Origin of the sequence: Haloarchaeobius pelagicus (assembly GCF_051207375.1) — an archaeon.
GTDB lineage: Archaea > Halobacteriota > Halobacteria > Halobacteriales > Natrialbaceae > Haloarchaeobius.
In genome coordinates, this window is sequence record NZ_JBPJZD010000002.1 from 944596 (window position 1) to 998303 (window position 53708).

Genomic DNA, 53708 nt, shown 5'->3' on the forward strand with positions numbered 1-53708 from the left:
TCTCGCCCGGCAACCAGGCCGAACGCGCCCGCATGGGCGAAGTTGTGGAGGAAGACGAGGAAGTGCTGGACATGTTCGCCGGCATCGGCTACTTCACGCTCCCGATGGCCCGCGCCGGCGCGCAGGTCACGGCCGTCGAGAAGAACCCCGAATCCTTCCGGTTCCTCGGGGAGAACGCGAACCTGAACGGGGTTCTCGACCGCGTCTCGCTCATCCTCGGCGACTGCCGGGAGGTCGAGGCCACCGCGGACCGGGTCGTGATGGGCTACTACGACGCCCACGAGTACCTCGATGCGGCCCTCGACGCCCTGGAACCCGGCGGTATCCTGCACCTGCACGAGGCGACCCCCGAGGACCGGCTCTGGGAGCGCCCGGTCTCGCGCATCCGCGAGGCCGCGGCCGCCCGCGGGCGCACAGTCGAGATACTCGATAGGCGGCGCGTCAAGAGCCACAGCGAGGGCGTCTGGCACGTCGTCGTCGACGCTCGAATCGACTGAACACTACTGAACGGTCCTGAAGCGTCGGAAACCCATCTGAACGAGGGCCGGGGTTTTTGCAGTCGTCTGACTCAGTAGTCGCTATGTCCCTCCCACAAGACGACATCGACTGGGTCTACGCTGAGCTTCCCCGCATGCTCGTGGGCGTCATACTGGTACTGTTCGCGTCGTGGCTGGTCCACTTCGCGCTCGACCTCGTGTTCGTCGACCTGTTCCTCCGGCCGCTGGCGCAGACACTCGACGGTCGGTCCATCTTCGCGCTGGCCGACGAGGTCGCCGCGTTCGCGGACTTCCTCGGGACGGTCGTGAAGTGGACGGGCCTCCTCGCCGTGCTGGGCTACGTGGTCCGCCGGGCGGCCCGGTCGGGAACCGGAGCCTGAGCGCCGGCTCGGTCCTGGGTCATCACCCGGGTCAGTCGCGCGTCGGCAGTATGCCGCCGTAGTACAGCAGGTGTGCGCCGGCGGCGATGAAGAACAGTCCGAGCAACCGAACCCGATTCTTCGCCCCGTCACGGGGCTCGAACTCCACGTCGAGGAGCAGGTCGTAGCTCCGGCTGGCGAGCGAGAGCAAGGTGTCGGCTTTCACCAGATGGACGACCCCGGCCAGCGTGAGCACCGCCCCCAGCGGGCGGGCCAGTGCTGACCAGAGTTCGAGTACAGACGGACGGTTGGTCATGCTCCCGGCTTCGCTTCGCCGGCGCAAAAGCGGTCGGTTCCCGGGTGGACCAGCCACGACGAGCCGAGGGCTTTACGCTCCCGGAGGTGATAGAGAAAATCGAATGTTCGGACTCAACCGCCAGCAGATCATCGCCATCATCTTCGTCGGCCTGATGGTCCTCTCCTCGGCCGTGGGCGTCATCGGCGCGTTCTAACGCTACCCGTCGGTGTCCCACACGTCGGCCATCGGCGACCGCCGTGAGCGTCGCCGCCGGGAGCGCCGCGAGGAGCCGCTATTGCTGTCCTCGTCGTCGCTGCTGCTCGCGCTGGCACTCGTGTTACTGCTACTGCTACTGCTGCTGCCGCTGCTGCTCGTACTGCTACTCCCACCAGTGCCGCCCTCGCGCCACGTCTCCTGCCGCCGACTTCCGCGTATCGAGCCGCCGTCGAACGCCGTGAGCGCCTCCTGCGGTCGGAACTCGGGCAAGTCAGGCTTCGAGAGCCGGTCGACCTGCTCGGCGAACCACGGTGGCGTGTCGGTCTTCGCACGCTCGAACAGGTCGAGCAGACTGCTGTCCGCGAGGTAGGTGTCGCCGTAGTCGTCGGGGGCGCGGATGACCCGCCCGCAGGCCTGGATGACCGTTCGCAACGCGGAGCGGTAGTACCACGCCCACTGGCCCTGTTCCAGTCGGTGCGCGACCCGGGAGTCTCCCGTGTTGAGGAACGGAGCCTTGCACAGCACCTGCCAGCGACAGAGGTCACCCTCCAGGTCCAGTGCCTCCTCCATTTTGACAGACAGGAAGACCTCGGGGTCGTCACAGGCCTTCCAGGACTCCAGTTCGGCGTCGCGGTTCTCCCGGCCGTGGATACGCAGGCGTTCGCCGACGCCGAAGTCCCGGAGGAGGTCCGCGAGCCGCTCCTGGATACCGTACGAATGGCAGTGGATGAGGCCCTTCTCGTCCGGATGCTGCTGCATGATGCGCGTCGTGACCCGGGCGATTTTGGGCAGGGTCTCGTCGCGGTGCTCGTAGGTCATCTTCCCCTGTGTCACGTCGTACAGCGGCCGGTTCTCCACGGGGAAGGTGTGTTCGACGTCGACCAGCGCGGTCTGGTCCGGTGGGAGGCCGACCTGCCGGCAGAAGGCGTCCTTGTTGAGGATGGTCGCCGACAGCAGGACGAACTTGTTCCCGCGGTCGTAGACGGTGTGCTGGAGGTACTTCTCGGGATTCATCGGCTTGATGGTGACCTGGCCACCTTCGCCGTCGGGCTGGTCGACCAGCCACTCCGTCGCCGACTCGGGGTCCCGGTAGTCGGTGACGAACCAGTCCAACTCGCCGATGCGCTCTTGCAGGCGGTCCCGGACGTACACCTCCTCGGCCGTCAGCGCCTTCTTCGAGAGGAGGTCGTCCTTCCGGCGCACGAGCGTCTGCACCACGTTCTCGGCGTACTTCGCCGCGCGCTCGACCGATTCCAGGTTCGGCACCTTCAGGTCGTCCCACATCGGGACGGTTCTCGGGCCGAGTTCGATGGTCGCGTACATCTCCGCCCATTCGGCCAGCCCGTGGGCTTCGTCGATGACGACCACGTCCCGCTTTCTGAACACCTCGCTCCCGGCGGTCTGCATGAAGTACGCGAGCGTCATCGCCGCGATGTTCCGGTTGGAGGCGATGGCCCGGTCGGAGAAATAGGGACAGCGGTGCTGCACCGAGCACTCGTACCCCTTCTCGCGGACACAGGGTGCCCGGTTCACCGGGGTGTCGCGTTCACCCGGGAGGATGCACTTGTAGTTCGATTTCCCGCGGATGATGTTCAGGTCGTCCAGCAGCGAATCGCCCGCCACGTCGTCGAGCTGTGAGACCTGCGGCGTCGTGTAGTAGGCACCGCTGGCCTCGCTCGGTGCGACCTGGTCCGCCTTCGCGGCACAGCCGGCGACCGCCCGGGCGAGCAGGGACTTGCCACTCCCGGTCGGCGCGCGCACCAGCACCACGTCGTTCCCCGCGTCGAAGGCGTCACGGATGTCCCTGAGCGCCTGTTCCTGGTTGCCGCGGTAGGAGGGAGCGGGGAACTCCTCGAAGATACGGGACGGGTCCACTGTCGTGTGGAAGCCGTGGGACGGGTGTAAAATCATCGGTCGCTAGTCGCATCTGGTGGAGAGGTTTCGTGAGCCGTTGCTGGTTGGTGTTGTGTTGCTGGTGGTCTGGTGACCCCGACTCGCGTTCCGGTGGTCTGTACGAACTAGCAGTTCACTCGCGCCGATGGCGATGGAGACCGCACCGCTCCCGCACAGCACCGCCACCGCACCACGCCCTCCCCAGCCGACTCCCTCCGTTTCACTTCACTTCGTTCTGTTTCACTCCGGTCGTCCCTCGCGCGCTTTCGAGCCGACCACCTCGCGGTGCTCGGTGTCGTCTCAGCGCGCGCCAGAATGCTGGCCGGTCAGTTGTCGTCCCGGGCCTCGGCCTCTTCGAGCGCCGCCACGTCTGCCGCGGTCGGGTCGTCGGGCAGGCGCTCGATGCAGTCGAAACAGAGGAAGTGCTCGGAGCCGTCGCTGTCGAACTCGAGTGTCATGCCGCCGGCTTCGTCGCCGGAGAAACTCCAGAGGTTGGCGATACCGCCGCTTATCGGAACGGGCTTGCCACACCCGTCACAGGGGTCTCTGCTCACGCCCGATTCGAGGTGCCCGAGTCGGTTAGGCCTTCTGTCCTGCCCGGCGGACGCACCAGGCGAGTCCGACGGCGAGGGCGTACAGGTAGCCGACGAACAGCACCGCGAACGTGATCGTCGTGTACTCGAACGCCGGTAGCACCTGCTCCAGCAGTGCCCAGCCACTCAGGAGCAGGGACGCCGGAATCTGGAGCACAGCCACCGTCGTGAGCTGTGCCAGCGCGATGAGCGACGCGAGTAACACGAAGCTCACCACCGCTTCCCGGTTGAACAGGGGGTCCACCGTCCGTGGTCGTGCCGCCACCATATCATCTCCTTATTGGAAATCTATGTTATGTCTTTGGGTGGAAAACGTAGCCCTATTGAGATTTATTTATATACGACCTAACCGGGGTCAGACGACCGTCTGACGAACCAGGACGGCGAAATATCCGAAGATTATTCGAATCGGTGAGTCGGGGGAGGTCGAGGTTTTTCCCCCGGCGGCACGAACTACCGAGAGATGGAGGTGAACTGCGAGGGGTGTGCCGGCTGCTGTCTCGACTGGCGACCGCTCTCTGGCGACTCGGTGGGCAGCGACCACGAGCGACGCGGGCCACGCCGGCCGCTCGACGACACGTACAACCTCGTCCCGCTGACGCGGGAGACGGTGCGACGCTACTGCGAGGCGGGACTGGCAGACGTGCTCGTCCCGCGCCTGTGGCACGCGTCGGACGACCACACGGTGGCCATCGACGGACACCGAATCGCGGCCGTCGACGGGAAACCGGCGTTCTTCGTCGGACTGCGCAAGACACCGAAACCGGTCGCGCCCTTCGGCATCGACGGCGAGCGCTGGCTCCGGTCCTGCGTCTTCCTCGACCCCGCGACCCTGCAGTGTCGCATCCACGGCTCCGAGCTCTATCCGACCGAGTGTGCCGACTACCCGGGCCACAACCTCGTCCTGGACCAGGAGACCGAGTGCGAGCGCGTCGAGACCGCCTTCGGGGGAACCCGACTCGTCGACGACGACCCACCCGAGTCGGCGGGGAACCTGTTGCTCGGTCGGCAGGCACTCGGCGAGAAGGTGTTCGTCCATCCCCGTCCGGCGGACCTCGAGGGCGTCGTCCAGCGGGCGGTCACGCGCGGGCTGACCCGAACGGACCGGGCAGAGTTCGTGGCGACCGCGGCGGCCTCGGCACCGGGCACCACCGGGCGAAGCGAGTCGCACTACGAGCGCTACCGCGAGCAGGCGCTCGATGCGGACTCGTGGGCGGGGCGGGCGCTCGCCGACTGGGAGGCACTGTCGAGTGGTATCGGGTCGCGGGTCTCTGCGAGCGTCCTCGGCACGGCTATCGAGGAAGCACACGGCGCGCCGACGACACCGGGCTGGGACGGCCGTGACTGAGCCGTCGACCCCGCGACGCGGCCGGGTTGGGGGTGACTGTTATGCCGGCGCGTGAACTTTGCTAACACATGCGTGTGCTCGTCACCGGTGCGACCGGGTTCGTCGGGAGTCGACTCGTCCCCGAACTCGTCGCCGCCGGCCACGACGTGGTCGTCCTCGTGCGTGACCGGTCCCGCTACAACGGTCCAGCCGATGCCGAGGTCGTCGTCGGCGACCTGCTCGACTACGAGAGCCTCCCACCCGCGTTCGAGGGGGTCGAGGCGGCGTACTACCTCGTCCACTCGATGCATTCGGGGTCGGACTTCGAGGAGCGCGACCGCCGGGCGGCCCGGAACTTCGTCGACGCGGCCAGCGGGTCGAGCGTCGAGCGCGTCATCTACCTCGGCGGCCTCGGGGAAGAACGCGACCACCTCTCGAAGCACCTGCGGTCGCGGCGAGAGGTCGAACACGTCCTCGAGAGCGGGTCGTACGCCCTGACGACGCTGCGGGCGGCCATCATCGTCGGGGCCGGCAGCGCGAGCTTCGACATGATCCGCCAGCTCGTGAGCCGGCTGCCCGTGATGATAACCCCGCGCTGGGTCCGTACCCCGTGCCAGCCTATCGCCATCGACGACGTGGTCGCGTTCCTCGTCGGCGTGCTCGAGAGCGAGGAGACCGCGGGCCGCACCTTCGAGATCGGCGGGCCGGACATCCTGACCTACCAGGAGATGCTCGAACGCACCGCCAGGGTGATGGGGCGACGACTCCGTGTCGTCCCCGTGCCCGTGCTCTCGCCCGAACTCTCTGCGTACTGGGTCAACTTCGTGACGGACGTCCCGAAGAGCGTGGCGCGCCCGCTCATCACGGGGCTGCGCAACCCGGTCGTCTGCTCGGAGAACCGCATCCACGAGTTCGTCGACGTGGACCTGACCCCGTTCGACGCGGCGGTCGAGCAGGCACTGACCGAGGACGCGGCGTCGCGTGACCGCGCAGCGCCAGAGGCGAACTGATGGCGGAGGAGTTCGGCGAGACCTGGGTGTACGAGAGCATCGTCGGGGCCTTACCGGGCGTCGATATCACCGAGCGGACGGCGGTCGCCATCCAGATCGCGGTGTTCGAGGCGTCCATCCTCATCGTCGCCTGGCTCTACGACCTCTGGCAGGCGGTGTTGCCGGGGACCGCGGCGGTCATCGTCGCGGCTATCGGGAGCGTCCTGATGCTCCGGCTCGGGGACTCCATCCGCCGGTTGCCGACGCCCCCGCACTACCAGCGCCTGCTCTTTGGCTCCAGCGTCGAGGTCGTTCTCGGCGTCCTCGCGTTCATCGCGCTCGTCACGCACCTGTTCGTGTTCGACCCCGCCCGGTCGGCGGACCCGATTCTCACCGCGCTGTTCGGCCCGGACCCGCCGGTGCTGGCGGTGTACCTGATGTTGCTCATCCTCTGGGACGTGGCCTACCGAATCGGGACGGGCTGGTGGGCCGCCGTCACGGCCATCTGGCGGGCGTACGTGTACGACTTCCCGCACGGGACGGCCTGGGCCTTTGCCAGGACCGACCTGCTCAACCTCGGCTTCGCGGTGGCTCAGCTGGTGCTGGTGCCGTTCGTCTGGGACCGGCCGGTGCTGGCCGCAGTGCTGGTCGGGCACGTCTGTGCGGTCACGGCCGCCACGTCGCTCTCGGTAGGACTGAGTCTGCGCGGAAGGTTCGCCTAATCGCCGCCTTTTATCTCCTTGAACTGTGCGAGCAGGTCGTCGGCGGAGTCACCGGAGTCGTACTCCACCGTACCGTGGTACACTGTTCGCTCGTCGTCGAAGTCAGTGTCCACCTGGGTGGATTTCTGCTCGCGCCGCTCGTGTTCGTCGTCGTCATAGGCACCCATTGACATGGTACTCGAAACCATGATTTGTGACTGAGGTATATGAAGGTATCGGCGGAAGGGACGTTATAGTTGAATCCATCCTGCTGGAACCGGATTTCCCTCAACTAACCTTTTGATGACTAATATTCGCTTAATTGTCAGGTCCATTAGATACGTTGTTTATAATCATAGTGATTTTTTGGAGGGATTATCTAGCCTACTGTACTCTATTGTTCAAGGCTACATTGTCGTCTTCTATTTGTTCTATTTTGATATTCAGCCGTTTGCCAAATTTATATATGTTCTATTGCCAATTCTGCTATGTTTTCGGAATGTTGCCTATCTAAATTTAAAAAATAAAAATTAGATTATATATAAATCTATATATGGGGGTTGAACAATTTTAGAGTTGGATGTCAGAAAAGAAAACTGGATGGCTTGACCGTAGGACAGTTATCAGAGCGATAGGAACCAGTGCGATTGCCGGAGGAATCTCTACGCTTTCTAGCAGTTCTGTTGTTGCAGAAAGTCTCTCTACTGATTCTGCTGTTCCAGACACTTCACTAGTGAATGCGGATAAGGATGAAGTAAAACAATATTTTGCTGGCCGCTACCCAACCCCAGAAATAAATTATTTGGCCGCCCGATGGGACAAATATCGCTCACTATATCTTGGCAATTCTATTTCTAAAAACAAAGCGTTCATCGAACTCACCGAGGATATAAAAAAGCACACGACGAAGATGGCAAATGGGATTAAGCAATCAGAAAAACACCGGAATGAAATTGGTATACTGAAATCCCATAGTAAAAAGCCTACTGAGTTTATTAAAGACTCTTCAACTAACCTCGTAAGTACCAGTTCTACCCCTGCTGGGTGTGGTGGAGAAGAGAGTATCTCATATGGATATAATAAGTATACAGACACAGGTGGTACTGGTGTAACGTCTGCTAGAACACTCGATCCAAACCAAATAGAAGCGAATTCTTCTGGTTACGGGTACGCTAACTGCTATGCCGTAGCGGAGAGAGGGGGCAATTATTATAGCCATGGAGATGGGGAATTAAACATCTCTGTCGAGTATGCGCGTTCTGGAGCTGAAGACACAAAAGATGGTGGTGAATGTGAGATATTCCTCTTTGTCCAAGACCCCCATACTGATGCCACCGAGTCATTTCTGCTAGAAAGTGGGGATACGAGCGGATCCACAGTCTGTAAAGGAGTGACCTCGAAGCTTGCCCAATCTGCTGGCGACCTCAGGGTTCTTCTTCAAATCTCTACGTCTGCGAAAGGTTGGGGCGGGACTATTTATGCAGACTATTATAGTGGGACAAAGGGCGTGAAAATAAAGGGGATATATGCTACTGAACTATAATTAACTCTCTTCGTTAGGGATATTTACACCTTTTATACCGGCGAATCGGAAGGTTGATTCCGGTCCCTATCTAACTGTCATTATGGACGGTAAAATCGCCAAGCCGATGTTGTCTGGCGGTCTTTTAGCAGCAATCCTTTTTGATTCGTTGGTAGGCCCATTCGCGGGTGGGGTACTGGCTGGATATATGTTTTCAAAAACAAATAAACAAAACGCTACTGTTGGATTACTATCTGCAGCAATTGGACTACTACTGGTGATTGTTGTGTCGATTGGAACGATGCTCATCTCTGGAATCGGGAATCTGGGTGATCTCTTCTTTTTCGACCCAACTGAACTCGTAATCGCAAGTATACCATTACTCGTTTTTACAGCCCTGACAAGCATTATTGGGGGTTTGCTTGGTGGTTCTCTCTATTCAAGAATGAATAAAATCAACCACTGACGTTAGATGCAACTTGTTATGGTATTAATTGTTCACACGATATGCCTCCCAAAAAATCGGGGAGTTGAGTCAGCCGACCCGAACGAGGTTTAAGAAACGACCTCGTAGCCGCCCCCGTGGCACGACCCCTCCGTTTCCGTCGGTCGACCGAACGATGGCACCTCGACCGCGTCCGCCAGCAGCTGCTCTCGTCGCTCGACCAGAACATCGGTGCCGAGATGGGCACACCGCACTACAGGCCCCCGAACGGCTGGGAGGGCGTCAGATTCGACATGGACAACGGCGACATCGCCCTGTTCGTCTGGAGCGACGACGAGGCCTACTGGCTCGGCAACACGGAGACGCCGAGCGCGCTCTGGCGGACGAACAAGTTCGAGTGGGAGCAGGTCCCCTACCCCATCGCCCGGTGGGCCCAGCGCGAACTCCTGGCGGACCTCCGGGTGGCAGAACCGTGGCTGGCGAAGTATCCCCACGTCTGCTGGTACTTCCTCCCCGTCCTCATGTCCAAGGACGGCCGCGAGAGCACCCGGGAGTTCTTCCGGGACTACGCCTGCGGCTTCCCCGACGCTGACCGTGACGAGGCGCTCTCGTACCTCGAATCGGTCCTGCACCCGGGCACGCTCGACGACTACCGCCACGAGATGGCGGGCAAGCTCGGCACGAGCCAGCACGTCGACCGGACCCGGATGGCCTCGGCCATCTCGGAGTTCGTCGCGGCGAAGGTTCTCACCGACGCCGGCTACGACGTGACCCCCGAGATCGAGGTGACGACCGGGCACTTCCTCGACTACCGGGCGAAAGCGCCCGACGGCACGAACGTGCTCGTCGAGGTGACCCGTCCGCGGTCACCCTCGCGCCGGAGTGCGAACACGCCGGTCGCGGCGGTCCGGGACACGGCACAGGTGAAGACCAGCGGCCAGCTCGCGAACCACGGCGGTGGCGTCGTCATGTTCGTGGACTGCTCGAACTTCCTCGACGACCAGTGGGCGGCCGTCCGCGGCGAGCAGCCGGACGTCCGGCACAAGCCCGCGGTCGTCTATCGCGTCAGACCTGACGGTCAGGTCGAAGGATACCAGAAAGGAGACGTACCGCTCGACCTCGACGGCGTCGTCGAGTGGGTTTAGAACGAGACCGTGTCGGGTGCGTGCGGGCTGCCCGTCGGTGTCGGGTCGCGGTCCGAGTAGCCCTTGCGGCCGATGGCGCGCTCGGAGACGCCGCCGTACAGCGTGAAGCGAACGTCCTCCGGTGTCTCGAACGTCTCGTCGCACTGCAGTCGGTCCAGGATCTGCTCGACCGTCTCGGTGCCCTCACACAGTTCCAGTTCTTCGGTGCCCAGTCGCTCGCGGAGTTCGCCGGCTGTCATCGGGTAGGTCTGTGCGTCGATGCGGTCGTCGGTTCCGTTGCGGAACATACCCAAAACACGATGAACGATAATTATAAACATTGTCCATAACCAACCTTGGTCTCTCGGAGGGTCCTTTTACTCATTAATCGTGATAAAACATCGTGCCGAAGGGGTTTCGGTCCCGGCTCGCGAACCCTCGCGCATGGTGTATGCGGACCTCCACGTCCACACGACGAACTCGGACGGCCAGATGGAACTCGACGAGGTACCGGCCGCGGCCCGCGAGGCCGGCGTCTCGGTCGTCGCCATCACGGACCACGACCGGATGAACCCGGTGCTGGACGCGCCCGTCACGGAGCGTGACGGCGTCACCGTCATCCACGGTATCGAACTCCGCGTCGACGCGGGCGACCAGCGCGTCGACCTGCTCGGGTACGGGGTCCGCGAGACCGACGCCCTGGCCGACGTGGTCGAGCACATCCAGACCAATCGAATCGAGCGCGGGCAGGCCATCATCGACTGCGTGGAGGACCGCCTCGGCGTCTCGCTCGGCATCGAGGGCCGCGAGGGTCTCGGCCGCCCCCACATCGCCCGGGCCGTCGCGGCCCACCCGGACACCGACTACGACTACAACGGGACCTTCGACCACCTCATCGGGAACGGCTGCCCGTGTTACGTCCCCCGGGACGTGCCGAGCTTCGAGCGCGGGCGCGAGGCGCTGCTCGACGCCTGCGGGCTCGTCTCGCTCGCCCACCCGTTCCGCTATCCCGACCCCGAGGCTGCGCTCGCGCTGTGTGCCGACCTCCCCGCGGTCGAGCGCTACTACGACTACGGGCGCGAGGTCGAGACCGCGCCGGTCGAGCGAGCCGTCGAGAAGTACGACCTGCTCGTGACGGGCGGCAGCGACGCCCACGACCACGAACTCGGACTCGCCGGGCTCTCCGAGGTGGAGTTCGCCGACGTGTCGGCGCTCGTCGACTGACCCGGGGACGTGCCAATTCGGGTCCGGGAACGCAGGGTTCAATTCCCTTGACCACCAAGGTAAGGGTATGAAGTGCCACTACTGCGACCAGATTGCCGCCTTCGCCGCCGAGACAGACGGCATCAAGGTCGGGCTCTGTGAGGAGCACTTCCGCGAACGGCTGGAGGAACTCGCGGAAGCAGACGAGCTGAAGCAGCTGAAAGAACAGGTCGACGTGGACCGAACCTGAGTCGGTGGTCGCGGTCGTCTTCGATTCTTGCTATCTTACCGTCGCCGCACCAGGAGCGCCACGCTCGCGAGTGCGACGAGGGTCGCGCCGAGTCCGAAGCCGGGGATGGCGCTCGATGAGCCGTCGTCATCGTCGGTCGCCTCGGTAGCGGTGGTCGTCGTGGCGGCGGTCGTCGTCGGTGGCTGCGTCGTGGTGGCCGGCGTGTCCGAGGTGGTGGGCGGCGTGGTCGTCGGTTCGGTGACCGAAAGCGTCGCCACGTCGGTCTGGGTGCCGTTCACGGACGCGGCGAGCTCGTAGTCGCCGGCGTCGATGGCCCCGCCGAGGGTGTCACCACTCGCCGAGACAACGGTGTCGTTGCCGGCGACCGCGACGGCCTTCGCGGGCGCTCGGATGCCGAGTCGCTGCGTGTAGATGGTGAGCTGGACCTGACCGTCACTGGTGTTGTCGCGGACGGTCACGTTCATCTGGAACCCGGCGTCCTCGCTCCCGAGCCTGACCGTCGCGTTCTCCGCGTCGGTCAGCGTGAGGGTGAGGGTCACCGCCTCGTCGCGGGGCGTCTCGTAGACGGACTTGTCGAACGTTGCGTCTGGTTCGGCTGCTGTGACCGCGGGCGCGCCAGCCGCCGCGACGGCGAGCAGGGCGATACAGCAGATGCTCTGGAGGGCTGTTCGATGCATGGAACCGTTCGGAACGACGGTGCCCGCGATTATATCTTCACTGCCTGATGTGACATGTCAGGCGGTCCGACTGGCGTCGACGTCGATGGCGTCGACCGGGCAGACGTCGACACAGAGCATGCAGTCGATGCACTGGGCCTCGCGGGCGGGGTCGGCCTTGATCTCCGATTCGGGGTGGCCGGGGGTGTCGACCCAGGAGAACACGTCGACTGGGCAGTCCTCCAGGCAGGCACCGTCAGCCAGACAGATGTCGAAGTCGACGGCGACGTGGGTCCCGTGGATGCCCAACGTGTCGGGTTCCTCGACGGGTCCCCACACGGTGTGTCCCTCGTGTTCGTCGACGACCTCGCGATTCTCGTGGAAGTTCGGGTCGATAGCCATGGACACACCTTCGCCAGCATCCGGCATAAACCGCCCGACTCAGTACAGTTCGCCGCCGAGCGGAACCGCCTCGTCGGGTGTCACGAGGACCGGGTTGCCGTCGTCGCCGGGCACGCCGACCGTCAGGGCCTGGGACTCGAACCCTGCGATGTTCACGGTGCCGAGGTCGGTCACGCACAGCACCTGCCGGCCCACGAGGTCGTCCACGTCGTGGTGGTAGCCCAGTTGCGCGGCCGACTGTAGCTCGCGGTCGCCCAGGTCGAGCGTGAGCTTCACGAGTTCGGGTTTTCTGGCCTCGGGGAACGGTTCCGCCGACAGGACCTCCGCGACCTCGATGGTCACGTCGAAGGGACTGGTCATGTGCGGGCAGACGGCAGCGGCCGACGTAAATCGTGTCCTGCCCCCGCGCCACCCCCCGCCCGGCTTTTTGTCCCTGCCCGCCGTCGCCTCCCGCATGGAGAAGGTCACCATCGAGGACGTGAACTCGCGCATGGGTCCCGCGGCCGTCAAGCGCCGGCTGACCGACGCACTGGGTGCGACCGACATGGCGCTGAACTACTACGAACTCGCCCCCGGCGACAGCCTGGGGTTCGGCTACCACCGCCACAGCGCCCAGGAGGAGGTGTTCTACGTCCAGTCGGGGACGGTCACCTTCGAGACCGAAGCGGGAGACGTGGCGGTCGCCGCTGGCGAGGTCATCCGATTCGGGCCCGGCGAGTCCCAACTGGGGACCAACGAGGGCGACGAGCGCGCGACCGTCCTCGCCATGGGCGCGCCACAGGAGTCGGGCGAGTTGCACATGGTCCGGGAGTGTGCTGCCTGCGGCGAGCGCACCGAGCAGGACATCGAGTTGACCGAGGACCGCGACGCCATCGTCACACTGTGCGTCGACTGCGGCGCGGAGACGGGTCGGTTCGACTGACACGGACAGGCGCTGCCGGGCGCTGCGGCACGCCACGTCGCGACCCTGGTGCATAGAGTTATCTCGGTAGAACGTCATTAATTCTAGATGACTAGCGACGCCGTCGCTGCCGCCAACGCCAACATGGCGGCCGCGTTCGCCCGACTCTCGGACCACACCCCGACAGGGTCGTCCCGAACGGTCGGCGAGCTGACGGCTATCACGACCGGCGTCCCGGTCCCCTTCTTCAACCCGGTGTTCGTCTTCGAGCCGCCGGCCCGGGACGACCTCTCGCGGGCCGTCTCGTGGATGGCCGAGCAGGATGTGCCGTTCCGGGTGACCGTGGCCGAGCCAGCAGTCGACGCGACGAACTCGCTGGCGGCCGACCTCGGACTGGAGCGGACCGGCGACCCCCAGCCGGGGATGGTCCTCGCCTCGCTCGACGAGATCCCCCGGGCCGACGACCTGGTCGACATCGAGGTGGTGACCGACGCCGGGGGCCTCGACGCGTTCGTGGCGGTCACGGCGGCGGCGTTCGGGATGCCGGAACCCGTGGCACGCCAGGTCGCGCCGGAGTCGATGCTGGCGGACGAGACGATCGAGATTCTGGTGGGCCGCGTGGACGGCGACCCCGCCGCTAGCGGTCTCCTCGTCCGCAGCGGTGACGTGGCCGGGGTCTACAACATCGGCGTGACCGAGGCGTTCAGACGCCGGGGTGTCGGCGAGGCGATGACCTGGGCTGTGCTCCGCGCGGGCCGTGAGGCGGGCGGGACGGTCGGCGCGTTGCAGTCCTCGGAGATGGGCTACTCCGTCTACGAACGGATGGGGTTCGAGACCGTCGTGACCTACCACTCGTTCTCTCCCGTCTGAGGCACGCGTGTCGACCCGCCCGTACGCCTGTCGGCAGCCCAGACTGTGATACAGAACCGCATGGTTATTCTCTCTCCCGCCCTAGTTTACCCATGTACCAGCGTATCCTCGTCCCGACCGACGGAAGTGCGGGCGCAGAGCGCGCAGCCGACTACGCGCTCGACCTCGCGAACCGGTACGGCTCCGACCTCCACGCCCTGTTCGTCGTCGACACCAGCGTGTACGACGAACCCGCACTCTCCAGTACCGAACTCGTCATCGACGACCTCGAAGACTGGGGGGCGGACCTGATGAACGAGCTGGCCAGCAAGGCCGAGGAACACGACCTTAGCTTCGAGTGCAAGCTCTGTCACGGCCTCCCCCACCAGGAGATCCTCTCCTACGCCGACGTGGTCGACGCCGACCTCATCGTCATGGGGTACCAGGGTCAGAGCCACACCAAGCACATCGGTAGCGTCGCCGACCGCGTCGTCAACCAGGGCGACCGGCCGGTGCTGACGGTCTGAGGTTTCTTCTCCTGTTTCAGTATCCCAGGTCGAACGCCCAGTTCGCCGCGAGCGCGACGACGACCAGCGAGAGCAACAGGACGAGCACGCCCATGGCGACCGCCCAGCCGAACAGGTCGGCGAGGGTCCCGGTGGCGACGGACCCGACCGAGCCGAGGACGCCGTAGACGGTCCGGACGAGACCGAAGCCAGCGCCCTGTTCTGCGTCGTCGAGTTCGTCCATGAAGCGCGGGAGGAGCGCGCCACCCCAGCCGAGGCCGGTTCCGACGAGGACGAGCGCGGCCACGAGCGACACGACGCCGGGGACGGCGACCAGCAGGGCCAGGCCGGCGGCCGCCGAGAGCATACACCCTGCCGTGGAGACCTCACGACCGAACCGGTCCGAGGCCGCGCCGACGCCGACCTGGGTCACCGCCTGGACGACGAAGTACGCCGAGAAGACCGCGCCCGCCGTGGTCTCGGACTGGCCGCGGTACTCGACGAGGAACGTCGGGAGGAACGAGGCGGTCGCCTGCCAGACGAACGCGCCGGCGACGGCGAGCGCGACGGTGAAGGCGATCTTGGGTCGGGAGAGCATCTCGACCAGCGGGCCGAGTTCGAAGCGGTCGCGCATCGGCTGGTCGGGCCGACGCGGCTCGGTCGGCCGGACGCGCCACGCGAACAGCACGAAGATGGGGAGCGCGATGGCCGCGCCGAGGGCCACCGCGGGCCGCCAGCCGTAGCGGACGCCCACCCAGGCGGCGGCCACCGGCGCGACCAGCCCCGCTGCCGGTCCGCCCGCGTTGTGGAACCCGAGCGCGAACCCGGTGTTGTCGTAGGTCCGGGTCAGGAGCGAGGCCGCCACGCTGTAGTGCAACCCGGCGACTGCGCCGAGCACCACGGTCGCGACGACGAAGACGGCGAACAGCGGCGAGAGTGCCAGGAGCAGGCTCGCGACGGCGGTCCCGCCGACCGCGATGAGGATTATCGGGCGCTCGCTGTAGCGGTCGGCGAGCACCCCGCTCGGGAACTGGGCGGCGAAGTAGGCCATCCACAGGCCGGTGAGTCCGAGGCCGACGACCCCGTTCGACACGCCGAACTCGTCGGTGATGGCCGGGACGACCGGGCTGATGACCAGCCGGCCAGCCATCGTCGCGAAGAACGCGAGCGTGCTGAGGACGAGGACAGTCCGTCGGTAGCGCCACGTGAAGGTCATCTGGTCGAGTGAGTAGCTATCCGTCACCGGCCTCGCAGTAAGAGACCGTCGGTTCCGTACGTGTGAGCCACGCATGCGCACAGTGAGACGGACATGAACTTTCGGTACAAATTTTTACTCGAATCTGAGTAAAGAATTCGGAAACTTTATCGCGCTGCGGGAAGAACACAGTGGTATGAAGACGAGCACAGCCCACAAGCAGGCACAGACAGGCTTCGAGACCATCTTCGTCGCGCTCGGGCCGAGCGACCACGACCGCATCGACCGACTCGCCGAGAAGGTCATCGACCTCGCCGGTCCCTCCGGTGCCCAGGTCGTCCTCGGGCACGTGTTCACGAAAGCGGAGTACGAGAAGCGCTGCGAGATGCTCAACTTCGGCCCCCACTCCGAGGTCACGCCCGACGTCGTCGCCCAGCGCTTCGACGTGGTCCGCGACATCGGCGAGCACCTCGACGCCGCCGACATCGACTACGCGGTTCGCGGCGGGCTCGGCGAGTACAGCCAGGGCATCGCCGACCTGGCCGAGGAGGAGGGTGCAGACCTCGTCGTCGTCGGCGGCCGCAAGCGCTCGCCGACCGGGAAAGCGGTGTTCGGTTCGACCGCGCAGGAGGTCATGCTGACCGCGCACTGCCCCGTGACCTTCGTCCGCGGCGACGCCGAATAGTCGGTTGTCTCGTCATCCCACCTGACGGCCCCGTTATTCGATTCGCGCGTCTGATGAGACACCGCCGTGGTCGAGCAGAACTGATTTCTGAACGCGTGCCCGCCACGAATCTATGGACCGGCGCACGTTCGTCGAAGGCCTCGGCTGTGTCTTCTGTGGCCTCACCGCGGGGTGTCTCACTGCGAACGAACCTGAGCCGACCGCGGAGATCGCTCTCCTGGAACTCGAGAACCATCGACGAGACGAAAGTCAGGAGTTCTCGGTCCGGATAGCGGACGACGAGGTCGTCTTCGAGAGGTCCCCTCGCCTCGGCCCCGCGGGCTCGGGAACCGATGCGGTAGTGTACGAGAACCCGGTCGAACCGGGGACCTACACCGTGAAAGTGGCCGCAGCCGGCCATTCTGTGACTGCGGAGACGAGCGACCTCCGGACAGAGGAGCACTCGTGTCTCCGCCTCCAGTGCTACCTCGGCGAGACGACACTCCACATGGAGCATGGAGTGTACGAGCGATGTGACTGACCTCGGGCGGAGAACACTGTCCGTTACCGGGAGATCGGCCTCGATACGGTTTCTTCGCACCGGCGTCGAGAAGTCGGTGACCGACACGCACTCTTGCTCATTCGAACGCCGCAATCCCGGTTGCTGACTGCGATTGCAGGTCGTTCTCGTACTTACTCGAACGCTGCAATCCCAGTCGGCTCACCGCCATCGCCACATTTCTCGTAGCCTGTCGGCTACTCGTGGGTCGCTTCGCTCCCCGCTCGTACTTTGGAGGTTTCTCCCTCCGGTCGAAACCTCCCTACTCGCGGCTACGCCGCTCGCAACCGTGATTCTCGCTCGCTTCGCTCGCTCCGAATCACGCTATTCGAACGCGGCAATCCCAGTCAGGTCCTGCCCGAGAATCAGCGTGTGGATGTCGTGGGTACCCTCGTAGGTGTACACGGTCTCCATGTTCGCCATGTGGCGCATCGGCGAGTAGTCCGAGGTGATGCCGTTGCCGCCGAGCATCTCGCGCGCGACGCGGGCCTGGTCGCGGGCCATGCGGACGTTGTTGCGCTTGGCCATCGAGACGTGCTGCGGGCGGAGGTCGCCGCGCTCTTTCAGGTCGGCGAGGCGGTGGGCCAGCAGCTGGGCCGTGGTAATCTGGGTGGCCATCTCCGCGAGTTTCTCCTGCTGGAGCTGGAACCGGGCGATGGGGCCGCCGAACTGCTCGCGGTCGACGGCGTAGTCGCGGGCCGTCTCGAAGCAGTCACGGGCCGCACCGATTGCGCCCCAGGCGATGCCGAAGCGGGCCTGCGTGAGACACGAGAGCGGGCCCTTCATGCCCTCGACACCGGGGAGGACGTTCTCCTCGGGAACGAACACGTCGTTCAGGCCGAACTCGCCCGTGATAGAGGCGCGCAGCGAGAGCTTTTCAGTTATCTTGTTGACGGAGAAGCCGTCGCGGTCGGTCTCGACGAGGAACCCGCGCACCGGGTTCCCGTCCGAGGACTTGTCGCGGGCCCAGACGACGGCCACGTCGGCGATGGGCGCGTTCGTGATCCACGTCTTCGAGCCGTTGAGGACGTAGCCGCCGTCGGCCTCCTCGGCACGGGTCTCCATGCCGGAGGGGTTCGAGCCGTGCTGGGGCTCGGTGAGGCCGAAGCAGCCGATCTTCTCGCCGAGGCCCATCTCGGGGAGCCACTCGTCTTTCTGCTCCTCGCTGCCGAAGGCGTGGATGGGGTACATGACGAGTGCGCCCTGCACGCTGGCCATCGAGCGCAGACCGGAGTCACACGCCTCGAGCTCCTGCATGAGCAGGCCGTAGGCGGTCTCGGAGACGTTCGGGAGGTCGTACCCGTCGAGGTTCGGGGCGTAAAAGCCCATCTCGCCCATCTCGGTGATGATGTCTGTCGGGAACGTGCCCTCCTCGAAGTGCTGTGCGATGTCGGGTTGTACGCGGTTCTCGACGAACTCACGGGCCGAGTCGCGGATCATCCGCTCCTCCTCGCCGAGGTCCGCCTCCAGGCCGACGTAATCGAGCATACGTCGGCTGGGTAGTCCGCGCAGAAAAGTACTCCTAAATCGGCGCAAGTGTTGCCGGAGGCACGCCGGCTCGGCTCACCGGTTCAGCTCACGCGCTGTTCGAGCACGCGGTCGCCCGAATCCGCACAGATGAGCGCCACGACCTCGTAGGAGTTACAGCAGGACTCGACGGTCTCCTCTTTCATCTCGACGGGCCCGCCGCCGGGGCACTCCTCGAGGAAGATGCGAAGCCCGTTCAGCACCGCACCGCGGGCGACGGGGTCGAGTTCGGCCCACGACTCCGTCGCGGTCTCGGCGATGACGCGCGCCCCGGCCACGTCGACGCGCAGCGCCGTCTGGGAGGGCCACTCGCCGACGCGCTGGGCCCCGCGCTGGAGGACGACACCCTGGCCGTACTCCATGACCTCGTACTCGCCGTCGCCGTCGAGGCCGAAGACCGTCCGGACCTCTTCCGGGTCGACCTCCTCGGGCGTGTCGGCGAGAATCTCGTCCCAGCGCTCGGCGAACGCGGCGTTCAGACAGAGGTCGTCGATGTCCTCGCAGGGTTCGATAGCGCCCGCCTCCGAGAGGAACGTCTCGGGTTCGACGTCGCGGACGTCACCCGCTTTCGGGAGCGGGTGTTCGGGTTCCTTGCCGAACCACGCGAGTAGCCAGTCGGGCATGTAGCGCTTCGTGAGCTCCGGTGTGCCCGGGACGAGGTAGCCCCGGAGCCAGATGGCGGCCAGACTCAACAGGAAGACGACGAAGCCGAGCCCTGCCGCGGTGCCGGTAGCGGCCGCGGTGCTCGCGACGCCCGCGACGACGACGCTCAGGACGACCGCGATGAGCGTGTTGACCGTCGTACAGGGCCAACAGCGGTTCTCACCCGTGTACTCGGGTTGGCGAAGGGCAGCGAGCCCGGAGGAATGTGAATCAGCCATACCCGAGAAAGCGTCCCGAACCAAAATAGGTCTTATTTTCAACAGGCCGAGATGTCGAAGGAGCGCCGCGGGTCAGTCCGACGCGGCGGTGGAGGTGGCGCTGTCCCCAACCTGGTCGACCCGGCGGACGTACGAGGTGAAGTTCTCGAACAGGCGCTTGGCCTCGCAGGCCTTCGCGTAGTTCGCGTCGGTGATGCCGTCGACGACCGCCTGCTTGCGCTCGTCGGGCAGTTCGTCCTTGCCCATGGTCACCTCGCGGGCGGTCCGGGTGTCGTACTCGGGGTGGAACTGCACACCGAAGACGTGGCCCTTGCGGAAGCCGTGGTTCCCGTAGTCGTTGCGGGCGATCTCGGTCGCACCGGGCGGCAGCTCGACGACCGAATCCGAGTGGGTGGTGAAGACGGTGTACTCGCCGTCGAGTCCGTCGAACAGCGGGTTGTTCCCGGAGAGCTGGACGGGACGGTAGCCGATCTCGTACTCGCCCATGTCCTCGACCCGGCCACCGAGCGCGTCCGCGAGGAGCTGGTGCCCCCAACAGACGCCCAGACAGGGCAGCCCTTCGTCCGCGGCGGCGCGGACCCACTGCTTGGTGGGCTGAATCCATGCTTCGTCCCAGTAGACGGACGAGCGTGACCCTGTGACGACGACGCCGTCCCAGTCGTGGTGGTCCGGCAGGTGGCCATCTGTCGCGCTGAACTCCACGAGGTCGGCGTCGAGCTCCCGCCGGAAGTTGCGGCGGGTGTTCTCGTCACCGTGTGCGGCGTTCAGCAGTGCGATACGAACTCGACTCATCGTCTATAGAAGGGTCACTTACCAATTAGTCAGTTACGCCTCGGCGAGTGTTTGCCGACATCTCAGAGCCAAGTCGTGTAGGCCGGACACGTAGGTGTCTCGCGGCGGTAGAAACGCATGCCGTCGAGTAGACGGTAGAAGGCAATCCCCCATCTGACTGCGTGTGGACCACCACGGGCGTCTCTCCCCACCCACGCCCGTGGTGTTGGGCGGAACCCTTTCAGGTATCGCCCACGCCGTCGAGGAAGCCCACGAGTGCATCGTTCAGCGGTCTGGACCGTTCGATGTGAACGAAGTGGCCCGCGTCGGGGAAGTGCTCCCGCTCCCCTCGCGGGAGCCCCTCGGCGAGGGCCTGTGCGGTGCCAGCCGACACGAGGCCGTCGGACCCACCATCGACGACGAGGGCCGGGACGGTGAGCTCGTACAGCGGGTCCGCGTCGTAGCCCACGAGCGCGGCTCGCTGGCGCTGCCATGCCGTTTCAGCCGCGTCCTCGTCGGTTCGCCACCCCGCGATACCGTCGCAGACGTCGGGCATCTCCTCACAGAACTCGGCAGAAAGTACCGCAGACAGCGTCTCCCGGCAGGCCGATTCGTCGGTCGGGTCGGCGAAGAAGGGGTTGGGGTCGTACTCGTCACCCGTCGCCGCCCCGCCGACGAGCGTGAGGCTCCGCGCTCGACCGTGCTTGCGGGCGTATTCGAGCGCGACCATCGCGCCGAGTCCACACCCCACGAGGTGGACCGACTTCGCGCCGTGGGCCGAGAGGACGGCGTCGAGGTCGTTCACGAACGTCGCCATCGTCAGGTCGCCGCTGGGCGGGTCCGACTGGCCGGTCCCGCGGGTGTTCCACACCAGCGTCTCGTAGGGGCCGGCGAGGCTCGCGTACTGCCAGCCCCACAGCCACGCGCCACACCCGATGTCGGGTACGAACGCGACCGTCTCCCCCTCGCCGTCGGTCTCGTAGTACAGCGTCGTCCCGTTCCTGTCTACCGTGGGCATACTTGGGGGAACCCGGGCCAGTGGCTTACGCGTCACGGAACCGTCGTCGAGGTCGCTCCGCACGTCGCCCGTCGACCCCTCCGTTTCGGGTAGAACAACGCCACGCGAGTTCTCCGTTCTCTGGCGTCGTCGGCGACACGCACCGACGCTTCGCGGTCCTTTTGAGCCACCGACGTGTTCACCCGTCTAATGCACGCCATCAAGGACAGCGTCCACGACTACATCGAGGTGTCGGGCGTCGTCGCCGACCTGCTCGATACACCGGCGATGCAACGGCTCCGACACGTCAAGCAGCTCTCGTCGGTGCGACTCGTCTACCCCTCCGCGAACCACACCCGCTTCGAGCACTCGCTGGGCGTCTACCACCTCGCCCGTCGCGCCTGCCGTCATCTGGACATCGACGGCTCGCGTGCCGAGGCCGTCCAGGCCGCCGCGCTGCTGCACGACGTGGGTCACGGCCCCTACGGCCACCAGACCGAGGGCATCATCCTCCGCCGGCTCGGCCGCCACCACGACGAGGTCCACGACCTGCTCGGGCAGGGCGACCTCGCCCGCGTCCTCGAATCCCACGGGCTCGACACCGGTGCCATCGCCGACCTCATCGACGGGCAGGGCAAGTACGGCCAGCTCGTCTCCGGCGAACTCGACGTGGACCGGATGGACTACCTGGTCCGTGACGCCCACCACTCCGGAGTGCCGTACGGGACCATCGACCAGGGCCGCCTGCTCCGTGCGCTGACCTTCATCGACGGCGACCTCGCGCTCTCGGAGGGCAACCTCGCCACGGCAGAATCGATGCTGGTCGCCCGGGCGCTGATGAACGCGACCGTCTACCGCCACCACGTCTCCCGCATCGCGGGCTCGATGCTCGAACGCGTCTGCGAGCGCCTGCTCGACGAGACGCCCGTGTCGGTCGAGGAGTTCGCCCGGATGAGCGACGACGAACTGCTCGCGGCCCTGCGCCGGCACGACGAGACCAGCGACGTGGCGGCCCGCCTCGCCACCCGCGACCTCTACAAGCGAGGCGTCTGGGCGGAACTCGACGACGTGCCGGACCGGGTCGTCGACGCGGACCACGAGACTCGCCGGGAGCTGGAGGCCGAGATCGCCGAGGACGCCGGTGTCCCGGCCGAAACCGTCCTTCTGGACGTGCCGGGCCGCCCCTCGATGCCGGAGTCCTCGACCCGCGTCGTCGTCAACGGCGAGGTGCGCCGCCTCCACGAGGAGTCCCCGCTGGTCCAGGGCCTGCAGGCCGCCCAGTCGGTCCAGTGGCGTCTCGGGGTCTACACCCCCGAAGGATCGGTCGAGACGGTCCGCGATGTGGCACTCGACGTGCTCGACGTCCCCGCCGATGGCACCCGCCCGTCGGGGTCGCGGTCTTGGCCAGCGTAAGTTACTGGCCCGGTTCCCTGTGATAATCGGCACTCCCGCCGGCGGAGATTTCCTGTTAGCGGGGTTACACAGCCGATACGTTTACAATACTGCATCTCGCACTACTCGATGGGGTACGACACCCTAATCGGATCAGTCGTTGCCTCCTGACCGATGTCCTGCTCGGCCGGGACCGAGTGGGAACTGGGATACGCCACTATCATTTCCTTTCCCTTTCACCACCCGAGAGCCAGCGGCTCGTGGCTCGTGGCTCCAAAATACAGCTACAGTGCAGCCGCCGTCTCAGGCGGGGTCGACGATGCCCGCGGCGGCCGCCCGCTCGTACACCCGGCCCCAGTACGAGGCCTGTGCGAAGGTCGCGAAGGCGCTCCCGAACAGGATACCAACGCCGAGCGCCAGCGCCGAGAGCATGGTGACGACCCCGAGGAGGATGGCGAGCGGGATGTACATCGCGACGTGCTTCGCGTAGAACGAGGTGAACGCGAAGTCGGGTACCCGAGACGAGGTGTACGTCTCGCCGATGTCCTCGGTGACGCAGTACACCGTGATGATGGCGGGCCCGATATAGATTGCAGCCAGCACCACCAGCACGTACACCGCCGGGTGGATGTACTCGATGCTGATGAAGCCGAGCAGTCCAACCACCGCGACGAACGGGAGCTGGGCGACGAACAGCCAGACCCCCTCCTTCAGCAGTTCGACGTAGTCGGTGTACGCCGGCTGGGGTTCGTCACGGGCGGCGCTCCGGTACAGCCGGAACACGTAGCCGAAGAGGACGAAATAGGGGACGATGAGGAAGCTGAGCAGCAGCGTCAGTCCGCCCTTGAGTATCGCGCCCCAGCCGTCTTCGCGGGGATACGAGAGCGCGAACTCGAAGGGACTCTTCTTGGCGTCGAGACTCATGCGCTGACCACCACTCGTCGGTCCGATACGGCCATCGTCGTGTCGTCAGTCCGAAGCATCAGCCCGAGAATCTTCGAGCACCGACATAAACGTTGACGCCCGTTCGGGCGCGAGGCGTCGAAAAGAGGGACCTGTTCAGGCGTTCAGCACGGTCCGGAGCACGTCGGGAGCGTCCTCCAGTGCCTCGTCGAGCTTGTCCGTCTCCGGACCGCCGCCCTGGGCGAAGTCCGGCGGGCCGCCACCGCCGCCGCCGACCTTCGCGGCGAGCTGGCTGACGACCTGGCCGGCGTTCACGTCCGAGCCCTCGGGGACGGCGACGACGAACTGGGCACCGTCTGCGGCGGAGCCGATGACCGCTATCTTGCCCTCTTCGACGAGCGCGTTCGCGGTCGCGCGGAGTTCGTCCGAGTCGGCGTCGATGCGCTGGACGATGGCGGGCGTGCCGCCGATGTCGACCTCCTCGGCGTCGCCGGCACCCGAGGCGCGGACCTCGGCGAGCTGTTCTTTGAGGTCCTCGATGGTCTTGCCCCGGGCCTTCCACTCCTCGAAGAAGCGTTCGGCGGTCTCGGGGACCTCCTGCGGGGAGACGTCGAGCACGTCGGCCGCCCCGTACAGGGCGTCCTCGGTCTCCTGCGTCGCCACGATGGCGGCGTCACCGGCGGCGAACGTGATGCGCTCGACCCCGTCCTGCACGCGCTCGGTGTTGCGGATCTTGATGGCACCGATGTCGCCGGTGCGGGCGACGTGGGTCCCACCGCAGGCCTGTACGTCCTCGGCGACGTGGATGAGCCGGATGTTCGTGCCCGGCGGAATCCCACCCTGGTAGAGGTCGAACCCGTGTTCCTCCTCGGCCTCGTGACGGTGGGGCCACTCCTGTTTGACTGGCGAGTTCTCCATCACCAGCTCGTTCGCGAAGCGCTCTATCTCCTTGATCTCCTCGCGGGAGATGCGCTCGTAGTGGTGGACGTCGATACGCGAGGAGTCGACGCCCTTCTGGGCACCGGCCTGCCGGATGTGCTCGCCGAGCACCTGCCGCGCCGCGTGGATGACGACGTGGGTCGCGGTGTGGTTGCGCATCAGCTGGCGGCGGCGGTAGGTGTCGAGCTGCCCGCGGACGAACTCGCCCTTGCCGGGCGACTCGTCGGTCCGGTGCAGGATGACGCCGTCGCGGATCTGGACGCTGGTGACCTCGACGGTCACGTCGTCGGTGCTGAGCGAGCCCGTGTCCGAGGGCTGGCCACCACCTTCGGGGTAGAACATCGTCTGGTCGAGCACCACGTCGTAGCCGTCCTCGCGCTCGAACACGTCGAGGACGACGGCCTCGAACTCGGTGCGCTGCTGGTCCTCGTAGTAGAGGCGGTCGGTCTCGGGCAGGTCAGAGAGCCGGTCGTCCTGGTCGCCGCCCTCCTCTTCGAACGCCTGACCGCCGTCGTGGCGCTCGGCGACGAGCGAGAAGAAGTCGTCCGGGACGTTCACCCGGGCACCCTCCTCGTTGGCGATCTCCTCGACCATGTCCGGCTGGAGACCGTGACTGTCGTACAGCTCGATGAGTTCGCTCGTCGGGATGGGCTCGGACTTGCGGGCGTACTCCTCGGCGAGGGTGCGAACCTTCCGGCTGCCGCGGTCGAGCGTCTCGTGGTACTTCTCGACCTCGTTGCGGACGATCTCGCGGATGGTGTCGCGGTTCTTGTATCCCAGGCGCTTGGCCTGCATGTCGACGAGTTCATCGAGCGGGGCGTCGACCCCGACGTTGTCACAGAGGCGCTTCGTGCGCCGGAGGACCATCCGGGAGAGGTAGCCCGTCGAGACGTTGCTCGGGACGATACCGTCGCCGAACATGTAGGCCAGCGTGCGGCAGTGGTCCGTGATGGCGTAGATGTCTTCGAGCGGCTCGACGAGTTCCTCCAGTTCGGCCTGGGAGACGCCGAGCTTGTCGGCGATGGTGCCACGGGCGGTCTCCATGTCCTCGGCCTCGTCGATGTCCATGTGGCCGGCGAGCTTGGCCGAGCGGTGGATGAGCTGCTCCTCGTCCTCGGTGTGCTCGATGCCGGCGTTCTCCTTCAGGAACTGTATCATGTCGGGGTAGACCGCCTCGTAGACGGTCGGGGTCCCCTGGGACATCCACGTCCATCGCTCCAGCCCGTAGCCGGTGTCGACGATGTACGTGTCCATCGGCGAGTAGCGGTTCCCGTCCTTCAGCTCGTACTCGCCCTCGGGGTCCTGCTCCATGGACATGAAGACGAGCGTCGCGAGCTCGGCCCCGCGGTAGATGACCTCGATTGCGGGTCCGGCGTTGCCGCCGCCGACCCACGGGTCCTCGATGTAGACGATCTCGTCGAGGTTCGCGCCCATCGACTCGAACAGCTCGTCGCAGTAGCGGACGGTGTCGTCCTTCCAGTACACCTCGCCCTCGTAGGCGTACTCCTCCTCGGCGTCCTCGCGGACGTTGAAGGCGTGGTGGGCCATCATCTCGAAGGCCATCGTGTGTCGACCCGTCTTGCCGACGTTGTCGATGTCCTGCATCCGGATGCAGGGCTGGCTGATGGTCAGCGGGTTCGCCGGTGGGGGCGTCTGCCCCGAGGTGACGAGCGGCTGGAAATCGTAGATAGACGCCTGCGTGAGCAGGACGTCGTCACGCCAGCGGTTCGCGGCCACCGGGTACGGGTCGATGCGTGTGTGGCCGTTCTCCTCGAAGAAGGAGAGGAACGCCTCGCGCATCTCTTCGAGGGTGTACGCCTCGTCGAACCCGGGGTTGTCGATGAAACTGTAGTCCTCGCAGGGCGGCTCCCCGCACGTCTCCCGGTCGTGGTCGCGCGTCCAGAAGTGGGCACCGCAGTCCACACACTCCCGTCGCACGAAGTCTTCCTCCTCGAAATACTCGAGGCGGTACTCCTCCTCTAGAGTCATTCTTGTGCCACAGTGGCCTTTCGGTGAGTAAAACAGTTCCGCAACGGTGCAGGAGTCCATTCGGTCTGTTTGTTCGCGGTGAAGACGGTATGAGACGAACACGGGACCGCCAGCCGACCGGTGGGCGGGTCGATACGGCCTCGGGACGGCGGCGGCTGGATGCTTCCGACCACCACACTGCCGACCACCCCAGCATGATAATCCAGCCTGAATTTACCCAAAACTGATATTACAGGGTAGTCCACACGTTTACCGCATGGTGATTGCCAGTGAACAACGATGATGGTGATAGTAACGGCGGCGGCTTCGACCGGCGGCGCTTCCTACAGTCGCTCGCGGTGTCCTCGCTTGGACCCGCAGCGTTCTCCGCAGGGGCGTCGGCTGAGGGTGCGTCGACCGGTGACGAGGCACTCCCACTCCTGGCGGAACAGGGCGACGAGCAGTGGAACCTGACACCACTTTCGACCGGCGAATCGGTCGTCGAGTTCTACGGTTGGGGCGGCGAGGGCGACCAGACGGCGAAGACGAGTCTCGGCATCGAACGCTCCAATGTGAGCAACGCCTTCCTGTTCGACGGCCCGGAGGGAACGAGCCTCGGGGTATTCCACGACGCGCCCGACGACGGGAGCGACGGTCGCGCGACCATCTCGTTCGACGGGCTCCCGGTCGGCGAAGCCGGAGAGACGGTGTTCACCGACGACTTCGACTCCCTCGACGCCTGGAACACGTCGACGACCTCGAATGCTGGCGTCACAGTCGACGACGGCCGCATGCGTTTTCGCGTCTACAAGTGCAATACTGCGGCGGCGGTCCACGACCTCGGCGAGCAGTCGGGGACGCTCGAGATATCGTTCTCGTGGGAGACCGAGGCCGACGAGTGGTACGAGATACCCGACTGGGAACTCCAGGACGCCGACGGCAACGCCATCGAGTACGAGGTCCTCTCGGGCACGGATGTCCGTGGCGCGGGCGACCCTGGCGGCCAGCGCGGCGGATCGGTGACGGTACAGGCCACGGTCGACGGGCCCGTCTCCATCCGCTTCGCGCTCGAACCGTCGCGGTACTGCAGCAACTTCGATCACGCGGACACGTACTTCTGGGTCGACGACCTGACCGTCGAGTCGGTCGCGTCGGGCGGCAGCTGGGTCGTCCAGGACGACCCCGAGGATTTCGACGGCGAGGAGCCGACCCTCGATACCGAGGTCGACTGGTACTGGCTCGCGAAGAACACCGACGGCGGGGCGTTCCGTGGCGGCCTCGACGGTGAGTTCGCCGTGACGCTCACGCCGGACTTCAAGCGCGGCATCGACGAGTGGCACCTGCTCAGACAGGGCGAGAGCGAGACGACCGAGTCACTGCGGGCGTTCGACCTCCAGAACGACTACAGCAGCGAGGAGCGCACGACGGACTGGCAGGAGGTTTCGCTCGACCTGTCGGCGTACGCCGGCCAGAGCGTCCGTATCCGCTTCCAGGCCGACGGCCGCCACACCTACGACTACGAGAACACGAAGTCGTGGGTTCAGGCGGACTACGTCCGACTTCCCGGTGCACTGGACGAGTCCTTCGACACGCTCGACGGCTGGACCTGCGAGAACCAGCCGCGCGGTGATGGGTACGACGACACCCCGACCGTCGGGACCTGCGAGGTCCGCGACGGAACGGCCTACGTCGAGGAGCACACGAACCGGATGCGCTCGCTCTCGCGGACCGTCGTGGTCCCGGAGTCGGGCGACCAGACGCTGACCGCGCGAGTGCGCGGACACGTCTCGGCGGCGTGGTCCAACGCCCGCCTCGCCGTCGAGGTGACCGAGCCGACGGTCGAACGAATCGAACTCGACACGGACGAACCGGTGACCATCCGCCGCGGCGAGGCCGAGACGACGCCCGCCAGCGTACTGGACGTGTCGCCCCCACCGACGGCGGTCGAGCGCGGCGAGGCACCCGGCCTGTCGGTCGAACTCGATCCCGGTTCCGCTGACCCGGCCGACCTGACCGCGGTGGCGTCCGTCTTCGGGTACTGGCGCGGGGACTCGCTCGACATCGCCGATGGCCGGGCCACGACGTACACGCAGGTCCTCTCGAAGACCACGACGGACGACGGGACCGTGCTGTTCGACGACCTCCTGCCGGCCGCGACCGACCTCCCGCTCATCGACTCGCTCGAACGCGGGTTCGAGTACGAGGTCTCGGTCCGCGTCATCGACGAGAGCGCGGGCGAGACCGTCGCGACCCTCGGCGACTTCCACACCTTCGCGTTCGACCAGGTCGATACGGTCGCCGCGGTCGCGGCGCGGGCGTCCGATACGACGCCCCAACTCGTCGACGCCGGGTTGCGCGTGCACCTTCGCCAGAAGGTCGAGTATCTGAATCGGTACTACGCGAGCGGCCTCGGGAGCATGGGTGCACAGGGCTTCGACGTCGAATTCGTGAACTTCACGACGGAGAACACCGGTGCCCTCGACTCCGGGTGGGTCCCGCTCCCGGACCAGTGGGACCACTACGCACAGCCCGACAACGACAACGATGGCCGACATATCGACGAGGTGCCAGGCGACAACACCTTCGACTTCGTCACGGACGCGCTGTCGGCGGCCGCGACCGACCTCGACGTGGACTTCGACCAGTACGACACGGCTCTGGTCACCAACGGGAAGGACACGATGCGGTCGGTCGGTGGGGACGACCAGTGGGGTCTCAGCCGCTCGGTCTGGCGCGGCGAGCCGATGAAGGAGTTCACCATCCCGGTGCTCAATGTGACCGTAGACCCCGGCGAGATCGCCGGGATGACGCCCTTCGAGACGCCGAGTGGCACCATCGATGCAATGTACGCGCCCATGCACGTCGACACGTGGCTCCACGAGTTCGGCCACAGCCTGGGTCCCGACCAGCAGGTCGGCTTCCCGGACCTCTACGACATCCCGACGCCATTCCAGAACTTCGGCGTCATCAACGGCTGGGGCCTGATGGGGGGCCGGGACGGCAAGGTCGTCTCCTCGTTCTGTCGCACCCTCGGTAGCGACCCCTACAACTACCAGAACGGCTGGCTCGACGCCGACATCACACCCCACGTCGTCGACGATGTCGAGGTCGGGGTCGACCCGCTGACCGAGAAACAGGTCGGTGACGCCGCGGACTACGTCGTCTCGGCGTGGGCCAACGTCGATATCGAGGTGTCGCTCGACGAGGTCGATGTCGACGCGGACCCCCAGCTCGGCCTGTACATCGTCGAGGGGCGCGACGGCGGCCTCGCGCTGAGGAGCCCGGACGGGTACGAACTCTGGAAGACCCCGGACAAGGACGCAGAGAGCGGGGTACAGCTCTACCGGTTCAACGGCATCACCGTCGAGGGCTCGGTCTCCGGGCTGGAGGAGTTCGTCGAGGACATCCTCGACGGGGAGGTCCCGGACGCCCCGAACCTCACGCTGAACGACGCGGACGCTATCTCCATCGAGGCGATGCCGCCGTCGTCGGGTGACATCGACGAGCACACGCTGGCGAACGAGGGCGACACACTCACCGACCCGGCATCCGCCACCACGTTCGAACTCGTCAGCGACGGCGAGGACGGTAGCGGGACGGTGAACCTCCACCGCGACACCGGCCTGCTCGGCGACAGCTACCGGCTCATCGTCGACGTGCTCGGCGGCCTGCAGGACCTCGCTGACGAGTACAGCAGTGGTTCACACGAGGAACCCATCCCGCCGCTCGACGTGATGGCAGTGACGGCCGACGGGCGGCGCGTCGGCGTCGACGAGGAGACGGGCGAGGTCGTCAACGAGGTCGACGGCGCGTCCGTCTACCAGACGCCGACGTCGACGGCCGTCTCCCTGCCGCGGGCGGTCGAGGCGACGTTCTCCGTCTCGGCACATCGCCTGCACCACGCCCTCGAGGACCGGCCGGACCTCACGGTCCCGGAGGCCATCGAGTACCGCCGCACCATCGTCGACGACGGTGACCTCTCTGTCACCGAACGGGACGGCGTCGCCTTCATCGACGGGCGGGTCACCTACAGCACGACCGCAACGGTCGGTGACGAGGAGAGCGGGTCCGCCCCGGCGGTGGCCACCTGCGACATCGAACTCTCTCCCGACCGGCTCAACGCGAAGGCGAAGGGTAAGTGGGTGACTGCACACGTCGGGCTTCCCGAGGGCACGGCCGCGGACGACCTGCGGGTCGACTCGGTCGCGCTCGCCGGCGTCCCGGCGGTCGCCGACGAGCAGTACGGCTTCGTGAAGAACCCGCCGACGACGACCCGGAACAGCCGGACCTACGTCGAGGTCAAGTTCCCGCGTTCGGACCTGCTCGACGCGCTCGACGTCGGGTCGTCCGAGATACCCGTGTTCGCTGCCCTGGCCGACCGCGAGACGTTGCTCCGGGGTACTACCGAGGTGACGGTGGTCGAACCGGGCAACGGTGGTGGAAACGGTAACGGCAAGGGCAAGCAGGGCGGTAGTCCCTGATACCATGACCGGGTCACGCCCGCTCGCGGTCTGCCTACTCGCGTGCGTCCTCCTGAGCGTCGCGGCCGGCGCGAGCGTCCCAGGGTCGGGAGCGAGCGCCCCCGACAGGGACGCGAGTGGACGTGACCCGGCCCTCACGGCACCCGAGCGCGCCGTGTCGGCACCGCCGAACGCAACCCACGAACTGTCGGTCCTCGTGGACGCCGACGGCGACGCAACTATCCGGTTCACGACGCGCTACCCGGCCCGGAACCGGAGCGAGGCCGATGCCGCCAGGTCTGGTGACCTCGAGACCACCTGGTTCGACGGCAACGCGACGGTCCGCCGGATATTCGACGCGGCAGCCGAGGGAGACGACTCTCTCACCGACCCAGCACGGACCGTCCAGCACACCGACTACTTCCCGGGGCCGGAGACCCGGAACACGACCCACGGCTGGGTGTCGGTCTCCGCATATGCGACCTGGGAGGGTCTCCTCGGCCCAGGAGAGGACCGACGTGTCGTCGGTGACGCATTCACTGCTGCCCTCGTCGACGACGACCGACTCACCATCACCGTCCCGTACTGGTGGGAGCCGTCGTCGGGAGCCGAAGCGTACGACACCCGCGTTCGGGGCGACGAGGTGACGTACACGACGACGGTCGGGTCGGGGTCACCCCCGGCGCTCGTCTTCGAGCGAAGCGCGTTCGAGACCCGGACGACGACCCGCCCCGGGGAGAACTGGAGCATCCCGCTCGGACCGGGGGCAGGTGTGCTCCCGGCCGCGCTGGCGGTCGTGGTGGTCGCCGGTCTCCTTACGATTCGGAGCCGGACTGACGGCGACTGACGCGCCCCGTCCGGTCCACGATTCGACGATTCCGTTGGTGAACCAAACTGGTTCGACCACATCGCTATCCGGGCTGGTCGCGTATCCGTCCCCATGGAAACTTCCGGTAGCACACGCCCGGGCATCGACCTCCCCCCACGCGACGAACTGCTCCGCATCCTCGGCTTCGTCGTCCTCGTCAACCTCGTCGGGGGTGCGGCCGCGGTCATCGGCGGCCCCGGGAGCGAGTGGTTCACCACGCTCGAAAAGCCCTGGTTCTACCCGCCCAGCTGGGCGTTCGGCGTCGTCTGGACGCTGCTGTTCACGCTTCTGGGTATCGCCCTCTACCGTGTCTGGCGCGCGGACGAATCGCGTGACCGTACCATCGCCCTCGGCGCGTTCGTCCTCCAGATGGTGTTCAACGTCGCCTGGACGCCCGCGTTCTTCGGGCTGGAGAGCCCCGGCATCGCGCTGGGCGTCATCGCCGCCCTCTGGGTGCTCGTGGTCGGGACCATCTGGGCGTTCCGGCGGGTCGACCGGACCGCCGCCGCGCTGCTGGTCCCCTACCTGCTGTGGGTCAGCTTCGCAACGGTGTTGAACTACGACATCTGGCGGCTGAACTGACGGCTGGAGACGCCCGTTCGACGAACGGGCGGCAACATTAACCGTCTCCTCTGATTAGTTGCAGGGTATCAAAGCGAACGTCACGGTCCGCTCACGGATGTGATGGCCGAATGAGTGAGAAGTCGCACGTCGCCGTAACCGCCAGATCGACCGACAGACGGTCGGACGTAGCGGCCGCGCTCGACGAGTGGGAGACGACAGTCGTCGCGCCCTGCTCGGTACGCGAGTGGCTCACGACCCACGAGGTGGCCTGTCTCGTCGTCGCGGACGACCCGACCACCCCCGAGATTCGTGGGGTGTGCGAGGACGCCGTCGGCGTGCCGAGCGTCGTCTTCACGGCCGCCGACCCCACCGAGGTCCCCTGTCACGCGGACGGATTCGTCCGTGACGACGGCGACTTCGACCGCCTCCGGGACGAGATACGCTGGCGACTGCACACCGGGCCCCACGAGGCGGCGGCCGCCGAGGACGCGTTGCGGGAGAGTCACGCGAAGATAGAGCGACTGCACGCGGTCGTCGCAGAGATGGTCGCCTGTGACACCGAGGACGAGGTGTACGAGGTGGCGATTCGCGCCGCCGAGGAGATACTCGACCTCGATATCGTGGGCATCGACACGGTCGAGGACGGCTACTTCGTCCCGCGGGCGGTCTCCGAGGAGCTGAAATCTTCGGGGTACGGCACGCTCCCGGCCGACGAGGGGGTGGCGGGCCGGAGCTACCAGACCGGTGAATCCATCCTGGTTCACGACGCCGAAACCCACGCCGACGCGTCACCGACCGGCCCGTACCGGTCCATCCTCTCGGTGCCGGTCGGCGACGACGGGATACTGCAGGCCGGGTCGCGCGAGACCGAGGCGTTCGACGAGCGCGACCGCGAACTCGCCGAACTCCTGGTGAGCCACGTCGCGGAGACGGTCGAACGCCTGCAGGCACAGGAGCGGCTTCGCCGGGAGCGCGACCGCCTCTCGGCCCTGTTCGAGAACGTCCCCGACCCGGTCGTCCGGTTCGCCTACGACGACGGTTCGCTCCGGGTCCGGGACGTGAACGCGACGTTCGAGGACGTGTTCGGCTGGTCGGCCGACGAGATCCGCGGGGCGGACATCGACGAGTACATCGTCCCCGAAGGGCGCGAGGACGAGGCGAAGCGTCTGAACGAGAAGCTCATGGCTGGCGAGAGCCTCCACGTGACGACCCAGCGTCGGACCGACGACGAGGTCCGGGACATCCTGCTCCACGTCGTCCCGTTCGAGCGCGGGGAGCGCAGCCTGCAGGGGTTCGCCATCTACACCGACATCACGGAGGAGAAGGCACGCCAGCGCGAGCTCGAACGCCAGAACGAGCGTCTCGACGCCTTCGCGAGCATCGTCAGCCACGACCTGCGGAACCCGCTCTCCATCGCCCAGGGTTACCTGACCCTCGCCGAGGAGGTCGGCGCGCCCCAGCACTTCGAGGAGATTCGTCACGCGCACGAGCGCATGAGTAACCTCATCGACGACCTGCTCAGTCTCTCGCGGCAGGGGGACGTGGTCGGCTCGCTCGAACCGGTCCAGCTCGCGGCGGTCGCCACGCAGGCCTGGGCCGGCGTCCAGACCGGAGCGGCAACGCTCGAACCGGTCGGCGACGTGGCTTTCCTCGCGGACCGCGACCGACTCATCGAACTGCTCGAGAACCTGTTCCGGAATGCGATTGTCCACGGCTGTCCGACCGACGGCGACCTGGGCTGTCGCGAGGATGGGTCGCCCCTCACCGTGACCGTCGGGACCGTCGAGACGTCGGCTGGCGTCGACGGCGAGCCTGCAGAGCGGGGATTCTTCGTCGCGGACTCCGGCTGTGGCATCCCGGCTGGCGAACGCGAGACGGTGCTCGAATCGGGGTACACCACCAGCGACGAGGGAACCGGCTTCGGGCTCACCATCGTCCAGGAGATCGCAGCGGCCCACGACTGGGCGGTCACGGTCGAAGAGAGCGAGACTGGCGGCGTCCGGTTCACGTTCACGGGCGTGACGGAGCCGCCGCTCGACGACGAGGACTGACGGGAGGAAGGCGTGGCTCAGTTCGAAGCTGCGCCCGAGTGCGACCCGAGCAACCCGTGAAAGAGGTAGGTGTGGTCGGTCGTCTCGGTGAGCAGCTCGTCGAGCAGGCCGTCTGCCCGGTTGGCCTGCTGTTCGACGCGCTCGGTCAGCGAGATGTACTCGTCGCTGTTCTCGAGTTCGGCCTGCGGCTTGCGTGCTTCGAGGACGGCCTTCTTGGTCACCTGCGAGTAGTAGGTCCGGAGCTCCTCGTCGTAGGCGGACCGCCGGTTGAGCCGGGTGACACACCGGTTCAGCGTCGGCTTGTCGACGGGTTTGACGAGGTAGTCGTCGAAGCCCATCTCGACGATGTCGAAGTCGGGTTCGACGGCGGTGACGATGACGACCTGGCAGTCGTAGCCGGCAGCCCGAACCTGCTCGAGCACCTCGTCGCCCGAGATGCCCGGTAACCGACGGTCGAGGACGACGATGTCCGTCGCCGCTGTGACGGCCTCGATGGCGGACGCACCGTCTGTTACACTGCGTACGCTCCATCGGTCACCTAACCAGGAGACGTAGAGGCTCGCCAGCTCCGTGTTGTCCTCGACGATGAGGACCTCTGTGGTGTCGTCGGTCATGCTGTCCTCCCGAAACCATCCAAATCGATGCTGTTCTTTCGTATAAATGTCGTGGCCGCTGACACGCTGGGCTGGTTGATATATGGGAACCGCAGCCTCGAAAATACGTTCCTCCGGTAGTCCCAGTCGGGACCGATGGGCCTACTCGAGCGCCAGCGATGCCAGCAGCGCCTCGAGCTGGACCCGTTCGCTTGCACCCTGGGTGATGCGGAAGTCGGCCTCGCCGACGCGGTCCATCAGACGGACCGCGGCCTCCTCGGAGAGGTCGAACTCCCACGCCGACCGGTGGAGCTGGTCGATGATGTCGCCGCCGGCCAGTCCGCGCTCGGTCAGCAGTTCGTCGAGCTTCGCCCGGGCCGCGATGAAGTCGCCCGCGATGGCGTCGGTGACCATCGCCTCGACCTCCTCCGGCCGCGCCGTGGCGGTGATGGCGTAGACGGTCTCCTCGGACACCTCGTCGCCCATGACGGAGGCGGCCTGCAAGGCGTTGATGGCCTTGCGCATGTCGCCGTCGGCCGCGTAGACGAGCGCGTCGACGCCCTCGTCGGTGAGGGGAATGTCCTCCTCGCCGGCGATGTAACGGACCTGCTTGGCGACCGCCTCGTCCGCCAGTTGCGTGAACCGGAAGACGGCACACCGCGACTGGATGGGGTCGATGATCTGGTTGGAGTAGTTACACGAGAGGATGAACCGCGTGTTGTTCGAGAACTGCTCCATCGTCCGGCGCAGCGCGGACTGGGCGTCCGAGGTCAGTGCGTCGGCCTCGTCGAGGAAGATGATGCGGTAGTCGTAGCCGCCGAAGGAGGTCCGCGCGAAGTTCTTGATGCGGTCGCGGACCACGTCGATACCGCGCTGGTCGGAGGCGTTCAGTTCGAGGAAGTTCTCGCGCCACTCGTCGCCGTATATCTCCTTCGCGATGGACACGGCCGAAGCCGTCTTCCCGACGCCGGCCGGCCCCGCGAACATGAGATGGGGTAGTTCGTCCTTCGAGATGTAGCTCTGCAGGCGTCCGATGATGTCCTCGTGCCCGACCACGTCGTCCAGGGAGTCCGGCCGGTACTTCTCGATCCAGACCTCGTTGCGCCCCCCGGGTCGTGCGCCGGTCTCGTCGGCCTCGCTCATGAGCGAACGGAAGGCTGGCCAGTTCATAAAGCCCCCGAGACTCTCCGTGCGCCCTCGTGACGTGCTTCTCAGTTTTTGTAAATCATCGTATGTGTATTTCTCCTCAAACGGCGAATGAGTACACATGAGATTCACCGTCGCCAGAAAGAGATTTGTCGTACTGCTTGTCACGATGCTGGTCGTGCTCGGGTCGATGCCGGGCGTCGTCGCGGCAGAGCAGGTCGTCGCCGGCACCTTCGTCGTCGAGGAGGGCGAGACAGTTCGGGGCCTCGACGTGGTCGGGGCGACGGTCGTCGTCCGCGGGACCGTGCAAGGTGACCTGAACGGGGCGGCCGCCGACGTCCGCATCGAGGACACCGGGGTCGTCACGGGTGACGTGAACGTCGCCGCCGCGAGCATCCACATCGCCGGGCGCGTCGACGGGAACGTGAACGCCGGGACCGCCACCCTCCGGGTGCTCGAAGGTGCCGTCATCGCCGGGAACCTCGCTGCTGGCGCGGCCGACGCGACCATCGCGGGCGAGATCCAGGGGAACGTCGAACTCGGCGCGGACGTCATCCGCCTGACCGACACGGCCGTCGTCGGCGGTGAGTTCCGCTACGACGCCGAGGAACTGGTCGGGCTCGACCAGGCCAGCATCGCCGGTGCGGTCGTCCAGGACGACTCCATCGGGAGCTCCGAGTTCAGCATCGGCGTCGCCGAGGAGTTCTTCGAGGGCGTCTTCGCCGTCTACGGGTTCCTCGTGAATCTCGTGGTCGGTGCCATACTCCTGCTCGTCCTGCCCGGGTTCTCCCGGCGGGTGTCGGAGACGGCCCTCGGCGAGCCGGCAAAGAGCGGCGGTGTCGGGCTGTTGGCCCTGCTCGCCATCCCGGTCGCGCTCGTCCTCGTCGCGCTGACCATCATCGGCATCCCCCTCACGCTGGTCGGGGCGGGCCTGTTCGCCCTCGCGGCGTGGGTGGCGGTCATCTACGGCCGCTTCGCGGTCGGGACCTGGCTGGTCGCGAAGGCCGGCGGCGACAACCGCTGGCTGGCGCTGGTCGTCGGGCTCCTGGTCGGTGCCCTGTTCAACCTGCTGAGCTGGGTCGGTGACCTCGCGAACTTCGCCGTGTTCCTGCTCGGGCTCGGCGCGCTCGCGCTGGTACTCTCCGAGGAGTTCGGCCGCGGCCGGGACCGTGAGGCACCGGCGGTTGACGAAGAGTCGACCGAGGCGGGCGACGATTCGGGTATCGGTGGCGTCCCGCCGGCCTGAACACCGAGCAACGACACGCTTAGGCCTGCGGCCCGGCAAGGGCCGGCCATGCAGGTCACCGTGGACGTCAAGGGCGAGGGGACCCACGAACTGGACCTCCCGGACCCGACCTACGCCGACCTCCTGCGCGAGCTCGACCTGAGCCCGCACGAGGTGAGCGTCCTCGTGGACGGCCGGCCCGTCCCGGAGGACCAGCCCGTCGCATCGCCCGAGGTAACCGTGTTGCGGCTCATCAAGGGCGGGTAGATGCCCGAAGAGTTCTCGCTGCCGAACGTCGGCCCGGGGCCGGATCCCTGCTCACTTGCTTCCCTCGCGACCGACCACGACTTCGTCCTCTTGCTGTTCCAGCGCGACTACCACTGCATCAACTGCCGGAAGCAGGTCCAGCAGGTGAAAGACCGGTACGGGGAGTTCGCGGCTCGGAACACCGAAGTGGTCTCCATCGTCCCCGAACCCCGCGAGAAGGTCCAGGACTGGCAGGACAGCTACGACCTGCCCTACCCCCTGCTCGCGGACGCCGGGGCGGCCACCGGCGACGCCTACGACCAGCCAGTCCGCTACGGGATTTTAGGCAGATTCAGCGACTTCTTCGGCCGGATGCCCGAGGCCGTGCTGCTCGACACCCGGGGCGAGGAGCCCGAAATCGTCTGGTCCCATGCAGGAAAATCGACGTTCGACCGGCCCGACATCGACGAGATACTGGCCGAAATCGACGCGCAGCGAGACGATGCGAGTCCGTGAGGCACGCCCCGGGGAACGCGAGACGGTCGAGGGAATCCTCGACGCCGCGATGCTCCAGACCGGCGCGGTCGCAGACGCCATCGACCGGGGTGACGCGCTGGTCGCGGTCGAGGACAATCGGCTCCTCGGCGCGGTGATTCTCGACCCGAAACCAGGGGGGTTGCACGTCGACGCCATCGCGGTCCGGCGGCGGCGACGGGGACAGGGTATCGGGTCGGCGCTGGTGGATAAAGCGAGCCAGCGCGGCGACCGGCTCACGGCCGCGTTCGATTCCGATGTCCGGCCGTTCTACGAGGCGCTCGGGTTCGAGATTCGAGAGCGAGACGGGCGACTCTGGGGCGTCCTGGAGTGACGGCGGTCAGTCTCGCAGGTGTGTCTCGATGCGTTCGGCGACCAGCAGGAAGCGCAACGCGAGGGCGAACATCAGCGCGAAGACGATGGCGTCCTCGACCAGTCCGACGAAGATGGCGATGGCGATGACCACCAGGTAGGCCGCGTCGATGACGTTCTGACTGGGCATGGCTGTCGGTGCTGCCGCCGGCCGGATAAGCTTTCAGCGGGCTGGTCCGTCGAACAGTTCCGAGACCTCGCGGTCCTCGTCGGCCGACCCGTCAGTTCGAATCTGGGTGTTCCCGGGCGAGTTCTCGATACTGTCGGCGATTCGCTCGAGGGCGACGACGAAGCGGCGAAACAGTTGCAGCGTCAGGTACGCGAGATAGAACCCGACCGGAATCGTGGCGAGGAACAGACCGAACAGGATGTTCCGGGTGATGATGGCGTAGCCGAGCACGAGAATGACGACCACTCCGACACCGACTTTCTGGGCTCTGGAAGGCATACCCCGAATTTATGTCGGAAAACTGAAAAAGGTTCGGTTCTCGCTCAGACCAGCGCGTCGACCAGTTCCTTTCCGTCGGCCAGCAGCGCCTCGACGCGCTCCTGACTGCTCGCCTCGGCGTACACCCGCATCTTCGGTTCGGTCCCGCTCGGGCGAACGAGCACCCACGAGCCGTCTTCGAGCAGGAGCTTGAACCCGTCCTTGGTGACCACGTCGGCCACGGCTTCGCCAGCGACGGCGTCGGGAATCTCGTCGCCGAGTTCGTCGATGACGCGCGCTTTCTCGCTGTCGGGGCAGTCCACGCTCACCTTGCTCTGGACGATCTCGCCGTGTTCCGCGAGCAGGGCGTCGACGCGCTCGTCGTACGGTTTCTCGTGGGCCACCGCGGCGGCGAGCAGCGCCATGAACACGCCGTCCTTCTCGGGGATGTGGCCGCGGACGGTGAACCCGCCCGACTCCTCGCCGGCCATCAGCGAGTCGTGTTCCTGCATGGCCTGGGCGACCCACTTGAAGCCGACCGGCGTCTCGACGACCTCTTGCCCGTGGGCCTCGGCGATGCGGTCCAGCAGGAAGGTGGTCGAGACGGTTCGGACCACGGGCCCTTCCTTCGATTCGAGCAGGTAGTCGTAGGTCGCCGCGAAGAAGAGGTTCTCGTCGAGGAAGCCTCGTTCTGGGGTGACCACGGCGATGCGGTCGGCGTCGCCGTCGTTGGCGATACCGAGGTCGGCGTCGGTCTCCCGGACCGTCTCCACGAGTTCCTCGAGGTTCTCCGCGCTCGGTTCCGGCGGGGTGCCGCCGAACTCGGGGTCGGTCTCACAGCGGATTCGCTCGACGGTCGCCCCGGCCTCTTCGAGCAGGCGGTCGGTCGTGTCCCGGCCGGAGCCGTGCATCGCGTCGTAGACGACCGTGAGTCCGGAGAGGTCGTCGGGGACGAGGTCGCGCGAATGCTCGAAGTGCGGGGGTACGAAGTCGACCTTCTGGACGGACCCATGCTCGTCCTCGGGAAGCGGGTCTGGTTCCGCGAGGCGCTCCTCGATAGCATCCGTAACTTCCGGAAGGGCGGGGGCGGCGTCGTCGGGGATGAACTTCACACCGTTGTACTCCGGCGGGTTGTGGCTCGCGGTGAGCATCAGGGCACCCGCGAGGTCGCGGTGGCGAATCTGCCACGCCGTGAGTGGGGTCGGGCGGTCGCGGTCCGGGAGGACCACGTCGAACCCGTTCGCACACAGCACCCGGGCGAGTTCCTCGGCGAACCCGGGGGAGGACTCCCGGGCGTCGTAGCCAACCGCGACCGTCTCGCCGCCACGGCCCTCGTCGCGGAGGTACGTCGCAACTGCCTGTCCGACCATCCGGACGCGCGGCGCGGTGAACTCGTCGAGTGTCGCTCGCCAGCCGTCGGTCCCGAATGAGATGGCGTCCATGTGCGGTCCATGACATGCCCGGGCGATAAATCCCACCGACGGCGTTCACTTTCACTCCGGTACGAACAGGACTTTAACCCGCCCGTTCGATATTACCATTAGCGCCATAGAGCGGCGCGAGTCCCGCCTCGGGGCGACGACGCACACCGCTCTGCGTCGCTAAACAACGAACCGGCGGAGGTGAGTAAGAATCGGAAAGGGCCTCCGCGTAACACTCGCATCGGGCGGTGTCTCCCTGCTGGCACAGGGGCTGGAATCCGGCTGGATTCTGATCGCCGTTGCGGTGTTCGCATCGTCTGACGAGCAGTCCGAGTGATACCGTCGGTCGCTGGCACGACCGTCGGCCCTTCGTTTTGCGTTTTTCACACAGACTACCCGTCTCTGTATCCTACACGTGTCAGTTGCGCGTACACGCTCAAATAACTTTACTTCCACCCGGATATCCCAACTCCCCGCGAGACGGCTTATCGATTCGCGCGTCGTATCTCCTGCACGGAATCCTCCAACCATGCCAGTCGAGAAGACACAGCACGTACAGGGAATCGACCAGCCGACCCACGACGCGTTCGTCGACTGGGTCGAAGCGAACCCCGCCGCCGCGACCATCGAGTTCAGCGCGACGGGCACGACCGAGGACGTGGCGGTCCACACCGAGGCGACCATCGGCGAGTTCGTCATGGGTGACGAGGCCAAGGGCGCAGACCGCGAGTACACCATCGAGGTCGGCCTGCCGGCCGAGATGGAAGACGCGATGGGATTCACCGACCCCATGGACCGCTGCGAGGCCGTCGAACTCGCGCTCGCGGGCCTCACGGCCTGCATCAACGGGACGGTCCAGCTCAACGCCATGCGCGAGGGCATCGCCGTCGAGGACGTGACGACGAGCGTCTCCGTCCCGTTCGACCCGCGCGTCCTGCTCGGTATCCACGACGAGGACCGGGCCAGCGAGATGCTCGGCGACCTCGACATCGAGGTCCAGGTGACCGGGACCGACCTCAGCGAGGCCGACATCGAGCGCATCAAGACGTTCCCGAAGCGCTCGCCCGTGTTCACCCTCCTGACCGGGGCGCACCCGGCGAAGCCGACGGTCCACGTCGCGACCTGACCGGGCCGCCCCCAGTTCTGTTGGCCAGACGAACGTATCACCGCCTAAACTGACGAATTTTTACGCGCCCGGGGCTGAGAACCGACGATGAGTGGTACGCCGACGGTCCTCGCGGTCAGCGGGAGCCTCCGCGAGACGAGTTACACGAGAACCGCCCTGTTGCACGCACTCGCCGCGGCCGAGACCGCGGGAGCCGAGACCGACCTCCTCGACCTGCGGGAGGCCGCCCTCCCGATGTTCGACCCGGACGAGGACGACCAGGGCGCAGGTGAATACGTCCGGCAGGTCCGGGAGGCGGACGCCGTCATCCTCGGTTCGCCGGTCTACCACGGCTCGTACTCGGGTGCGCTGAAGAACTTCCACGACTACTGCAGCTTCGACGACTACGAGGACACCGTGGTCGGCCTGCTCGCGACCGCCGGTGGCGGCTCCTACGGGCCGACGCTGGAGCACATGCGGAGCACGGTCCGCGGGGTCCACGGGCACGTGGTTCCCGAGCAGGTCGGCATCCGCTCGGCCTACGACAAGTTCGAGTCGGCCCCCGACGCACCGGGCGGGCGGGCCTTCACCGACGAGGACATCGCCGAGCGCGTCGCGTCGCTGGGGGCCGCCGTCGTCGCGGCTGCCCGGCGATTCGAGACGGCCTGCGAGGAGCCGGCCACGGCCGACGACTGAGCCGCCGGCCGCGGAGACCTGCCCTCCTTTTGTCGCGTGCGGCCGTAGCGTCCGATATGACCGACCAGCCACGGGTTGGAGTCCTCTGTGCCCCCGACCACACGGTGTTCGCGGCGGTCGCGGACAGCCTGCGCGACCGCGGGGTGGCCGTCACCTTCTACGACCCCGAGATTCCCCTCGACGGGGCGACGGTGGCCGAGCTGGACGCCGTGGTGTCGAAGAAGACCCGGCCGGCGACGTTCACCACGCTCCGGCGGGCCGCCGACCGCGGCGTCCCCGCCTGGAACGACTTCGTCGCCTACTGCGTCTTCGGGCTGCGGCTCGTCGGCCTGCACGCGCTCGAAACCGTCGGGTTCCGGACGCCGCCCGTCTCGTTCACACCACCCGAGGGCGAGTACGTCGCGAAAACCCTCCGGAGCTGGGACGGAACCCCGGTGGCGAACGAACGGGGTGACTTCTACCAGCCCCTGCTGCCGGCGGACCCCATCGACCACAAGTACTACTGCGTCGACGACGGCGAGCGGTATCACGTCCGCGTGCTCGAAGCGTCGTCGAAGCTCACGGGCAAAAAGCGCGTCCTCGGCCACCGAGAGCCCGACACCGCCATCGCGGCCAAGCTCGAGGCGCTGGCGGCCCGGACGGGGGCCCACGGCGTCGGAGTCGATATCATCCACGTCGAGGGGGAGCCCTACGCGGTCGACGTGAACCCGGCACCGAGTTTCCGTGAGACGGGCCTCGAAGCGCCCATCGTCGACTCTATCGCGAGTCTCCTCGAATGAGCGCCTCCTTCTGCCGGCGCGAGAGCTGTTTTATCTCGTACTCGCGGGACATCGCGGCCGACTTCGACTCGAACGACTCCTCGTAGCGGAGTTCGACCGGTGTCCGGCCACGGGTGTACTTCGCGCCCTCGCCCGCGTCGTGTTCCGCCACGCGTCGCTCGACGTCCGTGGTGTAACCGGTATACAGCGTCCCGTCGGCACACTCCAGGACGTAGACGTAGTGGTCACTCACTGGGCGAGACGTGGGCCGGCGAGTACAGAAAGGCTTCGCGTGGTAGTTGAGGTGCAGCTTCGTCGCGTCGTCACGTCATCATCACGTTGTTCGCGCGCGTCGCCGTGCTTCTTCCGCGATCCCTGCGTTCGCCGAGCAGCTCACACAGGCGAGTATCCGTCCGTGTTCGTCGGCGAAGACGCGGGCGAACTGTTCAGAGACGTGCGCACCGCAATTATCACACGTTGGCATGGTTGTTTCCGGCGGTCGCGGCCGGTAGTCGGTGGTTGGCAACACATCACCATATACCTGTTCCAGATTCTCACCCAAATTCGGGACAGAGAAAGCAATTTTTTCCTCTTTCTGCTTTCCCTGGTGCCACCACCGTCTCTATTTTGTGAAAACAGAACAGTTGTTCCTCTATCGGAAAACTGGGGGATTCCCCGGTGAGGGGCGAGCGCCTCGACAATCAGATGCGCTGACAGGTGCGCGTGAGCCGCTGTGGGGCGCGCGCGACCGGTCTGACGCCGTCCAGAACCCGCTGGCGAGAGGCAGATGGCTCAACGAGGCACCATCCGCCAGCGCTGGTGGTGAGTCGCTCCGACCGACGAAACGGGCAGGAAAGCCCCGCTGTCTTGCGATTTTCGGGTGAAACGTCGCTGGAACCAACACGACGGTTACCCCCGCTACACACCGGTCTCAGGGCCTATCACCGCAACATACAGCAAGTATTATAAAGGGGGCGTGGGTAGCACCGCTCGTATGGCAGACCTCATCGTCAAGGCAGCCGTGAAGGAAGCGCTCAAGGACAAGAACGTCGCATCGGACTTCTACGACGCACTCGACGAGGAAGTCGCTGAGCTCCTCGAGGACGCAGCCCGACGCGCCGAGGCGAACGACCGGAAGACGGTCCAGCCGCGCGACCTGTAAACTCGGTCGCTTTCACTTCTAACCATTCTCTCAGGACAGGGAGCGACAGCGCCGTTCGCTACCGTGTCCGTCGGTCGACACCGTCGTCGAGTCCGACGTGTATCTCGTCGGCCAGGTCGACGAAGAGGCCGTGTTCGACCACGCCGGGGAGTGCTGACAGGTCGCTCGCGAGCGCGGCGGGGTCGGTGACGGTCCCGAAGTCACAGTCGAAGACGAGGTTCCCGTTGTCGGTGACGACCGGGCCGTCCTTGCGTTCGGCCGCCCGGAGCGTCGGGTCGCCGCCGAGGTCGGTGATGGCGGCCGCGACGGTCGGCCGCGCGTCCGGGAGCACCTCGACGGGAACCGGGTAGTCCAGCTCGTCGGCGAGCTTCGAGGGGTCCGCGACGACGACGAAGCGGTCCGCGGCCGCGTCGACGATCTTCTCGCGAGCGTGGGCCGCCCCGCCGCCCTTGACCAGCGTGAACCCCGCGACTTGGTCGGCCCCGTCGATGGCGATGTCGACGGTGTCGACCGCATCGAGCGTGGTCAGGGGAATCCCGTGGTCCAGTGCGAGCTGGCGCGACTGGAAGGAGGTCGGGATGCCCTCGATGTCGAGGCCGGCATCGACCGCCTGCCCGAGCGCCTCGATGGCGTGGGCCGCCGTCGAGCCGGTTCCGAGGCCGACGACCATCCCGTCCGCGACGAGGTCGGCCGCACTTTCGCCGGCGCGACGCTTCTGTTCGGTGGTGCCGCTCGTGTTCTTCATGTGGCCGGATGCACCCCGAATCGAGTAATCAGTTTCGTCGTCGAGTCCGCTGGCAACCGGAGTCATACGGAGTTCGGTGCCGGCTGCGAAGTGTTTTTCTCAGTTCCCTGTGTCCCTACAAGTATGCATTCTGCTGCCACCGATGGGCCAGCCGTCCGTCTCACAGACGTACGGAAGACCTACCAGGTCGGAGAGCCCGTCCACGCCCTCGACGGGGTGTCACTCGACATCCCGCGGGGGTCCTACACCGCCGTCATGGGTCCCAGCGGGTCGGGGAAGTCCACGCTGATGAACGTCATCGGCTGTCTCGACACCCCGACCGAGGGCCAGGTGTTCGTCAACGGGGAGGAGGTCACCGCCATGGGCGACCGCGAACGCACCCGAATCCGGGGGGAGGAGGTCGGCTTCGTCTTCCAGACGTTCAACCTCATGCCCCGCATGACCGCCCTCGAGAATGTCGCGCTCCCGCTCGTCTTCCGCGGTATCGGCGGCGACGAACGCCGCGAGCAGGCCGCCGACATCCTCGAACGTGTCGGGCTGGGCGACCGCCTCGACCACGTCCCGAACGAACTCTCGGGGGGCCAGCGCCAGCGCGTCGCCATCGCCCGGGCACTGGTGTCGGACCCGGCCATCATCCTCGCCGACGAGCCGACCGGTAACCTCGACACCACGACCGGCGAGCAGATCATGGGCCTCTTCGAGGAGCTCCACGCCGAGGGGAACACGGTCATGATGGTCACGCACGAGCGCAACATCGCCGAGCACGCCGAGCGCGTCATCAACATCGTCGACGGGCAGATCGAATCCGTCGAGGAGCTGGCCGAGGTCGAGCAGTGAATCCCCTCACTGGCTTCCGGATGTCGTGGCGGGCCATCCGCTCACACAAGCTCCGGTCGACCCTGACCACGCTCGGGGTCGTCATCGGTGTCGCCGCCGTCATCACCTTCGTCACGCTCGGGGCCTCCCTGCAGGCCGGCATCATCGGCGAGGTCAGCCCCGACGACCAGCGCAACGTCTACGCCTGGGCGGCCCCGGAGAACAGCTCCAACCAGGGCCCACTCTCGGGGGCCCAACCGGTGTTCACCGAACGTGACACCGCCGAACTGGAGAAGCTAGAGGCGGTCTCTGCGGCCTACGGCTACACGCCCTTACCCGCCCAGACCGTGAACCACGACGGGCAACGCATCCCCAGACAGGACGGGGTGGTCGCCACCGGGACGGAGTACGTCGACGAGGACGAGATAGCCGAGGGCAGACGCTTCGAGATGGGTGCCCGTGAGGCCGTCCTCAACCCCGCGATGGCCGGGGCGTTCGAGGAGAACGTCACCGTCGGGGACAACATCACCGTGACCCTCCTCGGCGGCCAGCAGATAACCGCGACCGTCGTCGGCATCACGAAGACCTCCGACTCGCGCTCGCCGTTCGAGGGCTTCAACCCGTCGCCGCGGGTGTACGTCCCCATCAACCCGTACTACACCGAACTCGTCTCGCAGGCGGTCGAGACGCCGCGGTTCTCGGCGGTCGTCGTCGAGGCCACGGGCGTCGGCCAGGTCGAGACCGCCAAGGAGCAGGTCCGGGGCTACCTCGACAGTGACCAGTCCGACGCCGAGGAGTTGGCGGGTGACGAGCTCACCTACCAGCTCCAGACCAGCACGGAACTGCTCGGCCAGCTCGAAGCCATCCTGGGCCAGCTCCAGGCGTTCGTCATCGGCATCGCCGCGCTCTCGCTGCTCGTGGGGAGCATCGGCATCGCCAACATCATGCTCGTCTCCGTCACCGAGCGAACCCGCGAGATAGGCATCATGAAGGCCGTCGGCGCGCAAAAGCGCGACATCATCGCCCTGTTCATCACCGAGGCGGTGGTCATCGGCATCATCGGCTCGGTCCTGGGGACCCTGCTCGGCCTCGCCGCGGGCTACCTCGGCGCGCAGTACATCGACATCCCGCTCACGTACCCCGTCGAGTGGTTCGGCATCGCGGTCGGGGTGGGGATTCTGGTCGGCGTGCTCGCCGGACTCTACCCGGCGTGGAGTGCGGCCCGGACCGACCCCATCGACGCGCTCCGGTACGAGTGAGATAGCCGGTCCCGGGCGGGACGACGCCCTTTTCCGTGCGTGTGACCCACGGTCGAGTGAAGCGGGACGTTTTCGACGTAGGATACCGAGAACATCCTGCTTCACTCTTTCAATCGAGCGCACGCGGTCTCGTCGTGGAACCACGCACCAGCAACGCCGACCGCTTCACCCATACCTAACCCACCGCGCGACCAACCGGTGAGACCACATGCCACGCACTGCCGTCATCGCCGGCGTCGGCCCCGGCCTCGGCGCGTCGCTCGCCAGGAAGTTCGCCGCCGAGGGCTGCTCGGTCGGCCTGTTCGCCCGTTCTGCCGACTACATCGAGGACCTCGCGGCCGACCTCCGCGAGGAGACGCCCGGCGACGCGCTCGCGGTCCCGACCGACCTCACCGACCCCGAGCAGATCCGCGCTGGGTTCGCGGCCGTCAGAGACGAGTTCGGCCCGGTCGACGTCCTCGTCAACCACGCCAGCGCCGCACCCTGGAAGGGCCTCTCCGAGGTCTCGCACGACGAGTTCCAGCAGGCCCTCGACGTGGGCGTGACCGGCGCACTCCACTGCTCGAAGGAAGCCGTCGCGGACATGCGAGCCGGCGACGGCGGGACCGTCATCTTCACCGGCGCGACCACCTCGATCCGGGGCCGGAAGGGCTCGGTCGCCTTCTCCGCGGCCAAGTTCGGGGCCCGCGGCCTCGCGGAATCGATGGCGCGCGAACTCGGCCCCGAAGGCGTTCACGTCGCCCACGTCGTCATCGACGGCGGTATCCTCCACCCCGAGCGCGAGGTCGAGAACCCGGAAGAGTACCTCGACCCCGACGCCATCGCGGAGAGCTACTGGCACCTCGTCGAACAGGACCGGTCGGCGTGGACGCTCGAACTGGATCTGCGCCCGCACGTCGAGGAGTTCTGAAGCAGCGCGTCTCCCCTCGACCCCTCGATTTTCACTCCGGCGTGCGCTGGCTCGCGTGCCGAAGGCCGCGAGTCACAGCTGCGCGAGGGATGAGCACTGGACTGGAGCGAAACGGAGTGTAGCGGAAGGAAGCGCGCAGTCGGCTGGGGAGGCTGTGGCTGCGGTGCTGTGCGGGGGCGGTGCGGTCTCCATTGCCATCGGCGCGAGTGAACTGCTCGCCCATCACTCGTTCTGCTGGCGACGGTCACGTTTCGTGGCCACCAAGAAGGAAACCGAACACGGCCGCTCACTCACCCGAACGCTCACTCACCCGAACGCTCACTCACCCGAACGTCAACACCAGGTACAGCATCAGAATCTGGATGGCGTTGAACAGCCCGTGAACCAGCGCCACGACGGTCAGGCTCTCGGTCTTGGCGTAGGCGGTCCCGAACACCAGCGAGCCGACGAAGATGACCGAGAGCGAGGTCGCCAGCGCGCCGTAGTTCGTCGTCCAGAACGCGGGGATGTGGACGAGCGCGAAGATGAGACTCGTGACGACGATGGCGGCGCGCCGGGAGAACACACGATACAGCGACTTCTGGATGACGTTGCGAAAGAGGAACTCCTCGGCGGGGCCGTTGACCAGCAGGGCGACGAGGACGAGCAGGAGCAGGTAGTCCGTGTTCCCCGCGAGGCCGGGCGCGAGGTTGACGTTCTCGCTGGTCTCCAGGCTGGTGACGGTGGTGAGGATGCCGACGACGACGACGAAAGACACCGCGAGGACGGTGAACCCGACGACGGCTTTGAGGCTCTCACGGTCGAGCGGTTTCAGGTCGAGGAAGTGCCAGCCCCGGCCCGTGAGCGTCAGGTAGGCGACGCCGACCAGCGTCAGCCCGATGTACCCCACGACGAACAGGACCGCGTAGATCGGCAGGGTCAGGTCGTCCGCGTCGAGCGCGAGGAAGGCGACGACGGGAACGGTCGCCAGCGCAGAGGCCATGACGCCCGCGACGGCGAGGCCGGCCCCGGCGATGGTCGCACCCACCTGGCGACGTGTCCGGACAGTATCCATACCGAAATTACGTGTGCATCAGCGAAAAGGGGAAGCAGCCCTCAGTATTCGGGGGAATTCGGGAGTTTCGGCCGGCGAGAATCGCCCGCCTCAGAGCCGGTCGAGGACGGCGTCGGCGTCGTAGGCGAGGTTGAGTTCGCGCGAGCGCCCGCGGCCTTCCACGTCGGCGTATTCGGTGTCGATGATGCCGAGGTCGTCGAGCTTGTTGACGATCTCCGAGTACCTGGTGTAGCCCAGCCCGGAGCGCTCGTGGAACGTCTCGTAGACGGTCCCGGCCTGTTCGCCCTCCATCTCGGCGATGACCTCGACGAGGGTGCGCTCGGAGTCGCTCAGTCCGTCGAGCGAGCGCGAGAGGTGGACGAACTTCGACTTCTCGTAGGCCTTCTCGACGTCCTCGAGTTCGACGGTCTTCGAGGCGCGCATCTCGGCGTTCAGGCCGGCGCGCCGGAGCAGGTCGATGCCGACTCGCAGGTCACCGCTCTCTGCGGTCTTCGCGGCCACGTCGTCGAGGACCATCGTCGAGACGACGCCCTCCTGGAAGCCGCGCTCGATGCGTTCGCGCAGGATGTCGACGATCTCGTGCTGGTCGTACGGCGGGAAGTAGATGTCCTCGGGGCGGAACACCGACTGGACGCGGGTGTCGAGTTCGTCCATCACGTCGAGGTTCGGGTCCGAGGAGACGACGACGACGCCGATGCGGGCTCCCGAGTGCTCCTCGTGGGCGCGCAACAGCGAGTAGAGGGTGTCGGAGGCCTCGCCCTCGTAGAACAGGTAGTTCACGTCGTCGAGCGCGACGACGAGGACCTCCTCCTGTTCGACCAGCTTCTCGGTGACCTGGCCGAACAGCTTCTTGAACGAGATGCCCGACGCCGGGGGTTCGTAGTCGAACATCCCCTCGAACAGCCGCGAGAACACGGAGTACCGGGTCGCGTTCATCTGGCAGTTCACGCGTACCGTGCGCACGTCGCTGGTCTCGGCCTGGAGCTCGGAGAAGAGCTTCTGGACGCCGGTCGTCTTGCCGGTGCCGGGTGGACCGCGGACGACGGCGTTGAGCGGACGCGAGCCGCGGACGGCCGGACGCAGGACGTACTGTAAGCTCTGCATCTGGCTCTCGCGGTGTTCGAACGTCTCGGGGACGTAGTCGATCTCGAAGACGCGTTCGTTGCGGAAGACGGATTCGTCCCACGACAACATCCCCTCGTCCGGAGGGTCCCCAGCCATTACTTTCACCCAGCCTCGCAGACTACTTAGGTCTTCGGCAGACGTCAGTCAGACGTGTTCGTGTCTCGAAAAAACGAGTTCCTGTCGGCGTGATCTGCGGCCGGGTCAGGCCTGCAGTTTCTTGATGTTGCTCTTGATCTGCCCGGCGTTCATGCTCATGCCGTGGACGTCCTGGGCGTGCTTGCGGACCATCGAGACGATCTCGTCGTCGTTGTCCGAGTGGATGGTGAAATGACAGTCCTCGACGCTGCAGCTGAACTCTTGTACCATGTCGCCTGTTAACGTGCTGCGCGGTATAACCGATTGTCCCGCTAGCGAGGAGAGTCACCGTCGAGATACCGTCTGATTCGACGACAGCACCGGACCGGTCGCTGGCCTCCGGCCGGCCGGCACTCGGTCGAGAGCCGCGGTGTCAGAGCACGTCCAGCGCGTCTTCGACGACGCCGCGGTCGATGGCCATCCCGTGGACCTCGGCCGTATGCTGGGTCGCGATTGCGAGGATTTCCTCGTCGTCTGTTCGCTGGACGACGAACGGGCAGCCGTGTTTCTGGCAGCGGAACTCGTATGGCATGGGAATAACCTCAAACAGGGCGAGTACCCGCTAGATCGAGATAAGTAACGCGTGGTTAGTGCCGGAAACCCTGAGATTCGCCCGCTCAGAACTTCTCCAGTAGCCGGTCGTAGAAGTCGGTCTCGGCCTCGCCCGCGAGCTTCTCGACGATGAGTTCCGGGGTCGAACGCGCGAGGTGGTCCTTGACGGGCGAGCGGTTCACGACGAGTTCGCCGTCCTCCAGCCCGACCGCCTCGATGCCGTCGATGGTCACCGCGAAGTCGGCCATCTCCCGTATCTCCCCGGCGAGGTGGGAGACGAACACCGCGGTCGACCCGTTCTCGTGCAGGGCTTCGAGGATGCCCGCGATGATCTTCGCCGAGGCCCCCGGCTCGGTGATGGATTCGAGTTCGTCCACCAGCACGAGCGAGTCCGCGCCGCCCTCGGCCAGCCCGGCGAACTCCCGAACCGTCGATTCGAACGCCCCGGCGTCGAGGGTGCCCTGGGTCTTCGCGTGGTAGTGCAGGTCGGCGAAGCGCTGCAGGCGGACCTCGTCGGCCGGAACGGGCAGCCCCATGTGCGCGAGGACGACGACCGCGGCGACGAGGTCGAGCGTCGAGGTCTTCCCACCGGAGTTCACGCCCGAGAGGAGCGCGACGCCGGCCACGTCGTAGTCGACCGGGTCGACCGCGTCGATGGGGACGTCGAGCAGGGGCGACCGCCCGGCGTCGATGGCGAAGCCGTCGCCGCCGAACGCGGGCATCGTGCAGTCGAAGTCGCGGGCGAACCGCGCAATAGCGAGCTCCACGTCGAGTTCCAGCGCGTTCCTGACCAGCGCCTCGGCGTCCGGCCGCTGGTCGGCGAGGTCGGCCGCGAGTTCGCGCTTCAGCCGGGTCTCGCGGCGCTCCTTCGCCGCCTTCAGGTCCTCACGCAGCCGCGAGATGGCCTGTTCCTCGTGGTCGACGGGGTACGTCGGCTCGTCGCCGAAGGCACGCCGGGCGACCTCGGCCTCACCCGCGTCGAGCGAGAGGGCATCCACGAGGTGGTCGCGGGCCGCGTCGACCGCGGCGGCGTACTCGTCGGCGAGTTCCCGAGAGAGAAGCGAGTCCACGCCGGCACCACGTTCGACCAGCGAGAGCAGGTCCGCGCCCTCGATGGTCACGTCTTTCTCCTGGATGGCCTCGCGTAACCGGTCGTTGGCGACGTTCTCGGACATGCTCACGGCCGAATCAAGGTCGTCGATGGCGGTGGCGAGTCGGTCGACCTCCGCGTCGCCCGTGATGCCGCCCGCGTCGTCGAGTCGGTCCAGCGCGGATTCGAGCGTCTCGAGGTCGGCGGCCGGCTCCAGGCTCGATTCGCGGGTGACGGCGACGGCGGCTCGGAGCCGGTCGCGGTTCGTGGCGAAGAAGGCCAGCACGCGCTCGGGGACGATCTCGCTCGGGTTCTCCAGCGCATCCGGTTCGACCCGCACGTCGCCCTCCACGTCGATGCCGGCGAAGGTCTCGTCGAGCGCGATGACCGTCGAGTAGGCCCGCGCGAGTTCGGCCAGCCCGCGGGCGTCCTCGACCACCTCGACGGGCAGTTCGGGAATCTCGTCCCTGGCCTTCGAGTAGGTCTCGGCGTCGGTCGTCGCCAGACAGCGGTCCCGGACCGTCACGTCCCGCGGCGGGTCCAGCGGCTCCACCCCGGAGAGCGCGTCGAGCACGGCCTCGTCGGGGTCGCGCGCCATCGCTCCCTCGGTGAACGCCTGCACCTCCTCGATGCGGGACGCGGCGGCGCTCGGGTAGAAGGTCGCCACGCGCTTGGCCGCGTAGTCGGTGACGGTCCGCTCGCGCAGCCGGTCGAGCATCGCCTCGTACACCTCGCGGGCGCGGGTCGTCGCGAGGAACCCGCCGGGGTCGTCGTGTTCCTGCCGAATGGCCGCCCGGGCGATGCGGGCGGCGCGTCCCTCCGAGATGCCCGGTGCCTGTGCGAGTATCGCGACGTCACCCGTCTGTAGCGCCGTCTCCGGGTCGTCGAGTTGCGCCAGCGCGTCGGCTGTCTTCTCGCCCACGCCGGGAATCGCCGAGAGCTCCATTGGCCGTCTCTATTTGCGGGGCCAGCAAAAAGTTCCCGCCCGCCACGACGCTTTTAACCCTGAACCGACGTATCTCCACCATGAACCGACGGCGATACGGGCCGATTCTCCGGCTCGTGGGACTCGGGCTCTTCCTGATAGCCCTCGCCATCGTCTTCGGCGTCGCGATAGACGGCGCGCTCTTTTCGGTGGCCTGAGCTGGATTCGGGCCGTTCACCGGTACGACACGTCGCCCTCGCGGACGACCGTCTGCGCGCCATCTCGCACCTGTACCTCGGTGACCGCGCAGTTCCCCTGGCTGTGCTCGGTGAGCGCGGCCACGAGGTCCCGTCCCCGCAGGTGCCCGAGCAGGACGTACAGCGGTCCGCCGTGTGTCACGACGACGACCGTCTCGGCTCGCGCGAGTGAATCGACGACCGCGCGCCAGCCGTCGAGCACCCGCTCGCGCGCCTCGAGCAGCGTCTCCCCGCCTTCGGGCTCCGCCGCCGCGGCCGCGATGCCCGTCTCGCCCACCGCGAACTCCGGGTAGCCCTCGAACAGCGCCTCGTAGCCCATGCCCTGATAGATGCCGAAGTCGCGCTCGCGCCAGTTCGGGTCGAAGGCCACGTCGACCTGCAGGGACCGGTTGACCAGCCGTGCCGTCTCCTTCGTGCGCCGAAGGTCCGAGGCGACCAGCCGGTCCACGTCGTACCGCTCGGCCAGATGTGCGCCCAGCGCGCGGGCCTGCTCGCGCCCCGTCTCGTTCAGGGGTGCCGGTGCCCAGCCCTGGATGCGTCGCTCGTGGTTCCACATCGTCTCGCCGTGGCGGGCGAGGACGACCGTCGCGTCGTCGGCACTCATGCTGGCGACTCGGGACGGGTGCGAGAAGTGTTTACCGGGTTCGCGAACCGAAAACCGCGGCCGGCTTACGCCCGCCGCTTG

General features: G+C 66.4%; 62 protein-coding genes (2 of these 62 only partly in view). 31 read left to right on the plus strand and 31 right to left on the minus strand.

Translation table 11 applies throughout. The annotated features are described in order from the left end of the window. Both ACSC1S_RS17380 and ACSC1S_RS17385 read left to right on the plus strand, forming a co-directional pair. Positions 1-497: the 3' portion of a class I SAM-dependent methyltransferase gene (locus tag ACSC1S_RS17380; protein ID WP_435365387.1), read on the plus strand. The gene continues 607 nt to the left of window position 1, outside the view; 497 of the gene's 1104 nt are visible here — the last part of the coding sequence; its start codon lies off the left edge, out of view; its stop codon occupies positions 495-497. Positions 498-580: 83 nt separating this feature from the next. After that, positions 581-877 carry a hypothetical protein gene (locus ACSC1S_RS17385; RefSeq protein WP_435365388.1) on the plus strand — a complete coding sequence of 99 codons (297 nt, stop codon included), beginning with the start codon at positions 581-583 and terminating at the stop codon, positions 875-877. A gap of 31 nt (positions 878-908) precedes the next feature. Here ACSC1S_RS17385 and ACSC1S_RS17390 read toward each other — a convergent pair whose 3' ends face one another. The 4 genes from ACSC1S_RS17390 to ACSC1S_RS17405 form a co-directional block, all read right to left on the minus strand. After that, positions 909-1172 carry a hypothetical protein gene (locus ACSC1S_RS17390; protein WP_435365389.1) on the minus strand — a complete coding sequence of 88 codons (264 nt, stop codon included), beginning with the start codon at positions 1170-1172 and terminating at the stop codon, positions 909-911. Between the two features lie 198 nt (positions 1173-1370). Further along, a complete protein-coding gene (locus tag ACSC1S_RS17395; protein ID WP_435365390.1) occupies positions 1371-3245 on the minus strand; it encodes a helicase C-terminal domain-containing protein in 1875 nt (624 codons plus the stop codon). A 344-nt stretch (positions 3246-3589) separates the two neighbouring features. Further along, positions 3590-3817 (minus strand): DUF7561 family protein, encoded by a 228-nt coding sequence (locus tag ACSC1S_RS17400; RefSeq protein WP_435365391.1) that lies wholly within the window; start codon positions 3815-3817, stop codon positions 3590-3592. 25 nt (positions 3818-3842) lie between these two features. Next, positions 3843-4124, minus strand: coding sequence for a hypothetical protein (locus ACSC1S_RS17405; RefSeq protein ID WP_435320068.1), 282 nt, complete (start codon positions 4122-4124; stop codon positions 3843-3845). A gap of 195 nt (positions 4125-4319) precedes the next feature. Between ACSC1S_RS17405 and ACSC1S_RS17410 the strand changes: the two genes are divergently transcribed. From ACSC1S_RS17410 to ACSC1S_RS17420, 3 genes are all read left to right on the plus strand, one after another. Continuing rightward, complete coding sequence (locus ACSC1S_RS17410; RefSeq protein ID WP_435365392.1) at positions 4320-5204, plus strand: YkgJ family cysteine cluster protein; 885 nt, start codon at positions 4320-4322, stop codon at positions 5202-5204. 68 nt (positions 5205-5272) lie between these two features. Beyond that, positions 5273-6193 carry an NAD(P)H-binding protein gene (locus ACSC1S_RS17415; protein WP_435365393.1) on the plus strand — a complete coding sequence of 307 codons (921 nt, stop codon included), beginning with the start codon at positions 5273-5275 and terminating at the stop codon, positions 6191-6193. After that, positions 6193-6894: a DUF7530 family protein gene (locus ACSC1S_RS17420; protein WP_435320071.1), complete on the plus strand. Its 702-nt coding sequence runs from the start codon at positions 6193-6195 to the stop codon at positions 6892-6894. The genes ACSC1S_RS17415 and ACSC1S_RS17420 overlap by 1 nt, the downstream gene beginning before the upstream one ends. On the opposite strand, the gene ACSC1S_RS17425 is transcribed toward ACSC1S_RS17420, so the two are convergent. Beyond that, complete coding sequence (locus ACSC1S_RS17425) at positions 6891-7067, minus strand: DUF5786 family protein (protein ID WP_435365394.1); 177 nt, start codon at positions 7065-7067, stop codon at positions 6891-6893. The two genes, ACSC1S_RS17420 and ACSC1S_RS17425, sit on opposite strands and share 4 nt — an antisense overlap. Positions 7068-7453: 386 nt before the next feature. Between ACSC1S_RS17425 and ACSC1S_RS17430 the strand changes: the two genes are divergently transcribed. From ACSC1S_RS17430 to ACSC1S_RS17440, 3 genes are all read left to right on the plus strand, one after another. Continuing rightward, positions 7454-8416, plus strand: coding sequence for a hypothetical protein (locus ACSC1S_RS17430; RefSeq protein WP_435365395.1), 963 nt, complete (start codon positions 7454-7456; stop codon positions 8414-8416). Between the two features lie 82 nt (positions 8417-8498). After that, positions 8499-8861, plus strand: a complete 363-nt coding sequence (locus ACSC1S_RS17435; protein WP_435365396.1) for a DUF5518 domain-containing protein — start codon at positions 8499-8501, stop codon at positions 8859-8861. Positions 8862-8977: 116 nt separating this feature from the next. After that, positions 8978-9985, plus strand: a complete 1008-nt coding sequence (locus ACSC1S_RS17440) for a DUF5784 family protein (protein WP_435365397.1) — start codon at positions 8978-8980, stop codon at positions 9983-9985. On the opposite strand, the gene ACSC1S_RS17445 is transcribed toward ACSC1S_RS17440, so the two are convergent. Continuing rightward, positions 9982-10272: a DUF5789 family protein gene (locus ACSC1S_RS17445; RefSeq protein WP_435320073.1), complete on the minus strand. Its 291-nt coding sequence runs from the start codon at positions 10270-10272 to the stop codon at positions 9982-9984. The genes ACSC1S_RS17440 and ACSC1S_RS17445 overlap by 4 nt on opposite strands. Positions 10273-10408: 136 nt before the next feature. Between ACSC1S_RS17445 and ACSC1S_RS17450 the strand changes: the two genes are divergently transcribed. Both ACSC1S_RS17450 and ACSC1S_RS17455 read left to right on the plus strand, forming a co-directional pair. Then, the gene (locus ACSC1S_RS17450) at positions 10409-11188 is read left to right on the plus strand and encodes a PHP domain-containing protein (RefSeq protein ID WP_435365398.1); all 780 of its coding nucleotides are present in this window, start codon (positions 10409-10411) and stop codon (positions 11186-11188) included. A 67-nt stretch (positions 11189-11255) separates the two neighbouring features. After that, entirely contained in the window at positions 11256-11417 is a 162-nt protein-coding gene (locus ACSC1S_RS17455) for a DUF6757 family protein (protein ID WP_435320075.1), read from the plus strand. A 35-nt stretch (positions 11418-11452) separates the two neighbouring features. Here the strand turns inward: ACSC1S_RS17455 and ACSC1S_RS17460 are convergent, their stop codons facing one another. Genes ACSC1S_RS17460 through ACSC1S_RS17470 form a run of 3 tightly spaced genes read right to left on the minus strand, consistent with a single transcriptional unit; the run spans position 11453 to position 12835 of the window. Then, complete coding sequence (locus tag ACSC1S_RS17460) at positions 11453-12094, minus strand: DUF7827 domain-containing protein (RefSeq protein ID WP_435365399.1); 642 nt, start codon at positions 12092-12094, stop codon at positions 11453-11455. Between the two features lie 57 nt (positions 12095-12151). Then, positions 12152-12475 carry a 4Fe-4S dicluster domain-containing protein gene (locus ACSC1S_RS17465; RefSeq protein WP_435320077.1) on the minus strand — a complete coding sequence of 108 codons (324 nt, stop codon included), beginning with the start codon at positions 12473-12475 and terminating at the stop codon, positions 12152-12154. A gap of 39 nt (positions 12476-12514) precedes the next feature. Further along, positions 12515-12835 (minus strand): tRNA-binding protein, encoded by a 321-nt coding sequence (locus tag ACSC1S_RS17470; protein ID WP_435320078.1) that lies wholly within the window; start codon positions 12833-12835, stop codon positions 12515-12517. A gap of 94 nt (positions 12836-12929) precedes the next feature. Between ACSC1S_RS17470 and ACSC1S_RS17475 the strand changes: the two genes are divergently transcribed. The 3 genes from ACSC1S_RS17475 to ACSC1S_RS17485 all read left to right on the plus strand — a co-directional run bounded on the left by ACSC1S_RS17475 (position 12930) and on the right by ACSC1S_RS17485 (position 14752). Continuing rightward, entirely contained in the window at positions 12930-13397 is a 468-nt protein-coding gene (locus tag ACSC1S_RS17475; RefSeq protein WP_435365400.1) for a cupin domain-containing protein, read from the plus strand. Positions 13398-13484: 87 nt separating this feature from the next. Then, a complete protein-coding gene (locus tag ACSC1S_RS17480) occupies positions 13485-14246 on the plus strand; it encodes a GNAT family N-acetyltransferase (RefSeq protein WP_435365401.1) in 762 nt (253 codons plus the stop codon). Positions 14247-14338: 92 nt separating this feature from the next. Continuing rightward, positions 14339-14752, plus strand: coding sequence for a universal stress protein (locus tag ACSC1S_RS17485; RefSeq protein ID WP_435365402.1), 414 nt, complete (start codon positions 14339-14341; stop codon positions 14750-14752). A 16-nt stretch (positions 14753-14768) separates the two neighbouring features. On the opposite strand, the gene ACSC1S_RS17490 is transcribed toward ACSC1S_RS17485, so the two are convergent. Further along, positions 14769-15947 carry an MFS transporter gene (locus tag ACSC1S_RS17490; RefSeq protein ID WP_435365533.1) on the minus strand — a complete coding sequence of 393 codons (1179 nt, stop codon included), beginning with the start codon at positions 15945-15947 and terminating at the stop codon, positions 14769-14771. Between the two features lie 175 nt (positions 15948-16122). Between ACSC1S_RS17490 and ACSC1S_RS17495 the strand changes: the two genes are divergently transcribed. Then, positions 16123-16611, plus strand: a complete 489-nt coding sequence (locus tag ACSC1S_RS17495; protein ID WP_435365403.1) for a universal stress protein — start codon at positions 16123-16125, stop codon at positions 16609-16611. A 112-nt stretch (positions 16612-16723) separates the two neighbouring features. Then, on the plus strand, positions 16724-17131 hold the full coding sequence (locus ACSC1S_RS17500) for a hypothetical protein (protein WP_435365404.1): 408 nt from the start codon (positions 16724-16726) through the stop codon (positions 17129-17131). A 342-nt stretch (positions 17132-17473) separates the two neighbouring features. Here ACSC1S_RS17500 and ACSC1S_RS17505 read toward each other — a convergent pair whose 3' ends face one another. The 4 genes from ACSC1S_RS17505 to ACSC1S_RS17520 all read right to left on the minus strand — a co-directional run bounded on the left by ACSC1S_RS17505 (position 17474) and on the right by ACSC1S_RS17520 (position 21346). Then, positions 17474-18637, minus strand: a complete 1164-nt coding sequence (locus ACSC1S_RS17505) for an acyl-CoA dehydrogenase family protein (RefSeq protein ID WP_435365405.1) — start codon at positions 18635-18637, stop codon at positions 17474-17476. An 83-nt stretch (positions 18638-18720) separates the two neighbouring features. Further along, positions 18721-19557 carry a DUF8054 domain-containing protein gene (locus ACSC1S_RS17510; protein WP_435320083.1) on the minus strand — a complete coding sequence of 279 codons (837 nt, stop codon included), beginning with the start codon at positions 19555-19557 and terminating at the stop codon, positions 18721-18723. 72 nt (positions 19558-19629) lie between these two features. Then, positions 19630-20349, minus strand: a complete 720-nt coding sequence (locus ACSC1S_RS17515) for a type 1 glutamine amidotransferase (protein WP_435365406.1) — start codon at positions 20347-20349, stop codon at positions 19630-19632. Positions 20350-20569: 220 nt separating this feature from the next. Then, positions 20570-21346: an alpha/beta fold hydrolase gene (locus tag ACSC1S_RS17520; RefSeq protein WP_435365407.1), complete on the minus strand. Its 777-nt coding sequence runs from the start codon at positions 21344-21346 to the stop codon at positions 20570-20572. Positions 21347-21535: 189 nt separating this feature from the next. Between ACSC1S_RS17520 and ACSC1S_RS17525 the strand changes: the two genes are divergently transcribed. After that, positions 21536-22738: an HD domain-containing protein gene (locus tag ACSC1S_RS17525; protein ID WP_435365408.1), complete on the plus strand. Its 1203-nt coding sequence runs from the start codon at positions 21536-21538 to the stop codon at positions 22736-22738. A 282-nt stretch (positions 22739-23020) separates the two neighbouring features. Here ACSC1S_RS17525 and ACSC1S_RS17530 read toward each other — a convergent pair whose 3' ends face one another. Together ACSC1S_RS17530 and alaS are read right to left on the minus strand one after the other, a co-directional pair. After that, complete coding sequence (locus ACSC1S_RS17530; protein ID WP_435365409.1) at positions 23021-23641, minus strand: DUF4013 domain-containing protein; 621 nt, start codon at positions 23639-23641, stop codon at positions 23021-23023. 135 nt (positions 23642-23776) lie between these two features. Continuing rightward, entirely contained in the window at positions 23777-26548 is a 2772-nt protein-coding gene (gene alaS / locus ACSC1S_RS17535; RefSeq protein WP_435365410.1) for an alanine--tRNA ligase, read from the minus strand. A 269-nt stretch (positions 26549-26817) separates the two neighbouring features. Here alaS and ACSC1S_RS17540 point away from each other — a divergent pair, with 269 nt between their 5' ends. The 4 genes from ACSC1S_RS17540 (at position 26818) to ACSC1S_RS17555 (ending at position 34470) form a co-directional block, all read left to right on the plus strand. Then, positions 26818-31008 carry a metallopeptidase domain-containing protein gene (locus ACSC1S_RS17540; protein WP_435365411.1) on the plus strand — a complete coding sequence of 1397 codons (4191 nt, stop codon included), beginning with the start codon at positions 26818-26820 and terminating at the stop codon, positions 31006-31008. 4 nt (positions 31009-31012) lie between these two features. Continuing rightward, complete coding sequence (locus ACSC1S_RS17545; protein WP_435365412.1) at positions 31013-31834, plus strand: hypothetical protein; 822 nt, start codon at positions 31013-31015, stop codon at positions 31832-31834. A 93-nt stretch (positions 31835-31927) separates the two neighbouring features. Beyond that, positions 31928-32437, plus strand: a complete 510-nt coding sequence (locus ACSC1S_RS17550; RefSeq protein WP_435365413.1) for a TspO/MBR family protein — start codon at positions 31928-31930, stop codon at positions 32435-32437. Between the two features lie 110 nt (positions 32438-32547). After that, positions 32548-34470: an ATP-binding protein gene (locus ACSC1S_RS17555; protein ID WP_435365414.1), complete on the plus strand. Its 1923-nt coding sequence runs from the start codon at positions 32548-32550 to the stop codon at positions 34468-34470. 17 nt (positions 34471-34487) lie between these two features. Here the strand turns inward: ACSC1S_RS17555 and ACSC1S_RS17560 are convergent, their stop codons facing one another. Together ACSC1S_RS17560 and ACSC1S_RS17565 are read right to left on the minus strand one after the other, a co-directional pair. Beyond that, a complete protein-coding gene (locus ACSC1S_RS17560; protein ID WP_435365415.1) occupies positions 34488-35084 on the minus strand; it encodes a response regulator in 597 nt (198 codons plus the stop codon). A 141-nt stretch (positions 35085-35225) separates the two neighbouring features. Beyond that, positions 35226-36206, minus strand: coding sequence for a replication factor C small subunit (locus ACSC1S_RS17565; RefSeq protein WP_435365416.1), 981 nt, complete (start codon positions 36204-36206; stop codon positions 35226-35228). 124 nt (positions 36207-36330) lie between these two features. On the opposite strand from ACSC1S_RS17565, the gene ACSC1S_RS17570 reads away from it, so the two are divergent. The 4 genes from ACSC1S_RS17570 to ACSC1S_RS17585 are packed head-to-tail and all read left to right on the plus strand — an operon-like array spanning position 36331 to position 38548. After that, entirely contained in the window at positions 36331-37455 is a 1125-nt protein-coding gene (locus ACSC1S_RS17570) for a bactofilin family protein (RefSeq protein ID WP_435365417.1), read from the plus strand. Positions 37456-37503: 48 nt separating this feature from the next. Further along, entirely contained in the window at positions 37504-37701 is a 198-nt protein-coding gene (gene samp2, locus ACSC1S_RS17575) for a ubiquitin-like small modifier protein SAMP2 (RefSeq protein WP_261649341.1), read from the plus strand. Beyond that, positions 37702-38196, plus strand: a complete 495-nt coding sequence (locus tag ACSC1S_RS17580; protein ID WP_435365418.1) for a peroxiredoxin family protein — start codon at positions 37702-37704, stop codon at positions 38194-38196. Further along, on the plus strand, positions 38183-38548 hold the full coding sequence (locus tag ACSC1S_RS17585) for a GNAT family N-acetyltransferase (protein WP_435365419.1): 366 nt from the start codon (positions 38183-38185) through the stop codon (positions 38546-38548). The genes ACSC1S_RS17580 and ACSC1S_RS17585 overlap by 14 nt, the downstream gene beginning before the upstream one ends. Before the next feature lie 6 nt (positions 38549-38554). Here the strand turns inward: ACSC1S_RS17585 and ACSC1S_RS17590 are convergent, their stop codons facing one another. From ACSC1S_RS17590 to ACSC1S_RS17600, 3 genes are read right to left on the minus strand one after another with little or no spacing between them, the layout of a single operon-like run. Further along, positions 38555-38716 carry a hypothetical protein gene (locus ACSC1S_RS17590; protein WP_435365420.1) on the minus strand — a complete coding sequence of 54 codons (162 nt, stop codon included), beginning with the start codon at positions 38714-38716 and terminating at the stop codon, positions 38555-38557. Positions 38717-38749: 33 nt separating this feature from the next. Further along, positions 38750-39034: a DUF8066 domain-containing protein gene (locus ACSC1S_RS17595; RefSeq protein ID WP_435365421.1), complete on the minus strand. Its 285-nt coding sequence runs from the start codon at positions 39032-39034 to the stop codon at positions 38750-38752. A gap of 44 nt (positions 39035-39078) precedes the next feature. Then, positions 39079-40455: a phosphoglucomutase/phosphomannomutase family protein gene (locus ACSC1S_RS17600; protein ID WP_435365422.1), complete on the minus strand. Its 1377-nt coding sequence runs from the start codon at positions 40453-40455 to the stop codon at positions 39079-39081. 508 nt (positions 40456-40963) lie between these two features. On the opposite strand from ACSC1S_RS17600, the gene ACSC1S_RS17605 reads away from it, so the two are divergent. The 3 genes from ACSC1S_RS17605 to ACSC1S_RS17615 all read left to right on the plus strand — a co-directional run bounded on the left by ACSC1S_RS17605 (position 40964) and on the right by ACSC1S_RS17615 (position 43014). Continuing rightward, positions 40964-41560 carry an OsmC family protein gene (locus ACSC1S_RS17605; RefSeq protein WP_435365423.1) on the plus strand — a complete coding sequence of 199 codons (597 nt, stop codon included), beginning with the start codon at positions 40964-40966 and terminating at the stop codon, positions 41558-41560. Between the two features lie 87 nt (positions 41561-41647). After that, positions 41648-42235 (plus strand): NADPH-dependent FMN reductase, encoded by a 588-nt coding sequence (locus tag ACSC1S_RS17610; protein WP_435365424.1) that lies wholly within the window; start codon positions 41648-41650, stop codon positions 42233-42235. A gap of 56 nt (positions 42236-42291) precedes the next feature. Next, the gene (locus ACSC1S_RS17615) at positions 42292-43014 is read left to right on the plus strand and encodes an ATP-grasp domain-containing protein (protein ID WP_435365425.1); all 723 of its coding nucleotides are present in this window, start codon (positions 42292-42294) and stop codon (positions 43012-43014) included. Here ACSC1S_RS17615 and ACSC1S_RS17620 read toward each other — a convergent pair. Both ACSC1S_RS17620 and ACSC1S_RS17625 read right to left on the minus strand, forming a co-directional pair. Beyond that, a complete protein-coding gene (locus tag ACSC1S_RS17620) occupies positions 42992-43246 on the minus strand; it encodes a GIY-YIG nuclease family protein (RefSeq protein WP_261649354.1) in 255 nt (84 codons plus the stop codon). The two genes, ACSC1S_RS17615 and ACSC1S_RS17620, sit on opposite strands and share 23 nt — an antisense overlap. Positions 43247-43327: 81 nt before the next feature. Next, the gene (locus tag ACSC1S_RS17625; RefSeq protein WP_435320101.1) at positions 43328-43477 is read right to left on the minus strand and encodes a DUF7563 family protein; all 150 of its coding nucleotides are present in this window, start codon (positions 43475-43477) and stop codon (positions 43328-43330) included. Between the two features lie 510 nt (positions 43478-43987). On the opposite strand from ACSC1S_RS17625, the gene ACSC1S_RS17630 reads away from it, so the two are divergent. After that, complete coding sequence (locus tag ACSC1S_RS17630; RefSeq protein WP_261649355.1) at positions 43988-44155, plus strand: DUF1931 family protein; 168 nt, start codon at positions 43988-43990, stop codon at positions 44153-44155. Positions 44156-44213: 58 nt separating this feature from the next. Here the strand turns inward: ACSC1S_RS17630 and rpiA are convergent, their stop codons facing one another. Further along, on the minus strand, positions 44214-44900 hold the full coding sequence (gene rpiA / locus ACSC1S_RS17635; RefSeq protein ID WP_435365426.1) for a ribose-5-phosphate isomerase RpiA: 687 nt from the start codon (positions 44898-44900) through the stop codon (positions 44214-44216). A gap of 123 nt (positions 44901-45023) precedes the next feature. Here rpiA and ACSC1S_RS17640 point away from each other — a divergent pair, with 123 nt between their 5' ends. The 3 genes from ACSC1S_RS17640 (at position 45024) to ACSC1S_RS17650 (ending at position 47885) form a co-directional block, all read left to right on the plus strand. Beyond that, positions 45024-45737, plus strand: a complete 714-nt coding sequence (locus ACSC1S_RS17640; RefSeq protein WP_435320103.1) for an ABC transporter ATP-binding protein — start codon at positions 45024-45026, stop codon at positions 45735-45737. Further along, positions 45734-46975, plus strand: a complete 1242-nt coding sequence (locus ACSC1S_RS17645) for an ABC transporter permease (protein ID WP_435365427.1) — start codon at positions 45734-45736, stop codon at positions 46973-46975. Before ACSC1S_RS17640 ends, ACSC1S_RS17645 begins: the two co-directional genes overlap by 4 nt. 208 nt (positions 46976-47183) lie before the next feature. Next, positions 47184-47885, plus strand: coding sequence for an SDR family NAD(P)-dependent oxidoreductase (locus ACSC1S_RS17650; protein ID WP_435365428.1), 702 nt, complete (start codon positions 47184-47186; stop codon positions 47883-47885). A 322-nt stretch (positions 47886-48207) separates the two neighbouring features. Here ACSC1S_RS17650 and ACSC1S_RS17655 read toward each other — a convergent pair whose 3' ends face one another. The 7 genes from ACSC1S_RS17655 to tatC all read right to left on the minus strand — a co-directional run. After that, the gene (locus tag ACSC1S_RS17655; protein WP_435365429.1) at positions 48208-48939 is read right to left on the minus strand and encodes a CPBP family intramembrane glutamic endopeptidase; all 732 of its coding nucleotides are present in this window, start codon (positions 48937-48939) and stop codon (positions 48208-48210) included. Positions 48940-49029: 90 nt separating this feature from the next. Continuing rightward, on the minus strand, positions 49030-50160 hold the full coding sequence (locus ACSC1S_RS17660) for an ORC1-type DNA replication protein (protein ID WP_435320107.1): 1131 nt from the start codon (positions 50158-50160) through the stop codon (positions 49030-49032). Between the two features lie 105 nt (positions 50161-50265). Next, the gene (locus ACSC1S_RS17665) at positions 50266-50430 is read right to left on the minus strand and encodes a DUF1059 domain-containing protein (RefSeq protein ID WP_261649363.1); all 165 of its coding nucleotides are present in this window, start codon (positions 50428-50430) and stop codon (positions 50266-50268) included. A gap of 142 nt (positions 50431-50572) precedes the next feature. Further along, positions 50573-50731, minus strand: coding sequence for a DUF1059 domain-containing protein (locus ACSC1S_RS17670; RefSeq protein ID WP_435365430.1), 159 nt, complete (start codon positions 50729-50731; stop codon positions 50573-50575). Between the two features lie 85 nt (positions 50732-50816). Then, on the minus strand, positions 50817-52787 hold the full coding sequence (locus tag ACSC1S_RS17675) for a MutS-related protein (RefSeq protein ID WP_435365431.1): 1971 nt from the start codon (positions 52785-52787) through the stop codon (positions 50817-50819). Positions 52788-53000: 213 nt separating this feature from the next. Then, on the minus strand, positions 53001-53627 hold the full coding sequence (locus ACSC1S_RS17680; protein WP_435365432.1) for a histidine phosphatase family protein: 627 nt from the start codon (positions 53625-53627) through the stop codon (positions 53001-53003). A 65-nt stretch (positions 53628-53692) separates the two neighbouring features. Continuing rightward, positions 53693-53708: the 3' end of a twin-arginine translocase subunit TatC gene (gene tatC / locus ACSC1S_RS17685; protein WP_435365433.1), read on the minus strand. 1682 nt of this gene lie beyond the right edge of the window; only the last 16 of its 1698 coding nucleotides appear in the window; its start codon lies off the right edge, out of view — the gene reads right to left on this strand; it ends in the stop codon at positions 53693-53695.

Bases quoted from the DNA above. Each gene is read 5' to 3' on its own strand.
- ACSC1S_RS17495 (WP_435365403.1), top strand. From the start codon at position 16,123: ATGAAGACGAGCACAGCCCACAAGCAGGCACAGACAGGCTTCGAGACC.
- ACSC1S_RS17450 (WP_435365398.1), top strand. From the start codon at position 10,409: ATGGTGTATGCGGACCTCCACGTCCACACGACGAACTCGGACGGCCAG.
- ACSC1S_RS17545 (WP_435365412.1), top strand. From the start codon at position 31,013: ATGACCGGGTCACGCCCGCTCGCGGTCTGCCTACTCGCGTGCGTCCTC.
- ACSC1S_RS17650 (WP_435365428.1), top strand. From the start codon at position 47,184: ATGCCACGCACTGCCGTCATCGCCGGCGTCGGCCCCGGCCTCGGCGCG.
- ACSC1S_RS17390 (WP_435365389.1), bottom strand. From the start codon at position 1,172: ATGACCAACCGTCCGTCTGTACTCGAACTCTGGTCAGCACTGGCCCGC.
- ACSC1S_RS17455 (WP_435320075.1), top strand. From the start codon at position 11,256: ATGAAGTGCCACTACTGCGACCAGATTGCCGCCTTCGCCGCCGAGACA.
- ACSC1S_RS17485 (WP_435365402.1), top strand. From the start codon at position 14,339: ATGTACCAGCGTATCCTCGTCCCGACCGACGGAAGTGCGGGCGCAGAG.
- ACSC1S_RS17670 (WP_435365430.1), bottom strand. From the start codon at position 50,731: ATGCCATACGAGTTCCGCTGCCAGAAACACGGCTGCCCGTTCGTCGTC.
- alaS (WP_435365410.1), bottom strand. From the start codon at position 26,548: ATGACTCTAGAGGAGGAGTACCGCCTCGAGTATTTCGAGGAGGAAGAC.
- ACSC1S_RS17610 (WP_435365424.1), top strand. From the start codon at position 41,648: ATGAGTGGTACGCCGACGGTCCTCGCGGTCAGCGGGAGCCTCCGCGAG.
- ACSC1S_RS17525 (WP_435365408.1), top strand. From the start codon at position 21,536: ATGCACGCCATCAAGGACAGCGTCCACGACTACATCGAGGTGTCGGGC.
- ACSC1S_RS17505 (WP_435365405.1), bottom strand. From the start codon at position 18,637: ATGCTCGATTACGTCGGCCTGGAGGCGGACCTCGGCGAGGAGGAGCGG.
- ACSC1S_RS17445 (WP_435320073.1), bottom strand. From the start codon at position 10,272: ATGTTCCGCAACGGAACCGACGACCGCATCGACGCACAGACCTACCCG.
- ACSC1S_RS17625 (WP_435320101.1), bottom strand. From the start codon at position 43,477: ATGCCAACGTGTGATAATTGCGGTGCGCACGTCTCTGAACAGTTCGCC.
- ACSC1S_RS17660 (WP_435320107.1), bottom strand. From the start codon at position 50,160: ATGGCTGGGGACCCTCCGGACGAGGGGATGTTGTCGTGGGACGAATCC.
- ACSC1S_RS17655 (WP_435365429.1), bottom strand. From the start codon at position 48,939: ATGGATACTGTCCGGACACGTCGCCAGGTGGGTGCGACCATCGCCGGG.
- ACSC1S_RS17480 (WP_435365401.1), top strand. From the start codon at position 13,485: ATGACTAGCGACGCCGTCGCTGCCGCCAACGCCAACATGGCGGCCGCG.
- ACSC1S_RS17600 (WP_435365422.1), bottom strand. From the start codon at position 40,455: ATGGACGCCATCTCATTCGGGACCGACGGCTGGCGAGCGACACTCGAC.
- ACSC1S_RS17605 (WP_435365423.1), top strand. From the start codon at position 40,964: ATGCCAGTCGAGAAGACACAGCACGTACAGGGAATCGACCAGCCGACC.
- ACSC1S_RS17415 (WP_435365393.1), top strand. From the start codon at position 5,273: ATGCGTGTGCTCGTCACCGGTGCGACCGGGTTCGTCGGGAGTCGACTC.
- ACSC1S_RS17470 (WP_435320078.1), bottom strand. From the start codon at position 12,835: ATGACCAGTCCCTTCGACGTGACCATCGAGGTCGCGGAGGTCCTGTCG.
- ACSC1S_RS17410 (WP_435365392.1), top strand. From the start codon at position 4,320: ATGGAGGTGAACTGCGAGGGGTGTGCCGGCTGCTGTCTCGACTGGCGA.
- samp2 (WP_261649341.1), top strand. From the start codon at position 37,504: ATGCAGGTCACCGTGGACGTCAAGGGCGAGGGGACCCACGAACTGGAC.
- ACSC1S_RS17550 (WP_435365413.1), top strand. From the start codon at position 31,928: ATGGAAACTTCCGGTAGCACACGCCCGGGCATCGACCTCCCCCCACGC.
- ACSC1S_RS17515 (WP_435365406.1), bottom strand. From the start codon at position 20,349: ATGAGTCGAGTTCGTATCGCACTGCTGAACGCCGCACACGGTGACGAG.
- ACSC1S_RS17420 (WP_435320071.1), top strand. From the start codon at position 6,193: ATGGCGGAGGAGTTCGGCGAGACCTGGGTGTACGAGAGCATCGTCGGG.
- ACSC1S_RS17590 (WP_435365420.1), bottom strand. From the start codon at position 38,716: ATGCCCAGTCAGAACGTCATCGACGCGGCCTACCTGGTGGTCATCGCC.
- ACSC1S_RS17520 (WP_435365407.1), bottom strand. From the start codon at position 21,346: ATGCCCACGGTAGACAGGAACGGGACGACGCTGTACTACGAGACCGAC.
- ACSC1S_RS17435 (WP_435365396.1), top strand. From the start codon at position 8,499: ATGGACGGTAAAATCGCCAAGCCGATGTTGTCTGGCGGTCTTTTAGCA.
- ACSC1S_RS17680 (WP_435365432.1), bottom strand. From the start codon at position 53,627: ATGAGTGCCGACGACGCGACGGTCGTCCTCGCCCGCCACGGCGAGACG.
- ACSC1S_RS17490 (WP_435365533.1), bottom strand. From the start codon at position 15,947: ATGACCTTCACGTGGCGCTACCGACGGACTGTCCTCGTCCTCAGCACG.
- ACSC1S_RS17565 (WP_435365416.1), bottom strand. From the start codon at position 36,206: ATGAGCGAGGCCGACGAGACCGGCGCACGACCCGGGGGGCGCAACGAG.
- rpiA (WP_435365426.1), bottom strand. From the start codon at position 44,900: ATGAAGAACACGAGCGGCACCACCGAACAGAAGCGTCGCGCCGGCGAA.
- ACSC1S_RS17570 (WP_435365417.1), top strand. From the start codon at position 36,331: ATGAGATTCACCGTCGCCAGAAAGAGATTTGTCGTACTGCTTGTCACG.
- ACSC1S_RS17665 (WP_261649363.1), bottom strand. From the start codon at position 50,430: ATGGTACAAGAGTTCAGCTGCAGCGTCGAGGACTGTCATTTCACCATC.
- ACSC1S_RS17500 (WP_435365404.1), top strand. From the start codon at position 16,724: ATGGACCGGCGCACGTTCGTCGAAGGCCTCGGCTGTGTCTTCTGTGGC.
- ACSC1S_RS17530 (WP_435365409.1), bottom strand. From the start codon at position 23,641: ATGAGTCTCGACGCCAAGAAGAGTCCCTTCGAGTTCGCGCTCTCGTAT.
- ACSC1S_RS17615 (WP_435365425.1), top strand. From the start codon at position 42,292: ATGACCGACCAGCCACGGGTTGGAGTCCTCTGTGCCCCCGACCACACG.
- ACSC1S_RS17675 (WP_435365431.1), bottom strand. From the start codon at position 52,787: ATGGAGCTCTCGGCGATTCCCGGCGTGGGCGAGAAGACAGCCGACGCG.
- ACSC1S_RS17405 (WP_435320068.1), bottom strand. From the start codon at position 4,124: ATGGTGGCGGCACGACCACGGACGGTGGACCCCCTGTTCAACCGGGAA.
- ACSC1S_RS17630 (WP_261649355.1), top strand. From the start codon at position 43,988: ATGGCAGACCTCATCGTCAAGGCAGCCGTGAAGGAAGCGCTCAAGGAC.
- ACSC1S_RS17585 (WP_435365419.1), top strand. From the start codon at position 38,183: ATGCGAGTCCGTGAGGCACGCCCCGGGGAACGCGAGACGGTCGAGGGA.
- ACSC1S_RS17595 (WP_435365421.1), bottom strand. From the start codon at position 39,034: ATGCCTTCCAGAGCCCAGAAAGTCGGTGTCGGAGTGGTCGTCATTCTC.
- ACSC1S_RS17475 (WP_435365400.1), top strand. From the start codon at position 12,930: ATGGAGAAGGTCACCATCGAGGACGTGAACTCGCGCATGGGTCCCGCG.
- ACSC1S_RS17560 (WP_435365415.1), bottom strand. From the start codon at position 35,084: ATGACCGACGACACCACAGAGGTCCTCATCGTCGAGGACAACACGGAG.
- ACSC1S_RS17385 (WP_435365388.1), top strand. From the start codon at position 581: ATGTCCCTCCCACAAGACGACATCGACTGGGTCTACGCTGAGCTTCCC.
- ACSC1S_RS17460 (WP_435365399.1), bottom strand. From the start codon at position 12,094: ATGCATCGAACAGCCCTCCAGAGCATCTGCTGTATCGCCCTGCTCGCC.
- ACSC1S_RS17510 (WP_435320083.1), bottom strand. From the start codon at position 19,557: ATGGCTGATTCACATTCCTCCGGGCTCGCTGCCCTTCGCCAACCCGAG.
- ACSC1S_RS17580 (WP_435365418.1), top strand. From the start codon at position 37,702: ATGCCCGAAGAGTTCTCGCTGCCGAACGTCGGCCCGGGGCCGGATCCC.
- ACSC1S_RS17425 (WP_435365394.1), bottom strand. From the start codon at position 7,067: ATGTCAATGGGTGCCTATGACGACGACGAACACGAGCGGCGCGAGCAG.
- ACSC1S_RS17555 (WP_435365414.1), top strand. From the start codon at position 32,548: ATGAGTGAGAAGTCGCACGTCGCCGTAACCGCCAGATCGACCGACAGA.
- ACSC1S_RS17640 (WP_435320103.1), top strand. From the start codon at position 45,024: ATGCATTCTGCTGCCACCGATGGGCCAGCCGTCCGTCTCACAGACGTA.
- ACSC1S_RS17430 (WP_435365395.1), top strand. From the start codon at position 7,454: ATGTCAGAAAAGAAAACTGGATGGCTTGACCGTAGGACAGTTATCAGA.
- ACSC1S_RS17465 (WP_435320077.1), bottom strand. From the start codon at position 12,475: ATGGCTATCGACCCGAACTTCCACGAGAATCGCGAGGTCGTCGACGAA.